General features: G+C 72.0%; 49 protein-coding genes (1 of these 49 only partly in view). 23 read left to right on the top strand and 26 right to left on the bottom strand.

The window, feature by feature from the left end:
- The 6 genes from WMF39_RS32600 to WMF39_RS32575 all read left to right on the top strand — a co-directional run.
- A protein-coding gene (locus WMF39_RS32600; RefSeq protein WP_437740377.1) for an amidase crosses the window boundary here: on the top strand, window positions 1–864 show its 3' portion. Its footprint begins 633 nt before the window's first position; 864 of the gene's 1,497 nt are visible here — the last part of the coding sequence; its start codon lies off the left edge, out of view; it ends in the stop codon at window positions 862–864.
- Between the two features lie 387 nt (window positions 865–1,251).
- Complete coding sequence (locus WMF39_RS32595; protein WP_437740376.1) at window positions 1,252–1,947, top strand: hypothetical protein; 696 nt, start codon at window positions 1,252–1,254, stop codon at window positions 1,945–1,947.
- A 260-nt stretch (window positions 1,948–2,207) separates the two neighbouring features.
- Entirely contained in the window at window positions 2,208–3,869 is a 1,662-nt protein-coding gene (locus WMF39_RS32590; RefSeq protein WP_437740375.1) for an MYXO-CTERM sorting domain-containing protein, read from the top strand.
- Between the two features lie 195 nt (window positions 3,870–4,064).
- Window positions 4,065–5,186, top strand: a complete 1,122-nt coding sequence (locus tag WMF39_RS32585; protein ID WP_437740374.1) for an ADP-ribosylglycohydrolase family protein — start codon at window positions 4,065–4,067, stop codon at window positions 5,184–5,186.
- A 156-nt stretch (window positions 5,187–5,342) separates the two neighbouring features.
- Complete coding sequence (locus WMF39_RS32580; protein WP_437740373.1) at window positions 5,343–6,194, top strand: helix-turn-helix domain-containing protein; 852 nt, start codon at window positions 5,343–5,345, stop codon at window positions 6,192–6,194.
- A gap of 96 nt (window positions 6,195–6,290) precedes the next feature.
- On the top strand, window positions 6,291–6,785 hold the full coding sequence (locus tag WMF39_RS32575) for a VOC family protein (RefSeq protein ID WP_437740372.1): 495 nt from the start codon (window positions 6,291–6,293) through the stop codon (window positions 6,783–6,785).
- 70 nt (window positions 6,786–6,855) lie between these two features.
- On the opposite strand, the gene WMF39_RS32570 is transcribed toward WMF39_RS32575, so the two are convergent.
- Window positions 6,856–7,398, bottom strand: a complete 543-nt coding sequence (locus tag WMF39_RS32570) for a response regulator (protein WP_437748054.1) — start codon at window positions 7,396–7,398, stop codon at window positions 6,856–6,858.
- 1,197 nt (window positions 7,399–8,595) lie between these two features.
- On the opposite strand from WMF39_RS32570, the gene WMF39_RS32565 reads away from it, so the two are divergent.
- The gene (locus WMF39_RS32565) at window positions 8,596–9,519 is read left to right on the top strand and encodes an undecaprenyl-diphosphate phosphatase (RefSeq protein WP_437740371.1); all 924 of its coding nucleotides are present in this window, start codon (window positions 8,596–8,598) and stop codon (window positions 9,517–9,519) included.
- On the opposite strand, the gene WMF39_RS32560 is transcribed toward WMF39_RS32565, so the two are convergent.
- Complete coding sequence (locus WMF39_RS32560) at window positions 9,501–9,785, bottom strand: cupin domain-containing protein (RefSeq protein ID WP_437740370.1); 285 nt, start codon at window positions 9,783–9,785, stop codon at window positions 9,501–9,503. The genes WMF39_RS32565 and WMF39_RS32560 overlap by 19 nt on opposite strands.
- Window positions 9,786–10,300: 515 nt before the next feature.
- Between WMF39_RS32560 and WMF39_RS32555 the strand changes: the two genes are divergently transcribed.
- A complete protein-coding gene (locus WMF39_RS32555; protein ID WP_437740369.1) occupies window positions 10,301–10,708 on the top strand; it encodes an RNA recognition motif domain-containing protein in 408 nt (135 codons plus the stop codon).
- Between the two features lie 110 nt (window positions 10,709–10,818).
- Complete coding sequence (locus WMF39_RS32550; RefSeq protein ID WP_437740368.1) at window positions 10,819–11,004, top strand: hypothetical protein; 186 nt, start codon at window positions 10,819–10,821, stop codon at window positions 11,002–11,004.
- Window positions 11,005–11,111: 107 nt separating this feature from the next.
- Here WMF39_RS32550 and WMF39_RS32545 read toward each other — a convergent pair whose 3' ends face one another.
- A complete protein-coding gene (locus WMF39_RS32545) occupies window positions 11,112–11,468 on the bottom strand; it encodes a hypothetical protein (RefSeq protein WP_437740367.1) in 357 nt (118 codons plus the stop codon).
- Window positions 11,469–11,864: 396 nt separating this feature from the next.
- Here WMF39_RS32545 and WMF39_RS32540 point away from each other — a divergent pair, with 396 nt between their 5' ends.
- The 4 genes from WMF39_RS32540 to WMF39_RS32525 all read left to right on the top strand — a co-directional run bounded on the left by WMF39_RS32540 (window position 11,865) and on the right by WMF39_RS32525 (window position 18,087).
- Window positions 11,865–12,938 carry a DUF72 domain-containing protein gene (locus tag WMF39_RS32540; RefSeq protein ID WP_437740366.1) on the top strand — a complete coding sequence of 358 codons (1,074 nt, stop codon included), beginning with the start codon at window positions 11,865–11,867 and terminating at the stop codon, window positions 12,936–12,938.
- 171 nt (window positions 12,939–13,109) lie between these two features.
- The gene (locus tag WMF39_RS32535; protein ID WP_437740365.1) at window positions 13,110–16,292 is read left to right on the top strand and encodes a hypothetical protein; all 3,183 of its coding nucleotides are present in this window, start codon (window positions 13,110–13,112) and stop codon (window positions 16,290–16,292) included.
- Window positions 16,293–16,361: 69 nt separating this feature from the next.
- The gene (locus WMF39_RS32530; RefSeq protein ID WP_437740364.1) at window positions 16,362–17,465 is read left to right on the top strand and encodes a deoxyhypusine synthase family protein; all 1,104 of its coding nucleotides are present in this window, start codon (window positions 16,362–16,364) and stop codon (window positions 17,463–17,465) included.
- Window positions 17,466–17,490: 25 nt separating this feature from the next.
- Complete coding sequence (locus WMF39_RS32525) at window positions 17,491–18,087, top strand: hypothetical protein (RefSeq protein ID WP_437740363.1); 597 nt, start codon at window positions 17,491–17,493, stop codon at window positions 18,085–18,087.
- On the opposite strand, the gene WMF39_RS32520 is transcribed toward WMF39_RS32525, so the two are convergent.
- The 4 genes from WMF39_RS32520 to WMF39_RS32505 are packed head-to-tail and all read right to left on the bottom strand — an operon-like array spanning window position 18,071 to window position 22,059.
- Window positions 18,071–19,231 carry a homogentisate 1,2-dioxygenase gene (locus WMF39_RS32520; protein ID WP_437740362.1) on the bottom strand — a complete coding sequence of 387 codons (1,161 nt, stop codon included), beginning with the start codon at window positions 19,229–19,231 and terminating at the stop codon, window positions 18,071–18,073. The genes WMF39_RS32525 and WMF39_RS32520 overlap by 17 nt on opposite strands.
- Complete coding sequence (locus WMF39_RS32515; RefSeq protein ID WP_437740361.1) at window positions 19,231–20,382, bottom strand: 4-hydroxyphenylpyruvate dioxygenase family protein; 1,152 nt, start codon at window positions 20,380–20,382, stop codon at window positions 19,231–19,233. Before WMF39_RS32515 ends, WMF39_RS32520 begins: the two co-directional genes overlap by 1 nt.
- Window positions 20,383–20,419: 37 nt before the next feature.
- A complete protein-coding gene (maiA, locus tag WMF39_RS32510) occupies window positions 20,420–21,085 on the bottom strand; it encodes a maleylacetoacetate isomerase (RefSeq protein ID WP_437740360.1) in 666 nt (221 codons plus the stop codon).
- Window positions 21,082–22,059 carry a fumarylacetoacetate hydrolase family protein gene (locus WMF39_RS32505; protein WP_437740359.1) on the bottom strand — a complete coding sequence of 326 codons (978 nt, stop codon included), beginning with the start codon at window positions 22,057–22,059 and terminating at the stop codon, window positions 21,082–21,084. The genes maiA and WMF39_RS32505 overlap by 4 nt, the downstream gene beginning before the upstream one ends.
- Window positions 22,060–22,249: 190 nt before the next feature.
- Between WMF39_RS32505 and WMF39_RS32500 the strand changes: the two genes are divergently transcribed.
- The gene (locus tag WMF39_RS32500) at window positions 22,250–24,661 is read left to right on the top strand and encodes a substrate-binding domain-containing protein (RefSeq protein ID WP_437740358.1); all 2,412 of its coding nucleotides are present in this window, start codon (window positions 22,250–22,252) and stop codon (window positions 24,659–24,661) included.
- A 42-nt stretch (window positions 24,662–24,703) separates the two neighbouring features.
- Here WMF39_RS32500 and WMF39_RS32495 read toward each other — a convergent pair whose 3' ends face one another.
- From WMF39_RS32495 to WMF39_RS32485, 3 genes are all read right to left on the bottom strand, one after another.
- Window positions 24,704–25,057, bottom strand: coding sequence for a DUF1801 domain-containing protein (locus WMF39_RS32495; protein WP_437740357.1), 354 nt, complete (start codon window positions 25,055–25,057; stop codon window positions 24,704–24,706).
- Between the two features lie 122 nt (window positions 25,058–25,179).
- Complete coding sequence (locus tag WMF39_RS32490; protein WP_437740356.1) at window positions 25,180–25,962, bottom strand: dienelactone hydrolase family protein; 783 nt, start codon at window positions 25,960–25,962, stop codon at window positions 25,180–25,182.
- Between the two features lie 123 nt (window positions 25,963–26,085).
- On the bottom strand, window positions 26,086–27,492 hold the full coding sequence (locus WMF39_RS32485) for an NAD-dependent succinate-semialdehyde dehydrogenase (protein WP_437740355.1): 1,407 nt from the start codon (window positions 27,490–27,492) through the stop codon (window positions 26,086–26,088).
- Window positions 27,493–27,748: 256 nt separating this feature from the next.
- On the opposite strand from WMF39_RS32485, the gene WMF39_RS32480 reads away from it, so the two are divergent.
- Window positions 27,749–28,753 (top strand): hypothetical protein, encoded by a 1,005-nt coding sequence (locus WMF39_RS32480; RefSeq protein WP_437740354.1) that lies wholly within the window; start codon window positions 27,749–27,751, stop codon window positions 28,751–28,753.
- Entirely contained in the window at window positions 28,750–29,499 is a 750-nt protein-coding gene (locus WMF39_RS32475; RefSeq protein ID WP_437740353.1) for a metallophosphoesterase family protein, read from the top strand. Before WMF39_RS32480 ends, WMF39_RS32475 begins: the two co-directional genes overlap by 4 nt.
- A gap of 27 nt (window positions 29,500–29,526) precedes the next feature.
- Here the strand turns inward: WMF39_RS32475 and WMF39_RS32470 are convergent, their stop codons facing one another.
- Both WMF39_RS32470 and WMF39_RS32465 read right to left on the bottom strand, forming a co-directional pair.
- On the bottom strand, window positions 29,527–30,348 hold the full coding sequence (locus tag WMF39_RS32470; RefSeq protein ID WP_437740352.1) for an alpha/beta hydrolase: 822 nt from the start codon (window positions 30,346–30,348) through the stop codon (window positions 29,527–29,529).
- A gap of 129 nt (window positions 30,349–30,477) precedes the next feature.
- Window positions 30,478–31,293 (bottom strand): metallophosphoesterase family protein, encoded by an 816-nt coding sequence (locus WMF39_RS32465; protein ID WP_437740351.1) that lies wholly within the window; start codon window positions 31,291–31,293, stop codon window positions 30,478–30,480.
- A gap of 324 nt (window positions 31,294–31,617) precedes the next feature.
- On the opposite strand from WMF39_RS32465, the gene WMF39_RS32460 reads away from it, so the two are divergent.
- Window positions 31,618–32,523: a hypothetical protein gene (locus WMF39_RS32460; protein WP_437740350.1), complete on the top strand. Its 906-nt coding sequence runs from the start codon at window positions 31,618–31,620 to the stop codon at window positions 32,521–32,523.
- 143 nt (window positions 32,524–32,666) lie between these two features.
- Here WMF39_RS32460 and WMF39_RS32455 read toward each other — a convergent pair whose 3' ends face one another.
- From WMF39_RS32455 to WMF39_RS32435, 5 genes are all read right to left on the bottom strand, one after another.
- Entirely contained in the window at window positions 32,667–33,038 is a 372-nt protein-coding gene (locus WMF39_RS32455) for a hypothetical protein (RefSeq protein ID WP_437740349.1), read from the bottom strand.
- Between the two features lie 76 nt (window positions 33,039–33,114).
- The gene (locus WMF39_RS32450) at window positions 33,115–33,495 is read right to left on the bottom strand and encodes a hypothetical protein (protein WP_437740348.1); all 381 of its coding nucleotides are present in this window, start codon (window positions 33,493–33,495) and stop codon (window positions 33,115–33,117) included.
- 274 nt (window positions 33,496–33,769) lie between these two features.
- On the bottom strand, window positions 33,770–34,237 hold the full coding sequence (locus WMF39_RS32445) for a peroxiredoxin (RefSeq protein ID WP_437740347.1): 468 nt from the start codon (window positions 34,235–34,237) through the stop codon (window positions 33,770–33,772).
- A 120-nt stretch (window positions 34,238–34,357) separates the two neighbouring features.
- Entirely contained in the window at window positions 34,358–35,566 is a 1,209-nt protein-coding gene (locus tag WMF39_RS32440) for a serine/threonine protein kinase (protein WP_437740346.1), read from the bottom strand.
- Between the two features lie 101 nt (window positions 35,567–35,667).
- Window positions 35,668–37,098: a hypothetical protein gene (locus WMF39_RS32435; RefSeq protein WP_437740345.1), complete on the bottom strand. Its 1,431-nt coding sequence runs from the start codon at window positions 37,096–37,098 to the stop codon at window positions 35,668–35,670.
- Window positions 37,099–37,237: 139 nt separating this feature from the next.
- On the opposite strand from WMF39_RS32435, the gene WMF39_RS32430 reads away from it, so the two are divergent.
- Window positions 37,238–37,972: a hypothetical protein gene (locus WMF39_RS32430; protein ID WP_437740344.1), complete on the top strand. Its 735-nt coding sequence runs from the start codon at window positions 37,238–37,240 to the stop codon at window positions 37,970–37,972.
- A 63-nt stretch (window positions 37,973–38,035) separates the two neighbouring features.
- On the opposite strand, the gene WMF39_RS32425 is transcribed toward WMF39_RS32430, so the two are convergent.
- The 4 genes from WMF39_RS32425 to recA all read right to left on the bottom strand — a co-directional run bounded on the left by WMF39_RS32425 (window position 38,036) and on the right by recA (window position 42,055).
- The gene (locus tag WMF39_RS32425) at window positions 38,036–39,007 is read right to left on the bottom strand and encodes an HDIG domain-containing metalloprotein (protein WP_437740343.1); all 972 of its coding nucleotides are present in this window, start codon (window positions 39,005–39,007) and stop codon (window positions 38,036–38,038) included.
- Window positions 39,008–39,192: 185 nt separating this feature from the next.
- Entirely contained in the window at window positions 39,193–39,933 is a 741-nt protein-coding gene (locus tag WMF39_RS32420) for a hypothetical protein (RefSeq protein ID WP_437740342.1), read from the bottom strand.
- Between the two features lie 416 nt (window positions 39,934–40,349).
- Window positions 40,350–40,859, bottom strand: coding sequence for a SixA phosphatase family protein (locus WMF39_RS32415; RefSeq protein ID WP_437740341.1), 510 nt, complete (start codon window positions 40,857–40,859; stop codon window positions 40,350–40,352).
- 20 nt (window positions 40,860–40,879) lie between these two features.
- Window positions 40,880–42,055 carry a recombinase RecA gene (gene recA / locus WMF39_RS32410; protein ID WP_437740340.1) on the bottom strand — a complete coding sequence of 392 codons (1,176 nt, stop codon included), beginning with the start codon at window positions 42,053–42,055 and terminating at the stop codon, window positions 40,880–40,882.
- A gap of 373 nt (window positions 42,056–42,428) precedes the next feature.
- Between recA and WMF39_RS32405 the strand changes: the two genes are divergently transcribed.
- The gene (locus tag WMF39_RS32405; RefSeq protein ID WP_437740339.1) at window positions 42,429–43,661 is read left to right on the top strand and encodes a serine/threonine-protein kinase; all 1,233 of its coding nucleotides are present in this window, start codon (window positions 42,429–42,431) and stop codon (window positions 43,659–43,661) included.
- Window positions 43,662–43,677: 16 nt separating this feature from the next.
- On the opposite strand, the gene WMF39_RS32400 is transcribed toward WMF39_RS32405, so the two are convergent.
- From WMF39_RS32400 to WMF39_RS32390, 3 genes are all read right to left on the bottom strand, one after another.
- Complete coding sequence (locus WMF39_RS32400) at window positions 43,678–45,798, bottom strand: ATP-binding domain-containing protein (RefSeq protein ID WP_437740338.1); 2,121 nt, start codon at window positions 45,796–45,798, stop codon at window positions 43,678–43,680.
- A 90-nt stretch (window positions 45,799–45,888) separates the two neighbouring features.
- The gene (locus WMF39_RS32395; RefSeq protein WP_437740337.1) at window positions 45,889–46,503 is read right to left on the bottom strand and encodes a TetR/AcrR family transcriptional regulator; all 615 of its coding nucleotides are present in this window, start codon (window positions 46,501–46,503) and stop codon (window positions 45,889–45,891) included.
- 73 nt (window positions 46,504–46,576) lie between these two features.
- The gene (locus WMF39_RS32390) at window positions 46,577–47,311 is read right to left on the bottom strand and encodes a tyrosine-protein phosphatase (RefSeq protein ID WP_437740336.1); all 735 of its coding nucleotides are present in this window, start codon (window positions 47,309–47,311) and stop codon (window positions 46,577–46,579) included.
- Between the two features lie 71 nt (window positions 47,312–47,382).
- On the opposite strand from WMF39_RS32390, the gene WMF39_RS32385 reads away from it, so the two are divergent.
- Both WMF39_RS32385 and WMF39_RS32380 read left to right on the top strand, forming a co-directional pair.
- Entirely contained in the window at window positions 47,383–47,922 is a 540-nt protein-coding gene (locus tag WMF39_RS32385) for a hypothetical protein (RefSeq protein WP_437740335.1), read from the top strand.
- Between the two features lie 230 nt (window positions 47,923–48,152).
- Complete coding sequence (locus WMF39_RS32380; RefSeq protein ID WP_437740334.1) at window positions 48,153–49,295, top strand: ArsA family ATPase; 1,143 nt, start codon at window positions 48,153–48,155, stop codon at window positions 49,293–49,295.
- 84 nt (window positions 49,296–49,379) lie between these two features.
- On the opposite strand, the gene der is transcribed toward WMF39_RS32380, so the two are convergent.
- Window positions 49,380–51,155 carry a ribosome biogenesis GTPase Der gene (gene der / locus WMF39_RS32375; protein WP_437740333.1) on the bottom strand — a complete coding sequence of 592 codons (1,776 nt, stop codon included), beginning with the start codon at window positions 51,153–51,155 and terminating at the stop codon, window positions 49,380–49,382.
- On the bottom strand, window positions 51,152–52,084 hold the full coding sequence (gene era, locus WMF39_RS32370; RefSeq protein WP_437543025.1) for a GTPase Era: 933 nt from the start codon (window positions 52,082–52,084) through the stop codon (window positions 51,152–51,154). The genes der and era overlap by 4 nt, the downstream gene beginning before the upstream one ends.
- A gap of 819 nt (window positions 52,085–52,903) precedes the next feature.
- Here era and WMF39_RS32365 point away from each other — a divergent pair.
- Window positions 52,904–55,483: a glycosyltransferase family 39 protein gene (locus WMF39_RS32365; protein WP_437740332.1), complete on the top strand. Its 2,580-nt coding sequence runs from the start codon at window positions 52,904–52,906 to the stop codon at window positions 55,481–55,483.
- A gap of 129 nt (window positions 55,484–55,612) precedes the next feature.
- Window positions 55,613–56,113, top strand: coding sequence for a PilZ domain-containing protein (locus tag WMF39_RS32360; protein WP_437740331.1), 501 nt, complete (start codon window positions 55,613–55,615; stop codon window positions 56,111–56,113).
- Window positions 56,114–56,169: the final 56 nt, after the last annotated feature.

Below are 56,169 nucleotides of genomic sequence, written 5' to 3'. Positions count from 1 at the left end.
GGCCCCATCGCGCGGACTGTCCGCGACGCCGCCATGATGATGGATATCCTCGCGGGCTACTCCCCGGAGGACCCCAAGACGAGCCTGTCCAATGGACACCTGCCCGTGGGGGGCTACACGAGCCAGCTGAGCAAGACCGCCCTCTGCGGAAAGCGAATCGGCCTGTACGGCTCAGGGTGGCGCAACGGCGGCCTGTCTCCCGAGACGCAAGCGCTGTACGAACAAACGATCGAGGAGCTGGTGGAGCAAGGCGCGATCGTCGTCGAAGATCCCTTCGCCGGGAGCGGCTTCGCCGATCTGGCCTTGCTCGATGAGCCCTATGACATGCGAGGGACGGAGTCTGTGGCCTACGACTTCCAGCGCTACCTCAAGGGGGTCAAGGTCGGCGGGACTATCGTCGGCTCGATCGACGGACTGGCGGCCTACACGGGGATATCTCCGTTCGATCCCGTCGGCGGGCCGCTGTCCTGGTACGTCGACAAGCTCCCCGTGCTGGCCGCCTCGCTGCTCTTCCCCGAGGACGCGCCCGATCTGTCTGGCTTCTGGGCCCTGCGGGACCAGTACGTGAACGTCTTCGATTCCGTGATGGCGGCGCACGATCTGGACGGCCTCGCGTTTCCGCAGACCTATGACACGCTGCCGGAGCTCTCTGGCTCGGACACCTATCCCGCGACGACGGAGTCCGCGATCAACATCGCGGGCTTGCCCGGGGTGGTCGTGCCCGCTGGTCAATACAGCGACGGGGCTCCCTTCAGCCTGATCTTCGTCGGCCCTCGCTGGAGCGAGGCTGAGCTGCTGGGGTTCGCCTACGATTACGAGCAGGCGACTCAACACAGGATCGAAGCTCAGCTGACCTCGTGGTGAGCTCGCGCCTCGCACCTCCGGCGCTGTCGGGGGTGCGAGGGACGAGCGTGGGCGGCGCGGCCCTCACGGGCCGCAGCCGGCGCGCTCGTACCCGAGAGCGAGAGCGTCGTACCCGCAGGCCGTGGGGTGAACGGGGCCCGGCGGGCGGCTGGAGGTCGGCCGGGCTTCGACGCCGCCAGGCTCGAGGCGCGCGCGGTCGCTCAGCCCTCATCGTGGTGACGATGCCCCCCAGGGACGCCAGGAATCTGGCGGTACAACCGGAGGACGGCGCAAGGGCGCCAATGCGCACGCTGGCACACCCGCGGCACAGGTTGCGTGTTGCACCGTCGTTTGGCCGTGGTTTTGGTCTGCCGTCAGGTTGGCGCTGGTCGTGCAATGGTGGACGCCATGACGACGAAGAACGCTTCCATGCTGTTGATCCTGGCGCCCCTCCTGCTGGCCGCCTGTGACGTGAGCTTCATCGAGGGCGCGATGAACGACGGCGGGGCGAACGACCCCGCCGATCCGCCGGGCGAGAGCGGCTCAAACGACCCCGCCGATCCGCCGCGCGAGAGCGGCTCGATCGACACTGCGGGCAGCGGCAGCTCCGGGGGCGACGCTGAGCCAGGTGATGCGTTGCCGGCTGTCGCCTTGACGCGCGCTCAGATGGAGGTGCTCTGGGACCGGTACTGGGAGAGCCAGGGTGACGTCGGCGGCAGCAGCGGGTCGGGCGGCGGCCCCGCGCTCGATCCCAATGACCTCTTCCTTCGTGCATCGGATCTCGGTGTCTCGTGCGGCTCCCCGACCACGCATCTCACCTGCGGCGGGCACTGGGCGCTGAGCATCGTGCTGCCCAGCGCCTACCAGCAGGTCGGCGTCTACGATCTCGAGGATCCCGCGCTCGTCAGCTATAGCCACATGAGCGAGACGGGCGAGCCCTACTCTCCGCAGCCGGACGACTGCCCGTGGGGCGGTGGGTCGTTTGGACCGGGCACGCTCGAGATCCTCTCCATCGACGAGGCCGAAGTGCGCTTCCGTCTCAGCGTGGGCTCGCTCTGGGAAACCGATCCCAGCGGCGAGTACACAGCTCCGCGCTGCCCCTGAGGCGCAGGCGTCCTGGGGGGCGGGCTCGGCGATGGCCCCTTCGCTGAGCTCGCCGTCGGTGCTCGGAGCACATTGGAGCTGGCAGGCTCGAGCGCTCGAGTGACCGGGGTGATCCGATGACAGCGTGCGAGCGGGGGGGCGAAGCCGCTTCCGTTCGCGCTCGCGTTGCTCCAAGGAGCCGCGCGCGCTGCCCCTGGCGAGGGATGCCGTGAACACGGCGCCACGGGGCAGCATCCAAGTGTTCATCAACTGGAGGTCCCATGCGCGATTCTCGTACGCTGATCAGCATCGTCGCCGCATCGCTCCTGTCGCTCACGGCCGCGGCTGCGCTGGCCCAGGAGACGCCGCTTCTTTACCTCTCGAGCCCGCGCCCCCACAGCGTCATCTCGGGGAACGTGCCGCTCGACGTGAGGTGTTTCGCGACATCGACCCAGGCGTGCCAGCGCCTTTGCGTGGAGGTTCGAGGCCGGACGCAGACGGCGAGCGCTTGCATCGACCGCACCTCGAGCTCGTCTCCGGGGACGCTGATGCTCCTCACTCGCCCCTTCCCGGCGTTCGAATCGGGGGAAGAGCTCACCGTCACGCTCTCGGGCAATGCGGGCGCCGGCTCCGAGGCCACGGCGACCTTCGGGCCCCTCCTTATCGAGCGGAGCCCGAAGCTCGTCGCGGTGCATCGCGTCCAGGGCTCAATCCTCGACTTCGACGCTGCCCGTGTCCTGTTCCTGAATCAGTTCCAGTCGCTCGGCGTCCTCGACCGCGCCTCGCAGCAGGTGAGCTGGCTCGCGACGCTGCCGCAGGATCCGCCCGGGAGCACCCCCACCTACGGCGCGCTCACGCCGTCGGGCGCCGCCATCCAGTCAGGATACGGCCGCATCTTCACGTCGGTCGACGGCGTGTGGACCAGGATCACGACGGGCCGGCTGGACGCGGTGAACGGCGACTCGCTGGTGTGGGTCACGGAGGACGGGGGCAGGGCCTACGCGCACACGCTGTCGACGGGGCACAGCCGGGGCATCTGGAGCCGGACGGGCAGCGACTCGCCGTTCCAGTCCGACATCGCGGCCACCGGTGACATCTATTACGCAACGCACGAAGAGCCGTTCATCCGCCACCTGCTCGTGGGCACCCTCGGAGACCACCCGGGCAACCTGGAGCGGCCCATCACCGATGGGACGAACGTCGCTGGCCGGTGGTCGGACGGGAGCACGAGCTCGAGCTTCCTGTACACGGCGGATGGCGCAGAGGTCGCTCTCGGCGACTCGATCGCGGGCGATCCCGCGGGGTTGCTCCTGCACGCGGGGCACGCCGGGTTCCTGAGGAGCGACGGGGACGTGAACCAGGTGTGGCTGCGGACCCCGGACGGCGAGCTGCACCAGCTCAGCTCCTTCGCGACCTCGAGCCAGCTCGATCAGCAGAAGCTCCGTGTCGGCCACGACGGCATCAGCGATTCTGGCGAGGTGGTGTTCCTCAACGAGGGCAAGCGTTACATCGGCCGCCCGGGCGCCGCGCCCGAGGAGATCAGCAGCGCGCTCGGCCACGCGCGCTGGTTCGACGGGGGCTGGTATGTGACGCTCGGCAACACGCTGTTCCGGGTCGAGGCGGCCGGCGCCACAGCGCCGCCGGTCGCGGCGCTGCGAGCCGGCTCGAAGGGCCTGGAGGGCTACTACGAGGAGGTCGTCGTCCGGCCGATCGCCGACAACGCGCTGGAGGACGAGCCGGCGCTGCTGAGGCGCGACGAGTCCGACGCTTTGCCGGATCTGTCCGACCTCGAAGAGGCGAGCGATCTCGCCGGCGACGCGCCCGACGGTGCGCAGGCGGCGGCCGGGTGCAGCGCTGGCGGTTCGGCGGGCCCGGGCGGAGGCGCCGCTGCGTTCGCCGCGCTCGCGGGCCTCGCGCTCGCGCGGCGGCGCCGGCGGGCGTAGCCAGCCACGCGCGCGGAGCGCCGAAGACGCCGAGAAGGGCCTGTTCCGGAGCGGGTTACCGCGGCTCTCGCGACACGGTGTCGATCAGCCTGTCGAGGGACTGCCATCCTGGCATGCCGCCGCCCTGGCCAGGGCGGGTGAAAGCGCGGATCTCCTCCGCGCGTTCCGGGCACGGAACGTGAAACGCGCGCTCGCATGGCCATCGAGACGATACCCATCGATCGCGAGGACCGCCTCGCCGGCGTCCTCCTTGGGACGGCGGTCGGCGACGCGCTCGGCCTGCCCAGAGAGGGCCTGTCGCGCCGCCGCGCCGCTCGCCTCTTCGGCGCGTCGCCGATCGAGCACCGCTTCGTGCTCGGCCGCGGGATGATCAGCGACGACGCCGAGCACGCGTGCATGACGGCCCAGGCGCTCCTGGCCGCGCCGGGGGACGCGGCGCGGTTCGCGCGCGCGCTCGCGTGGCAGCTCCGCGGCTGGCTCGCCTCGCTGCCGGCGGGCGTCGGTTACGCCACCTTGCGGGCGATCCTCAAGCTGTGGCTCGGGTTCTCTCCGGAGCGGAGCGGCGTCTTCTCCGCGGGCAACGGCGCCGCGATGCGCGCGCCGATCCTGGGCGCGGCCCTCGCGCTCACGCCGTCGCGCATCGAGGCCATGGTGCGCGCGTCCACGCGCCTCACGCACACCGATCCACGCGCCGAGGAGGGCGCGCGGATCGTCGCGCTCGCGGCCGCGTATGCCGCGGTGCGCACGCCCGAGCAGGTGAGTCCGGCCGAGCTGCTCGCGCTGCTCCGCGAGCGCGTCGCGGACGAGGAGCTCCGCCGCAGGCTCGACCGCGCGGCGGAGCTGCTCGGCCGGCGCGCCTCGGCGGAGGACTTCGCCGCGGCGATAGGCCTCCATCAGGGCGTGAGCGGCTTCATCGTGGACACCGTTCCAGCGGCCCTGTTCTGCTGGCTCGCGCACCCGCGCGATTTCCGCCGCGCGGTGGAGGACGTGATCCTGCTCGGCGGCGACGCCGACAGCACGGGCGCGATCGTCGGCGGCCTCGCGGGCGCGACGCTGGGGGCGCGCGGGATCCCTGGAGCGTGGCTCGACGGGATCGCCGATTTTCCGCGGTCGGTCGCGTGGATGCGGCGGCTCGGCGCGCGCCTCGCGCGGGTGTTCCGGGGCGAACAAGGGGAGGGCGCCGCGGCGGGGGAGGAGCGAAGCGCCCTAGCGGAAGGGCCTCTCGGCCTCTTCTGGCCGGTATTGCCGTTGCGCAACCTGGTCTTCCTGGTGCTGGCGCTGGGCCACGGATTCCGGAGGATGCTGCCGCCTTACTGAGCTCCGAGCGCCCCTCCACGGGACCGCTCCCGAAGCCGTTCGCGCGCTGGCTCGATGGAGCGGGGCGTCAGCTCGACCGCGGTACGGCTCGATCGGAGCGGCCTTTGCGCGCCGCGCGTCCTCGGCCATGGCATGCTGCCTCTCCCGGGCCTCCCCATGCGCTTCGTTACGTACACCCCGCCTCCCCCACTCGGCCGCTTCGTCCGCCTGCTCTGGTACTACGCCGCCCCCGAGCTCCCCGACCTGCTCGAGCGCGTGCTCCCCAGCGGCGCCATGAGCCTCCTCATCAACCTCGCCGAGGACGAGCTGCGCTGGTACGACGGCGCTGCCGAGCACGGCGCTGCCGATGGCGGCGCCGCCCGCTGCCACCGCCTCTCCGGCATCGCCGTCTGCGGCGCCCACGCCGAGCACTTCGCGATCGACACGGCGGAGCAGCGCGCGATCGTGGGCGCGGAGCTCTCCCCGGGCGGCGCGGCCCCGTTCTTCGGCTCGGACGCCGCGGCGCTCGGCGGCGCCCACGTCTCGCTCGACGCGCTGTGGGGGCGCGAGGCCGCCCTCGTCCGCGAGCGCGTGCTCGAGGCGAAGACCCCCGAGGAAAGGCTCCGCGCGCTCGAGTCCGCCCTCGCGTCGCGGCTCCTCCGCCCGCGTGCGCCGCTCGAGCGCGATCCCTCGGTCGATTTCGCGCTCGCCGCGTTCGCGGACCCGTCCCGCGCGTGGACCGTGGCTGACGTGACAGGGCAGCTCGGGATGAGCTCGAAGCGGTTCATCCGGAGCTTCACCGAGCGGGTCGGCCTCACCCCGAAGCGTTATTGCCGTGTGCAGCGCTTCCAGCAGGCGGTCTCCGCGATCGAGCGCGGCGAGCGCGTCTCCTGGGCGGGCGTCGCAGCCGCGTGTGGCTATTACGACCAGGCGCACTTCATCCACGACTTCCGCGCGTTCGCCGGCCTCACGCCCACCGAGTACGTGACCAGGCGTCGCGAGCGGAACCATGTCCCGCTCGACGGCTGACCACCGGCGATGGCTGAGCCGGCGCTGGACGAGCCGACTCGGCAGGCCGGCACGTTTTTACAATACCCGCTCCGGCCGCGTGGGCATCCTTCGCTCATGACCCAGAGACCGCACCCTATCGCCCCGCCCCCGTACCACGCCGTCGTGCCGCACGTCGTCGTTGTCGGCGCGCCCGACGCCATCGCGTTCTACAAGAAGGCGTTCGGCGCGACCGAGAAGCTGCGCCTCGCCGACCCGAAGCTCGGCGGCGCCATCGTCTGCGCCGAGCTCGTGATCGGCGACTCCGTCATCAGCATCGCCGACGAGGCCCCCCAGTGGAACGCGCGCGGCCCGAAGGCGCTCGGCGGCTCGCCGATCGTCCTCACGCTGAACGTCGAGGACCCCGACGCGGTCGCCGCGCGCGCCGTCGAGGCGGGGGCCAAGATCATCTACCCGATCGCGGACCAGTTCTACGGCCGGCGAGAGGGCAGGATCGAGGACCCGTTCGGGCACCAGTGGATCCTGTCGGCCGTCATCGAGGACGTCTCGGTCGATGAGATGCAGGTGCGCATGGCGAGGTGGTGGGAAGAGCAGGGCCCGAGCGGCGCCTGACCCGCGCCGCGACGGCCGCGCGCCGCCGGGCCGCCCCGCGGCCGGCGCGGGCGGCGGCGCGACAGCAGGCTCACCGGGCCCATCGCTTCCGGGCCCGGAGCGTGGACGCGGCGGCCCTCGCCGGCTCCGGCTCGTGCGGCAGATCGTGCGGCGTGGCGCCGCACGTCACGCAGGCCTCCAGCCTCGTGGATCTCGGCGCGTGCGACGACTCCGGCGCCATGCCGGCGTCGGGCCAGCCGCACGACACGAGCTCGCTCCCGGCGTCCGTCGGCGTGAGCGAGTCCGCCATCGAGTGGACCGAGCGCTTCATCTCGGTGAGGCGCGCCAGCTGAAGGACGAGCGCCGTGAGCCGGGCCGGATTGAACGGCTTGAGCAGGACGTGGTGATACACGGCCTCCTTCGAGCGCGTGTACTCCTCGGCGCCGGTGATGAGGAGACAGCTCGTGTACACGGGCATGTTCGCCACCCTCCGGAGCAGCTCGTCCCCTTTCATCCCAGGCATCACCACGTCGGAGCAGACCAGGTGAAACTCCCTGGTCTCGAGCAATACGAGCGCCTGCTCCGCCGACGTACATTCCACGACGTCGACGTCCCCGGAGAGGACCGCGGAAATGGACCTCAGCGCCCTTTCGTCGTCGTCGACGACGAGGACGCAATACTTTCGTCGGGAAGACGAGATCGTGGCGTCCCTGTGCTGACCCTGCGAAGAGGTGCGATGGGCTCTTACGATCGATGACACAGTGCTGCCTCCCTGCGACGATCGCGGGCCCGCATCTCCTGCCGCTGTGCTGCGGAAGTGCGCGAGCGCGCTTGCGTGGTGTCGATGGCCTGCACGGCGGCACCCCCCGGCGCCGACGGCCTCTTCTATCGAGGTGTACACGACGATGTTTGTTCGAGTCAACCGCGCAACATGCTCTCTCGACAGACCAGCACGAAGATCTCGAGTTCCGTTCGACCTGCTTGGACGGTGTCGTGGAGGCACTCGGGACGTGGAAGATGCAACGCGAACGGCCCAGTTCAGCGCGGCTGCGGGCGCCCGCTTCGGGTCACGGTCGCGATGCACGCCGGAAACAAATGCAACTTGTTCGAATCTTCACATGGCTATTGTGTGAGCTGCGGTACTCGCGGTGCCCTTCTTCTCTTCTTCGCACGGTTTCGCGCGGCTGGCACTTACGGGCTGATCGGGACTTCCCTGTTTCTGTCGGGACTTCCCCCTGTCCCAGGTGCCCTGTTCGTGGGGAGCTGGCGTTTTCGTGCTCTGCAGCTTGCGTCAGCCCGTGCGATCGCCCGCGTCGAGCCGTGGGGCGAACTGCGGTAGCGACGGGCAGGTGCCTCGATCACTCCTGTTGAGTCCGCCAAGCGACGGCTCGTGAAACGGCTCGTGATCGAGGCGGACGGGGGCTGCGGCGATTACCGCTGTGCTGCTGGCGCCCTCTCCGCTCGTTGGCCCAGGTGAGCGCCGACTACGACGCTTTCTTCCGCGTCGTCCATGCGCGGCCACGAACACCGAGGCGCGCGGCTCCGGGACGCGCGGCTCTTCGCGCCTTGCGGCCATCGCCGGCGAGATCGTCCCCGCGAGGACGACGCGCGTCGCGGTCGAGCGTTCCCCCGCTGGCGCGCCCTGCCGCCGGCGCCGATCGCCCGCGTGACTGGAGGCGCGGCGCTCGGAGGCCCAGCCTCCACGGGATCTGGCGCCGACGGCCGGCGCTCTCCGTCGCGCCGCCGCGGCCGCGCCGCGATCCCGCCACGCAGCCCGATCCCGTGCGCGCTCTCGAGCACCTCTCGCCCGCGTGAGGGTAGACTCGGCGCAATGTTCTGGTTCGATGCCGTCCTGCTCGGGGTCCTCGAGGGCCTGACCGAGTTCCTTCCCGTCTCGTCCACCGGTCATCTCATCCTGCTCGGCGCGTGGCTCGGTCACCAGAGCGAGGCGGCGAAGACGCTCGATATCGTGATCCAGCTCGGCGCGGTGCTCGCCGTCGTCGTCTATTTCCGCGAGCGCCTCTCGACCACCGTGCGCGGCATGGTCCGGCGGGATCCGGACAGCCTCCGCCTCGCGCTCGCCCTCGCGTTCGCGTTTCTCCCCGCCGCCGTGGTCGGCCTGCTCTTCCACAAGGCCATCAAGGCGCACCTGTTCGGCCCGGGGCCCGTCGCGGCGGCGCTCATCGTCGGCGGCTTCCTGATGATCGGCGTCGAGTCGGTCCGCCGCCGCCGGCCGGATCAGGGCGCCCCGCGCGTCGAGGACGTCACGCTCCAGCGCGCGCTCGCGATCGGCTTCGCGCAGTGCTTCTCGCTCTGGCCCGGCGCGTCGCGCTCGATGACCACCATCGTCGGCGGGCAGCTCTCCGGCCTCAGCACCGCCGCGGCCGCCGAGTTCTCGTTCCTCCTCGCCATCCCCACGCTCGGCGCCGCGACGGTCTTCGATCTCGTCAAGAACGGCCGCGCCTTGCTCGACGCCCCCGGCGGGATCGTGGCGCTCGTGGTCGGGCTCGCCGTCTCGTTCGCCGTCGCCCTGCTCGTGATCGCGGTCTTCCTGCGTTACCTGAAGCGTTATGGCCTCGCGCCGTTCGGCTGGTACCGCGTCGCGCTCGGCGCCCTCGTCCTCTGGCTCTGGGTCGCCAGCCGCTCCGCCCCCGCCGAGGCCGGCGCCGCCGCGGCCTCACCCGCGCCGCGGGGGGACGTCGCGGCCGCAGCGGACGGCCTCGCCCGTACCGGCGATCACCCGAGCCGCCCGTAAGCGTACAGCCAGCGGGCCGTCGTCTCGCCCCGGTTGTAGACGGTGTGCACCACGCCGGCGCGGATCTCGATCTCCTCGCCGATGCGGGGCACGATCGTCTTGCCCGCGAGCGTGAGCTCGAGCTCGCCTTCGAGGACCATCAGGAGCTCGTCCTCGTCGTGAACGTCATCCCTCCACATGCGGCCGGGCGGATCGGTCCACAGCCCGCCGTGGAAGCCGCGCGCGCGCCAGCGCTTCAGCACCTCGTCGCGAGTCGCCGTATCCACCGCGCCATCTTGCCCAAGGAGGCGCAGGACATCTTCCACGTCAGCGCCGGAGCGGCAGGGCGCAAGCCAAGGCTCGCCCGCCCTGCCGACGCCGGCGCCACGACGGTCGGGCCCGCGCCGAAGGGAGAGCCCGCGGCGAGCGGCGGACGGCGATGATGGCGCGGCGAGGCGAGCAGGAGGCCGCGTGGAGCTGGCGCGCCCGCGCGAGGCGCGCGGTGGGCGGTGGGCGGTGGCAACGCGTGGTGGCCTCGACCACGGACGGCCCGCTTGCGAACGACGGCGCATCGGGCTAGGATGCTTCTCCTCACGAACGTCCCTGGCCCTCGATACGACGCTTTCCTGTTTCCCTCTCGTGAGGGAGCCTGCAGCTCGCTCGGACGACTGGACGACGCACCGTGTGACCGCGCGGGGGTTCCGCGCGGCACGTCTCCGTTCGATCCGTTACGGCTTCGTCGGATGGCAGGCCGAGAGCGCCTCAGCGGCGCACCAGAAAGCCGTAAAAAAAGCAGGATGGCATGGGAAATCGTCTCTACGTTGGAAACCTTTCGTTCAGCACCACCCGCGAGACCCTCGAGTCCGCGTTCGCCGCAGCCGGCGAGGTCCGTGAGGTCGCGATGCCGACCGACCGCGAGACGGGGCAGCCTCGCGGCTTCGCGTTCGTGACCATGGGCTCGGCCCAGGCCGCGAACAGCGCGATCTCGCAGCTGAACGGCGCGGTCCTCGATGGCCGCGCGCTCAAGGTCAACGAAGCGCAGGAGCGCCCGGCGCGCGGCTTCGGCGGTGGTGGCGGCGGTGGCGGCTTCGGCGGCGGCGGCGGCGGTGGTGGCTTCGGCGGCGGCGGTGGCGGCTTCGGCGGCGGCGGTGGTGGCCGCGGCGGTCGCGGTGGCTCCGGCGGCCGCGGCGGCCGCGGCGACCGGTACTGATCGCGGGCGAGGCGCGGCGCCGATCGTGCGCCGCGCCTGCGCCTTCTCAGGACGCACCGCGAGGTGCTGAAGAACGCGCCGTCCGGAGGCGCTGAAAGGCCTGGCTCCCTATGCAGCAGAAACAGGCAGCAATGAAGCGGCAAAAAGAACGCGCCCGGCAGGAAAGGCAGCGCGAGAAAGACGCGAACCGTCTCGCGCGCCGCAAGGAAAAGGGCCTCGGTGATGGCGGGTCACCGGGGGAGGATCCGGACATCGCAGGGATCGTCCCGGGGCCACAGCCTCCCATCACCGAGTGAAGCGCGGAGCGCGCGCCGAGGCGCGGACAGCGCCCCGGCCGCCCCTCGCGGACAGCGCCCCGGCCGCCCCTCGCGGCGTACGCCGTCCCGGGCGATAAGCGCCCGCCCTACGCCTCGGGGCCACGGTACGTGGCCGTGGCGACGTAGCGGAGGACCCGGGAGCAGCACTCGCCACCACAGCTCCCTCGACAGGCGCATTCCCCCTCGAACCGCGCCGTGCGCGAAGCGAGGCCGCTCAGGATTTCCTGCGTCACGTCGTAGCCGCCGTTGTCACACGAAGAGTACGAGCACGGCATTTCGAACAGCGCATGCGCATGCTCGACAACGACGCGGCGGATGTACTGCGTCTCATTCATGGCCGAATTGGGCCGGGTCTCGCGAATTTCCAGGTTCAAGCTCGTGAGCTGCGGCACCTTCTGAAGGAGCTTGCCGGCCGCCTGCTCCCGCTTCTCGCGGAGCAGCATGCGCTCTTCCCGCTCGATATTCCGGCGACGATTCGCTGAATACATCGATCACCTCTGTCCTGCCGGGCAGGAATATATCAATCCCCCTGGCCCCTGTTCAGTATAGCGCAGGCGACCGGTCGGCGCATGCACAATCTGGGCTCTCCACGCTGTCGGCGCGCTGCATTCGCGGCCTCATCCACGGCGAAAGAGCGTGACGGAAGACCGCCCGGATCAGGATCTGGCAATCCGGGAGCTCGTCGAGCGAGCGGGAGGGTACGCGCACGACCAGCGCATGCGCACGAGCGCATGCGCACGACTGGAGAGAGGACCTTCGTGAGAGGCAATGAGCACCTGCCGTCGTATCTCCGGGCGAGCGGTTCCATCGCCGCAAAGAGGCCTTAGGTTGCTCCCGATATGCACGAAGAAGCCCTGCGCGACCCGCCGCGGTCGCCTTCAGAGGAGGCTTCGCACCAGCAGGAGCAGCGGCTCGCGCGCGCCGCGGCGCTCGCGGCGTGCGCGCCTGTGCCCGCCCGCATCGGCAACGCCCTCGCCGGGACCGCCGGGTGGACGGACCCGACCCTGGTGAAGAGCCATCGATTCTACCCGAAGGGCGTGTCGAGCCCGGCACAACGGCTGAAGTTCTACGCGTCCCAGTTCCCCGTGGTCGAGGTCAACTCGAGCTATTACGCCCTCCCGGGTCCGGGGATGGTGGCGCAGTGGGTCGAGCGGACTCCGCCTGATTTCGTGTTCAACATGAAGGCGTTCGCGCCGCTCACCCAGCACCCCGTGGAGCCCGTCCGCCTCCCCCCGGACGTCCAGGGCGCGCTGCCAGCCTCGCTCTTCGATAGGCGGCGCCTCTACCCGACAGACCTGCCGGCCGAGGTCAGAGACGCGCTCTGGGAGCGCTTCCGGCTGGCGCTCGATCCGCTGCGCCAGGCGGGCAAGCTGGGGTATGTGCTCTTCCAGTTCCCTCCGTGGTTCACGGCGACGCGCGGCAACGTGCGTGTCATCGAGGATTGCCGGAGGCGCATGGACGGGCTCCCGTTCGCCGTCGAGCTCCGGCACGGGTCATGGGGCATGCCTGGACGCATCGAGCGCGTCGCGGACCTCCTCCGAGATCTCGGCGCATTCTACGTCATCGTCGATGAGCCGCAGGGCAAGGACAACAGCATGCCTCCCACCGCCCTCGTCGCCGATCCTCGCCTCGCCGTGGTGCGCTTCCACGGCCGGCGCGAGGAGACCTGGGACGCGCCCGTCGGCGTGAACGAGAAGTTCAGGTACATCTACGACCCCGTGGAGCTCGCTCCCTGGGCGGAGACCGTCGCTCGGCTCTCCCAGGAGGCAGAGCAGGTGCACGCGATCTTCAACAACTGCGTGTCCGACCATGCCGTGGTTGGCGCCAGGGGGCTCATGGCCCTCCTCGCCCGCAGGGCCGCCGCGCTGGCCGACGAGACCGCCCCGGTCCCGGCAGGCTCGGCCGTCCACTGAGCCTCGCGGTCGCTGCGTCCCTGTCGCGGGCGCTGCCTCCGTGTGCCGCTGCGGCCTCCGTGTACCGCCATGGACACCGCATCTCTGGCGGGCGCACGCCGGCCGCAAGGCGCTGCCTGCGGCCCGTCACGGCGCCGCGGCGGCCAGCGAAACACGGTAGTCTCAGCCCTGATGATGCAGTCCAGAGCGGCGGGCGCTCCCCGCCTCGCAGCGCCACCGCGCAGGTCGCGGCGCGCGGCCGCGCTCCTCGCTGCGCTCGCGCTCGCCCGCTGCGGCGGCGCGCCGCCCCGATCTGCGCCGCAAGAGCGCGGCGCGCCCGCGGCGGCGCGCCCCCCGCCGCCCGCGCCCGTGCCTGCCCGCTGGGTCGACGCGAGCGGCGCGACCGCGATCGGGCCCCGGGTCGCCGGTGGCACGCTCGCGCTCGTCGGCGGCCAGCGCGTCCTCGTCGGCGCCGACGGCGCGGCACGGCCGGAGACCGCGGCGTGCCCCGAGCCCCTGATCGAGCTCGTGCTGGTTCCGTCCGCAACCGGCCCGCGGCTCGTCGGGCGCGGAGTCCACGGTGTCTACCGGTTCGATGACCCGCTCGGCGCGCCCGCGGTCCTCGCCCGGTCCGAGACGGACCTCCAGCGCATCGGTGGCGGGCCCGCCGTCGTCGCGGTCTGGGACGCCATCGCCGACTCCCCGATCTTCCTCGACATCGAGACGGGACAGCCGCGCACGCTGCCGGGCTTGCCCGCCCTGCCGCTGCGCGCCCTCGCGTTTCGCGACGCGCGGCAGGGCGCCGGGCTCTTCGAGGCGGCAGGGCTCGCGGTCACGGCCGACGGCGGCGCGTCGTGGCGCCCTGTCGCGCCGTCGCCGGGTGGGGACGGAGAGGACGGCGACCCCGCCGCGCTGCTCCGCGTCGCCGACGTCCGTCTGCGCGACGGCGCGCTGATCGCCGTGACGCAGGGCAGGGCCTCGTCGTCCGGGCAGCGCGAGGCGCGGATCCTGGTCGCCGAGGCGCGGCTCGGGCCCGCGCCCGCCGACGATGCGCCCGAGCCCGGCCCAGGCGCGCCCCTGCTCCGCTGGATCCGCGCGACGGGGCGCCACCCGCTCGAGGCGGCGATCTCTAGCGGCGCGGTGTGGACGTCCGCCGCGATCACGGCGAGCCACGGCATCCTCACCCGCGTGGATCTCGCCACCGGCGCGCTCCACGAGGTCGCCCCCTTCGGCCGCGGCGACTGGCTGAACGTCTGCGGCGTCGGCCGCGCGGGGCGAGCGGCGTGGGTAGCCTGCGCGCTCGGCGAGGGCGGGCCGGACGGCCGCCACGATCCGTTCGGCGTGCTCCAGGTCAAGCCCGACCGCCCTCTCGGCAGCGAGCCCCCCGTCCTCGTGCGGAGCGGCGAGGCCGAGCTCCGCGTGTCCCCGAGCGGCGGCGCCCTGCTGCTCGCGCCGTGCGACGCGGATGACGAGGGCAGCGTGTGCGTGCGACAGCCGAGCGGCCGGTGGAGCACGGTCCGCCCGGGCACGGACGTCCGCTGGCGCGGCGCCGGCGCGCTCGCCGACGGCCGGATCGCGATCCTGCGCGGGCTCTGGGACAGCGACGTCGCGCCCCGCGACGAGCCCGCGCCGCGCGGCGACGGCCGCGAGGGCGCCTCGCCCGGCGCCCATGTCGCGGTGATCGACGCCGGCGGCAGGGAGGCTCCGCTGCTCCCGCTCGGCTGGCTGCGCGGCGGGGGCGACGACGTCAACGTGGTCAGCCCGATCGAGGAGGGGCAGGACGGCGCGCTGTCGTTCGTGGTGGCCGACGAGGCCGGAGAGCTCACCGCCGTCGTCCTTTCCCCCGGCGGCGAGGCCTCGCGGGCTCGCCTCGCCGGGGCCGCGCACGCCGTGGTCCACGCCGGCCGCGGGATCGCCGTCGGGGAAGGGAAGGTGCTCGCGTCGGATGACGCCGGCCGCACGTGGTCGCCCATCGAGATCCCACCCCAGGCCGCGGCGGAGATCGCCCGGAGTGGCGACCTGCTCGCCGAGCCCGGGATGCTGTCCGTGAACGAGGCCGGCCTGAGGATCTCGACCCACCTCCGCGTCGGCTGGGGGCCGCCGCTGCCCGCGCAGGGAGCGCCGCTCCGCGGTCCTGCGCTCGGGGCCGCGCCGCTCCTGCCGCTCCGCTCGCCGCCGTCCCCGGCGCTGCCGGAGCGCGCGCTCGCCTGCACGACGCAGCCGGGGCCGCCGCTCTCGCCGGCGGGCCTGCCGCCGCCGCGCAGCACCCAGGAGGCGCTCGCGCTGCTCGCCCGCGACGTGAAGCCCGGACCGGACGGCCAGCGGCGCGTCTCGTCGGTGAGCGACAGGCGCTGGGGCCAGCTCTCCACCGTCGCCGCGCTCGAGGTGCGCTCGCCCGACGGCGCTGCTGCCAGAGGCGCCGGCGCCGATCTCCAGGCGCGCGGCGCCTCCGCTGCGCCGCGGGCGACGTGGACGCTGCGCTGGCTCGACCCGACCGAGCTCCAGGCCAGGGTCCGCTCGTGGACGGGCCCGGCGCCCGAGGGCGTCGGCCGGGACGCGATCCTCGCCCGGTTCGCGGCGTCCGGGGGCCGGATCCTGTTCGGGGTGCGCGCCTCGGGCCGCGACGTGCTGATCCAGGTGAGGCCGGGCCGCGGCGCCGAGGTCGCCGAGGTGCCGCTGGAGCTGATGCCCGAGGCGGAGGTCGCCTTCAGCGAGGCGCCGGATGGCCCCGTCGCGTGGCTCCGCGGGGCGTCGCTCGTCGCGTGGTCCTCCGGCGAGGCCCCGCGGCCGATCGCCTCGCTCGCGAACCTCGGCGAGCCCGCGCTTGGGCAGCCGACGAGCGCCGGCGTGCCGCTCTTGCTCAGCTTCCACGGCCTGACGCTCGGCCGGACGGTGCCGATCCCGCCTGCCGCGACGACGGCGCAAGGTGCGACCGCGAAGGCCCCGCCGCTCCTGCCGCTCGACGGCTGGGAGATCGTCCCGAATGTCCGCACCGAGCTCACCCGCATGCCGGCGTGCGCCGCGCGCCCGCCCGGCGCGCGCTTCCTGCTCGATCGGGCGAGCGCGTTCGCGACGGTCGATGGCCGCCGCGCGCCCGCGAGCACGGCTGTCTATGACGTCCGTGTGTCAGGTCGTGACGTTTGCGTGGCGAAGATCGCCGCGCTGATGGATCTGGAGCGGCGGACCGACGGCCAGCTCAGCGCGGGCCCGCTCGCGTTCGTTCGCGCCGATCTCGCGGCCCGGCGCGCCGAAGGCGGCGATCGCGGGATCGGTCAAGGCGCCGGGAAATTCGGCGGAACGGAAGGCACGGCAGCGGCCAGAGCAGCGGCGAGATCCGCGCGCCGCCTCGCGTGCTCGCTGCCCGTCCGGCCTTGAGTTTGCCCTTCTCGCGGGGAGCTTCGCGCTCGACGGCCTACCCCCCGCGCGGGTATATGTTCGCGCCCTATGTCCTCTCCGGAGAATCCTCGTTCCTCGCACCGCCAGCTCGGCGACGGCGTCGAAGACCAGCTCGTCCCGCTCGCCGCGCTCGACCCGCTGAAGATTGACTCGTTCGACGATCTGCTCCGCGCGATGAGCAGGACCGCGTTCAGCGGCCGCGCGCTCGGCGAGGCGTGCGACGTGCTCGAGGCGATGGTGCGCGACGAGGACTGCCTCGTCGTGGCGACGTTCTCCGGCGCGATGACGGTCGCCAAGATGGGCGTCGTCATCGTCCGGATGATCGAGGCCGGCATGATCGACTGCATCATCAGCACGGGGGCGCTCATGGCGCACGGGCTGAGCGAGGCGGTCGGCCTGACCCATTACAAGGCGAACCCGGGCATCTCCGACGAGACGTACTTCGAGAAGGGGTACAACCGCGTCTACGACACGCTCGAGATGGAGAAGAACCTCAACGCGATCGAGGTCTTCGTCCGGAAGGAGCTCGACAAGCTGGACCCCGGCTCTCCCTGGTCGAGCGAGATCATCTGCCGCCAGCTCGGCAAGGCGCTGGCGGAGATGGGCGACTCGCCGGGCGTGCTCCGGAGCGCGTACCTCCGCGACGTGCCCGTCTATGTGCCGGCCTTCACCGACAGCGAGATGGGCCTCGACGTCGCGACGTGGATGCTGCGCAAGGTGAAGGCGCAGCACGGCGACAAGCCGGGCTTCGACGTGTGGCGCGAGGCCGTGCCGCCGCCGTACAATCCGTTCCTCGATCTGCTGAGCTACGCCCGCCTGGTCCGCAAGAAGAAGCGCCTCGGCATCTTCACCATCGGCGGCGGCGTGCCGCGCAACTGGGCCCAGCAGGTCGCGCCGTTCTACGACATCGTCGGCGATCGCCTGGACATCGAGGTCGATCACCCGCGGTTCCAGTACGGCGTCCGCATCTGCCCCGAGCCTGTCCACTGGGGCGGCCTGTCCGGCTGCACGTACTCCGAGGGCGTGAGCTGGGGCAAGTTCACCCCGCCGCAGGAGGGCGGGCGCTTCGCCGAGGTGTACGCGGACGCCACGGTCGCGTGGCCGCTCCTTGTGCGCGCGCTGCTCGAGCGGCTCGGCAAGATGCCGAAATGAAATAGAGTAGGGGGAGGAGGTCACCGTGCTCGCCCCCAAGCGCCGCCCGCCGCGCACCCACTGGGTGCTCCTCTCCCTGGCCGCCGTCGGCGGCGCGCTCGTTTCCGCTGGCTGCCCCTCGCCCGAGGAGCGCGCCTGCGACCGCATCTGCGACTGCTCCGGCTGCAGCGAGGCGAGGTACCTCGAGTGCGTCGACAAGGCGGAGACCGCGCGGGCGGCCGCGGTGAAGGCGAGCTGCACCGGCTCCTTCGACGACTACGTGACCTGCGTCGAGGAGGAGCTCGAATGCAAGGACGAGAAGTACCTGTTCGACGGCTGCGACAGCCAGCGAGATAGCCTCCGTGGCTGCGGCATCTCCATCTTCCGCACCGTCTGCGAGGACGCCAACGACGTCTTCATGGCGTGCGGGCTGGGATTCCCGTTCTCGACCAACCCCGACGACTGCGTCGGGTCGATCGTGTGCAACGCCCGCTGCATCATCGGCATGTCCTGCAATGGGCTGAACGGGATCGATTTCGAGGAGTCGCAGCGCTTCAACGAGTGCACGAGCGCCTGCTTCAACAAGCCCCAGGGCCCTGAGGGAAGTCTCCCGTCGCCCGATCCCGCTAGGGGCCCGCGATGAAGCTGTCCTGGTAGCCCGGGTCCTCGACCGCGAGCGCGGCCGCGGTGGCCGAGAGCGGGCGGATCGTGTCGAGCATGACCGCGAGCTCGCTCGTCTCGCGGGCCCCGAGGCTCGCCTCGTACGCGCCTGGGTGCGGCCCGTGCGGGACGCCGGCCGGATGGTGCGAGATGCTGCCGGGGCCGACGCCGCGGCGCGAGGTGAAGTTGCCGCGGCAATAGAACAGAAACTCGTCGCAATCGACCGACGCGTGGGGGTACGGGCAGGGGATCGCCTCCGGGTGGAAGTCGGTCGGGCGCGGCACGAAGCTGCAGACGAGGGCGCCGCGCGCGGCGAACGTCCCGTGCCAGTCCGGAGGCAGGTGCACGAGCCCGACGCGCGCCTGGAAGCGCTGGATCGGGAACGCGAACGGGTACACCGCCCCGTCCCAGCCGACGACGTCGAGCGGCGAGCGCTCGAGGGCGAAGCCGTGGAAGGCGCCGCCGCGCTTCACGACGAGCGCGCGGATGCCCTCGTCGAGGGGGCCGACGAACGTGGGCCGCCGGAAATCGCGGTGCGAGTACGGCGCGTCCATCCGCAGCTGGCCGACCTCGTTGCGCCACTTGCGCGGGAGGTGGATGTCCGCGGCCTCGATCGAGAGCCACCGCTGGGGCGCGGCGTCCGGGAGGAAGCGGTAGAAGAGCCCCTTCGGGATGACGACGTAGTCGTCCTGCTCGAAGCGGAGATCGCCGAGCATCGTGCGCAGGACGCCGCCCCCGTGGAAGATGAAGAACAGCTCGTCGGCGTCCGCGTTCGCGAAGTACACCGGATCGGCCGCGTCCGGCTGGACGAGCCCGATCACCACGTCGTCGTTGAAGAGCAGCGGCACGCGGCAGTCGACGGCGGGCCCGCCCCGCCGCGGCAGATCCTGCGACCGGTAGTGCCGCTTCGCCAGCGGGCGCGCCGGCGCGGCGACCGGCAGCGTGAAGCCGTGCGCGGCCTCCGCGACCCGGTGCTCGTGCGGCCGGCGCTCGTGGTAGGCGATCGTGTAGGGGCCGTCGAAGCCCGCCCGCGTCAGGCACTCCTCGTAGCGGAGATCCCCCGCCTCGCTGCGCAGGGCGATGTGGTGCTTGGGCGGGACGATCCCGGCGACGACGCGATCGAGCATCAGCCGTGCCCCCCTGCCTTCTGCTGCCGCTCGATGCTCTCGAACAGCGCCCGGAAATTGCCGGCGCCGAAGCCGCGATCCCCCTTGCGCTGGATGAGCTCGAAGAAGAACGGCCCGGCGTCGGGATCGCGGTGCGTGCCCGACGACTCCTTGAGGAAGATCTGGAGGAGGTACGACCTCGCGCCGTCGCCGTCGACGAGCACCTCGAGCTCGCGCAGCGCCGCCGCGTCCTCGTCGATCTGCCCGATGCCGAGCCGCTGCAGGCGCTCGGGCAGCATGTCGTAATAGGCGGCCGGGGTCGGCATGAACTCCACGCCCCGGCCGCGCATCGCGCGCACCGCGGCGAGGATGTCCTCCACGGCGAGCGCCACGTGCTGCACGCCGTCGCCGCGGTGCTCCTCGTTGAAGACGTTGATCTGCGAGCTCTTGAAGTGCGGCCGGTAGGGCTCGTTGTTCGCGAACTTCACGCCCGAGGCCGGGTCCCACATCACGGCCGAGCGCAGGCCCGAGCCGTGAGTGGCGTCCTTCGCGACGTCGTTCGTGTGGAACGCGATCTGCCAGAACGGCTCGAGCCCGAGCACGTGCTCCATCCAGAGCAGGGCGGGCGCCATCGTCTGGAAGTTCGAGGTGATGTGATCGAACCGGGCGATCCCGAAGCGGTTCTCACCGCCGCGCGGCGCGTCGTAGGCCACGCAGCCGGGGAACAGCGCCCGGTAGCCGCGCCGCTCCACGAAGCGAAAGGTGGTGTCGCCGAACGGCGTCGTGATCGAGAACGAGGCGAAGGTGCCGCCTGCCTCCGTCACCCGATGGACCTCGTCGATCGGCGTGCCCCCGCGGCCGTCGAGCAGCCGGAAGGCGCGGTCGATGTCCTCCACCTCGAAGATGACCGTGCCCACCCCGTCGGGGTGCTTGCGCAGGTAGCGCCACGCCCGCCCCCCCTCGCCGATCGGCTGCGAGCAGACGACGACGCACTCGCCGGCCTGGAAGACGACCGAGCGCTGCGCCGCCGCCGCGGTGAGCTCCGGCGAGCTCGCGGCGATCTCCTGGAAATCGAGCTTCTCCGTGTAGAACCTGCGGCTCCGCTCCAGGTCGCGCACGTAGTAGTGCAGCGCCTCCACGCGCTTGATGCCGATCGACTCCACCTTGGCCATCCGGGTCCTCCGTCGCGAGGGGTAACGCAGGGGCGAGCTAGGCGACCGCGTCGACCTGGCGGTCGGCGTGGGCGGCCTGGAACGCGGGCAGATCCATGCACGCGGCCTCGATGCGCGTGAGGGTCGAGAGCGGCGCGAGGTCGACCTCGTAGCGCCGCGCGTTGTAGAGCTGGGGCACGAGGAACACGTCCGCCACGGTGACCTGGTCGCCGACGCAGAACCGCCCGGAGAGCTCGCTCGCCGCCGCCTGGAACGCGGCGAGGCCCGAGGCGATGAAGCGCCGGCCGAAGGCCTTCTCGTCGCCGCCGAGCTCGTCCCTCACGTACTTCAGCGTGGCGGTGTTCTGCATCGGCTGCGTGCCGGAGTTGATCATCTCCACGAGCTGCCGCGCCCTGGCGCGCAGGTACGGATCCGCGGGCAGGAGCGGCGGCGCGGGGAAGAGGTCCTCGAGCAGCTCGATGATGGCCACCGACTGGGACACACGCCGGACGGCGCCGCCCTGCTCGAACTCGAGCAGGGGCACCTGCGCCATCGGGTTCTTGGCCCGGTACTCGTCGCGGAGCTGCTCGCCGCCGTCCCGGACGAGGCTCACCGGCCGGTACGCGTGCTCGATGCCCTTGTGGGCCAGGGCGATGCGCACGCGCCAGCTGCACGAGCTGCGCCAGTAGCCGTAGAGCACGAGCCCCTTCACGGCGGCGCTCATCTGGCCACCACCCGCTGCGCGATGCGCCCGAACAGGCTCTCTCCCGCGCGATTCAGCATCTCGATCATGATCGTGTCTCCTGGCTTCATGAACGGCGTCCCGGCCGCTCCGTCCGAGAGGATCTCGAGCATGCGCCGCTCGGCGAGGCAAGACACGCCGCGCGCCGGGTCCTCGTTGGAGACGGTGCCGCTGCCGAGGAGCGTCCCCGCCGTGAAGCTGCGCGTCCTGGCGATGTGCGCGATGAGATCGAAGAACGAGAAGTGCATCTCCGGGCCGGCCTCGGGATCGCCGATGAGCGCGCCGTTGTAGGTCGAGCGGAGCCGCAGGTGGACGCGCCCGTCGCGGAGCGAATCGCCGAGCTCGTCGGGCGTGATCGCGAACGGCGAGAACGCGGTGGCGGGCTTGGAGCAGAAGAACCCGAAGCCCTTCGCGAGCTCGGCGGGCACGAGGTTGCGCAGCGTCACGTCGTTGGCCAGCAGGAAGAGGCGGATGTGCCGGTGGGCCTCTTCGCGGCGCGTGCCCTGCGGGGTGTCGCCGAGGACGACGCAGACCTCGGCCTCGAAATCGAGGCCCCAGGCCTCGTCGTGCAGGACGATGTCGTCGGTCGGGCCGAGGAGGACGCCGGAGCCGCCCTGGTACACAAGCGGATCGGTCGTCAGCGTCTCGGGGGGCTCGGCGCCGCGCGCCTTGCGCACCAGCACGATGTGGTGGATGTACGCCGAGCCGTCGATCCACTCGTAGGCGCGCGGAAGCGGCGCAGCGAGCTCTTCCGCGACCAGCGGCGTCACGGCCGCCTCGCCGAGCTCGATGTCGGCCGCGATGCGGCGGAGCGCGGGCTCGGCGCGCTCCCAGTCGTCCAGCGCGGCCTGGAGCGTGGGGAAGGCCTCGCCTGCAGGCGTGTAGGCGAGGCCGTCGCGGCGGACGACGACGAGCGTGCCATCGCGGCCGGGGCCGCGGAGAGAGGCGAGCTTCATGCGGGGGCGAGCTCCTCGTGGTCGTACGGTGGTCCCATCGTCTCCGCTTGACAAGCACGAGCCCGCTCACGCCTGCTACGGGATGCGCCCGCACGCGCGCTGCGCAGCGAGCGAGCGAGCGGCTGAACGGATCTGCATGACTACCGGACTGGACGTTTTCTCGACTCTCCACGACCTTGTGCGACGAGCCATGGAGGGCCTCCCCGGCGCGCGGCGCGGGAGCCTGCTGATTCGCACCGGCCGGCGCCTCTCCTGCAAAGCGATTGTCGGGCTCGATGGCCTCCTGCCGGGCCGGGTGAACATGCCGTCCGACGGCGGGGTGCTCAGCGCGTCGCCTCCGTTCGGCCCCGCCGCGGCGCCCGAGGCGGCGCACGGCCCGTGCCTCGTCCCCGCGGCCGCGTGGTACCAGGCGCACCTGCCCGAGCTCGCGGAAGCGCCTGGCTGGCCGCTCGACGGCGTCCACGTCCACGTCGTACCGGTGCCCATGTTCGGCGCGCCGGGCGCCTACCTCGCCCTGGAGCAGCCGGACGCGGCGCCGCTCTCGGGCTCGTGGCGCGCGCTCGTGGAGTCGATCGCGGTGAGCGTCGGCGTCGTGCTCGAGCGGCGCGGCCTCTTCGAGGAGAAGGCGCAGAGCGCCCAGGAGCTGCGCCTGCTCGAGGAGGTGCTGAGCTCCGTCGCCGAGTCGGTCGATCTCCTCGAGCTCATCGAGACGCTCGCGGACGGGATCCGGAGCGTGCAGACCGGCCCGCGCTGGAGTGCGATCGACCTGGCCATCCTGGAGGATGCTGGGGGCGAGGGGCGCGTCGCCGATGGATGGCGGGGATCCCACGACGCGAGCGGCGCGCGAGGCAGGCCGATGATCCGCGTCTACAAGGCTCCCCGCCGGCCGTTGACGGCGTACTGGAACAACCTGCGGGACGGCGCGCTGGCGGCGGGGCGCGATCTCCGGGTCGGGGTCGAGTTCAGGAGCGTCATGTCCGCCGACGCCGCGGCTCAGGAGGCGCTCCTCGAGGAAGGGATCCGCCGGCGGGTGGACGGGATCGCGATCGCGCCCATCGACCCCGTGGCGCTCGAGCCGGCCATCGACCGCGCGATGGCGGCGGGTATCCCGGTCATCACGATCGACACGCCGGCCGCCCCAGGCAGCCGGTCGTTGCTCTACGTCGGGACCGACAACCGGGCTGCCGGGAGGATCGCGGGCGAGGCGATGCTGCGGCTCATGCCGCAGGGAGGCGAGATCACCGTCCAGGCGGAGTCCTTCGCCGTGCCGAACGCCCAGGGGCGCATCGAGGGGTTCCGCGAGGCGATCGCCGGCTCGTCGGTCCGCGTGGCCTCGCTCTCGGAGAACCTGTTCGATGTGGAGAGCGCGATCGCGCTCGCCGTCGACGCGGTGCGGTCGAACGCCGGCCTCGCCGGCGCCCTGGGTGTGTGCAGCGAGAACGGCCCCAGCTTGGGGCTTGCCTCGATGAGGCTCGGGCGATCCGGCGATCTCAAGGTGGTCGCCTTCGATCTCGTCACCTCGACGATCGCGATGCTCCAGGACGGCGTGATCCACGCGGCGATCGTGCAGCGCGAGTACGACATGGGGTACCGCGGCGTGCAGGCGCTCTACGAGATGGCCACGCGCGGCGTCGCGGAGGCCCTCGCGGATCTGCCGGCGTCGCGCTGCATCGACACGGGGGTCGACCTCGTGACCCTCGAGCGCACGCCGTTCTCGAGCGCCCTCTCGGATCACCTCGCCTCGAGCTCCGCCCGCAGGATCGCGAGCCGCAGGCTGGGCGCGGGGGGGCACGAGCGCGCGCTCGATTTCCTGGTGATCGGCATGGCCCAGCGCGAGAGCCTCGTCGACGACGAGCGCGCGCCCGTCACGGACGACTCGCTGGTGAGCCGGGTGATGCGCTCGTGCAGCTCGCTCGTCATCGACACCGCGTCGAGCGAGCACGAGCACCTCCGCGACGTCGCCGAGGCGCGCCGGAGCGGCGCGCGCACGCTGGTCGGCGTGCCGCTGCTCTCCCGGGAGGCGGTCCTCGGGGTCCTCGTCCTGGCCAGCCCGCAGCCCGACGCGTGCTCGGCGACCGACCTGGCGCTCGTCGAGCGCGTGGCCGCGGTGGCCGCCGTCGTGATCGAGAACGCGCGGCTCCTGTCGCGGATCAAGGAGCGGACGAGGGCGCTCGAGTCGCTGAGCAGCCGCCAGGAGGCGCTCCTCGAGACGATCGCCGCGATGTCGAGCCCGGTGGTGCCGATCGCGCGCGGCGTCCTCGTCATGCCGATCGTGGGCGCGCTGGACACGCACCGCTCCGGCCGCTTCATCGAGGCGATGCTGAAGGAGATCTCCGAGCACCAGGCGCGCGTCGTGATCATCGACGTCACCGGCATGGCGGTGGTCGACGCGAGCGCGGCGAACCACCTCGCGCAGGCGGCGCGCGCCGCCGGGCTGCTCGGGGCCGAGGTGGTGCTCGTCGGGATCGCGCCCGAGGCCGCGCGGCTCATGGTGGAGCAGGGGCTCGATCTCGGGGCGATCGTCACCCGCTCCACGCTGGAGCTCGGGTTCTCGTACGCGCTCGGCAAGACGGGCGGGCGGGTCGTCCACGGGCGCCGCTGAGCCGCGGGCGCCGCCGTCGCGCAGCGGCGCTCCGCGCGATCCTCACCGGTCCCGGTGGAGCGCGACGGCGGCCGCGACCAGCGCGGCGATCGCGGCGACGTCCACGTCCTTGGCAGAGCGGATATGGAGGTTCCTGGCCTGCTTGGCTTCGCCGGTGAGCATGCCGTTCGGATCCGGCAGCTCGGCGCCGCGCTCGAAGCCGAGGGTCACGCCGAAGCGCTGCGGGGCGAGCCAGCAGATCTTGTGCTGGTCGCCGCTGCCCATCCGGAAGCTGACGAGCCGCCAGCCTGGATAGACGTGCTCGTGGACGTCGGGAATGATGCGGAGGAGCAGCTTGCGCACGCGCAAGGTCAGCTGTTGCGCTGCAGGGGGGTACTCGCTCAGCAGAGCGGCCACGGCCGGATCGTCCGACACAATCAATGACGGTAAGTCGACGTTCACGGAGACGCAACCGGCTGTGCCTCGTCGCGTGACGTCGCATGACGTTCTGGCTCGGGCGCGGCTTCCGTTGCGGGCGGTCAGGGGTGGAGTCGCTCGCGGAAGAAGGCGAGGACGCGCGAGAGCGCCTCGCGCGTCGGGTGGCCCGCGCGGTCGACCAGATCGCGCGTCAGGACCGAATGGGCGGTGCGCGGGATCCCATGGGGGTTGCCTGGGGACGAGTCGATCTCGATCCTCTCGAAGCCGTCGCCGAGCTCGGCCCGGAGGCGGTCGAACCGCTCCTTCGGGCACATCGGATCGTGGGTGAAGCGGAGCCCGAGCACCGGGGTACCGGCGGCGACGCGCTCCTTGACGGCACGGAGGCCGTCGTCGGAGAGGTGGAGCCCGGCGCGGCGCTCGCGCGAGAGCGGGAAGGGCAGCGACGGCTGGCTCAGCACGGGCGCCGCGATGGCGGGGTCGACCATCAGCGCCAGCGCGAAGTTGCCCGTCAGGCACATGCCGATCGCGCCGACGCCCTTGCCCCCGAGCTCCGCGTGGACGTCGCGGCAGAGCGCGCGCAGCCAGTCGGTGATCGGGCTCGCCTGCCTGGACGCGAGCACGTGGAACTCGCGGCTGATGCAGGCGCGGCCCAGCTGCTCGACGATGTAGAGGGGCGTGTCCAGCTTGCCGGGCGTCCCGAAGAGGTGGGGCACGAAGACGGTGAAGCCGGCGTCCGCCACGCGCTCGGCGAACGCCGCGACCGACGGGGTGATGCCCGGGATCTCGTGCATGACGACGACGCCCGGGCCCGCGCCGCGGCGGTAGAGCACCCGCGCCACGCCGTCGTGTGAGAACTGCGTCTCGGTGAAGCCGGGGAGCGACATGGCCGCCATCATCGCCCGTCGCACGACGCCGGGGAAGCGGCGGCCGGACGGCTGGCGAGCGGCTCCCCCGGCGATCGCTCGGCCGCTCGATCTCGCCGTCCTTCGATCGCTCCGCTCCTCGGATCACTCGGATGCAGGCAGGCCCCTCGGCCGTTCGTCCTTGGCGATCCAGACGGTCTTGACGTTCACGAACTCGCGCAGGCCGTACGAGGAGAGCTCGCGGCCGTAGCCGGACATCTTGATGCCGCCGAACGGCAGCCGGGGATCGGACACGACCATGCCGTTGATGAACACCTGGCCGGCATCGAGCTCGTTGATGAGGCGCTCGCGCTCGTCGGCGTCGCGGGTCCAGGCGCTCGCCCCGAGGCCGAACCGGGTGGAGTTCGCCATGTGGATGGCCTCGTCGAGGTCGGTGACGCGGAAGACCGCCGCGACCGGGCCGAAGAGCTCGTCGTCGGCGGCGGGGGAGGGGCGCTGGACGTCGGTGAGCACGGTCGGCGGGAAGTAGTTGCCCGGCCCCCTCAGCCGCTTGCCTCCGGTGAGGAGGAGCGCGCCCGCGGCCACCGACGCCCGCACCTGCTCCTCGAGCTCCGCGGCGATCTGCGGCGTGGCGAGCGGCCCGACGTCGACCGACGGATCCATCGGATCACCGACCCGCAGGCGCCGCATGGTCGCGACGAAGCGCTGCTCGAACTCGGGCGCGATCGACTCGTGCACGATGAAGCGCTTCGCCGCGATGCAGGACTGGCCGTTGTTGATGATGCGCGCGCGGATCGCGGTCCCCACGGCGGCGTTGAGGTCGGCGCTCGGCAGGACGATGAACGGATCGCTGCCGCCGAGCTCGAGCACCACCTTCTTGAGGTGCTTCCCGGCGTGGGCGCCGACGCTGCGCCCCGCGTTCTCGCTGCCGGTGAGCGTCGCGGCCGCGATGCGCGGGTCGGCGAGGAGGCGCGGCACGACGTCGGTCCCGGTGAGCAGCGCCTGGAAGACCCCTTCCGGGAAGCCGGCCCGGCGGAGGATGTCCTCGATCGCGAGCGCGCAGCGGGGGACGTTCGAGGCGTGCTTGAGCAGGCCGACGTTGCCGGCGATGAGCGCCGGCGCGGCGAAGCGGAAGACCTGCCAGAACGGGAAGTTCCACGGCATGATGGCGAGCACCACGCCGAGCGGGTGGAAGGCCACGTAGCTCCTGCCCGCGTCGGTGGCGACCTCTTCGGGGGCGAGCAGGCGCTCGGCGTTGTCGGCGTAGTAGCGGCACGCGGTCGCGCACTTCTGGGCCTCGGCGATGGCGGAGCCGATGGTCTTCCCCATCTCGAACGTCATGAGCTGCCCGAGCTGCTCCTTCTCGCCGTCCAGGATGTCGGCTGCCCGGCGCAGCTTCTGGGCCCGCTCGGCGATCGGGGTCTGCCGGAAGCTGCGGAACGCGGCGTGCGCGCGCGCCACCTTCTGCTCCAGCGCCGCAGACGAGAGGGGTTCGAACGTCTCGATCGTCTCTCCGGTCGCTGGATTGATCGTCGCGATGGCGGTGTTCACGGATGTGCCTCCTCTTCGAGCGTCGCGGGCCGCGGCTCGTCGCCAGCCAGCTCGGGGCGCGCCGAGCGGTCCCGGCAGGCGAGCTTGAGCCAGACCCGCCACGTCGTGCAATGGTCAGCGACGACGAGCCCGCTTCTCTTCCTTCGTTCGCGTCGTTCCGGCGTGGTCCACGCGGTCCACGGGGCCACGCATGTTCCGGGCGCGTGAGGGGGGAGGGGGGTCGCCATCGCACGTCCTGTTCATTACGCAGAGGGGGATGGTCCGCAGCGGATCCCCTGTCGCAGGCGACGCGCAGCACGCGCTTTCAGCCCGGGCGACGCGCGCCGGCGAGCGCGCGGCGCTCGCTCCTCCGGCCTTCGACGACCCCGCCGGCCAGCTCTCCCGCGCGGGCGAGCTGGAGGTGAGGGTGAGGGCGATGGACGCCCTCCTCTGCGCCGGCGTGCCGTTCATGGTGGCGGGGGCGTATGCCTTCTTCGCGTACACGGGCATTTTCCGGGACACGAAGGATCTCGACGTGATGCTGGACGAGCGGGAGGTGCCGGCGGCGTTCAGGGCGCTGCAGCGGGCCGGCTTCGAGACGGAGCTCATCGATCCGCGGTGGATCGGGAAGGCCTACGCGGGCGACCGTTTCATCGATCTCATCTTCTCGTCGAGCAACGGCCTGGCCGTGGTGGATGGCGGCTGGTTCGAGCACGCGCGTCCGGCCACGATCCTGGGGCACTCCTGCCTGATCGCGCCGGTCGAGGAGATCATCTTCACGAAGGCGTTCGTGGACGAGCGGGAGCGGTACGACGGCGCCGACGTGAACCACCTGATCTACGCGTGTGGGGACGAGATGGACTGGGAGAGGCTCCTCGCCCGGTTCGGTCCCTACTGGGAGGTCCTGTTCGCGCACCTGACGCTGTACCGCTTCGTCTATCCGGGCGCGCGGAGCCGGGTGCCCGGGTGGATCATCGACGAGCTCTGCCGGCGTACGCTGGAGCAGACGCGGGCCGGCGACGCGCCGCTCCGGGTATGCCGGGGCAACCTGATCAGCAGGCAGCAGTACGTGCACGACTACGAGAAGCTCGGGCTCGTCGTGGGGTCCGCTGCGTCCGCGCCCGAGGCGGCGCGGGGGGCGCTGTGCAGGAAGCGCCAGCGGTCTGCGGCGGGGCGGCCTCGCCTCGGCAAGGGGAAGCCGGGCCGTGACGGGGCTCCGGGCGGCGCGGAGGGGCCGGGGGTGGAGGTCGAGGCGGCGCGGGTCCGCAAGCCGGGATCATGAGCGCCGCCGTCGCCGGAGGGAACGGGGAGCCGGGCAAGCGCCGCATCGCGGCGTCCTCGGATCTGCACTGCCGGCCGGAGCACGGCGCCAGGATGCGCGAGCTCGTGAAGGCGGTGAACGCGGAGGCGGAGCTGCTCGTGCTGTGCGGCGATCTCACCGATCGCGGCCATCCCGAGGAGGCGAAGGTGCTGGCCGACGCGCTCGCCGGGCTCTCGATGCCGTGCGCCGCCGTGCTCGGCAACCACGATCTCGACCGGGGGGCGGGCGCCGAGGTCGCGAAGCTCCTGGGCGACGCGGGCGTCGAGGTGCTCGACGGAGATCACCTGATCTTGCGCGACGACATCGGGGTTGCCGGCGTGAAGGGCTTCATGGGCGGGTTCGGGAGCGCGACGCTCCAGGCGTTCGGCGAGGGCCCGCTCAAGGCGTTCGTCCAGGAGGCCGTGACCGAGGCGCTGAAGCTGGAGGCGGCGCTGTCCCAGCTCGACAGCGAGAAGAAGATCGTGATCATGCATTACACGCCGATCCTCGAGACGACCGTCGGCGAGAACGTGGAGATAAGGCCGTTCCTTGGGACGAGCCGCCTTGCCGCGCCGATCGATCTGTACGGCGCCGACGTGGTCTTCCACGGCCACGCGCACCACGGGGCGCTCGAGGGGCACATGTCGAACGGGACCCCGGTCTACAACGTGGCGATGCCGCTGCTCAGGAAGCTCACCGGCAAGCCGTTTCTGCTGTTCGAGGTGTAGCGGGCGAGCGCCGCTCGGTGCTTTCGCTCAGTGCTTCTGCAGGAAGGCCCGTATCGCTCCGAAATAGGCGGACGCGAAGAGGAGGATATCGTTGTGCCCGGCGCCGTCGATGAGGTGCAGGGCTTTCCTCTCGTGGGGGACGGCCGCGTGGTTCTCGCGGGCGTGGTCCGGCGGGAGCAGCGTGTCGCGCGCGCCGTGCAGGACGAGGACCGGGATCTCGACGTTCCTCAGGAGCTCCGGGTTCGAGAAGCTGCGGTGCGCCTCGTCGCGCAGATCGCCGAGGTCGATCTCGAAGAGGGCGAGCAGGTGCCGCACGTCGCTGAACCCGCTCTCGAGGAGGAGCGCGCGGTACGCGTCGCCGCGGTGCGCGGCGATGCGCGACGCCGGTGAGCTGCCGAGCGAGCGGCCGAAGAGCAGCGGCTTCGGCGGCCGGTCGAGGCCTGCGGCGCGGCTCGTCTCGGCGAGCTCGCGCTCGAAGAAATCGGAGACCTTCACGGGATCTTCTCGGAGCGAGCGCAGCGTCGGCTGCCCACCGCTCCAGCCATAGCCGCGGTAATCGACCATGAAGAGGTTGAGCCCGATGTCACGCCAGCCCTCGGCGATGTCGTCGTAGTCGGGGACGGTCTCGCCATTGCCGTGGAACGCGAGCACGGTCGGATTGCCCGGGTCGGACAGGTGCCAGCGCGCGCCGAGCGTCACCCCGGGGGCGACGGGGATGTCGTAGTCCGTCGCGCCGGCGGGTGGGCTCGTGTTCACCTGCCTGGGATAGAAGACGTCGGTGGCGCGAGGGTTCGCGTCGAGCGCGCGAAGGAGCTCGTCGAGCTGGCTGTCGGGGTCGTTCGTCGGCATGGCTGACCGTTCTGCCGAGGTCGGCGGGGGGAGTGGGCGCGCAGGATATGTCGTGCCCGGGTAGCATGGTACCTGGGACGGACGCCCGCGAGGGCGGTGGGGAGGCGGGGCGCGCGGCCCGAGGGTGGCCTACGCGGTCGCGATGACGCCTTGCACCGCGGGCTCGCCGTACTCGGCGCCGCCGGTGCGCACGACGAGGTTCGGGAGGATCTCCGCTACGCCGGCGCCGTGCGTATGGCCGCAGAGCACCTCGATCCGCCGCTCCGGGTGCCGCAGGGCGGCCTCGCGGAGCACCTCGCCTGTGGCCTTGCAGGTGAAATGGGGGAGCCAGTCGTCGTTGGAGATCTGACCTTCGTGCCAGCAGGCCTCCTTGAACGGGGGGACGTGCGTGGCGACGATGACGCGCCGGTACCGCTCGAGGGCCAAGGGCAGGACGCTGCGCAGGTACGCCGCGGCGTCGTCGCCGAGGCGGTGCAGGGCCTCTCTCCGGCGGCGCCGGTCGAGGGAGGTGAGCTCCTGGATGAGCACGTAATCGTTGAGCATGACGGGCGATCTCTCGTAATCGCCGAGGCGGGCGTCGGCCCAGCCGTCGTGGCCGACGAGGCCGGTGTCCGGGCTGAGCTCGACGTGGGGGATCGACGGGAGCCACCTGAGCCAGGGGGAGGTGGCCGAGAGCTCGGCGGCCATCGTGCGCACGGCGGCGATGCTCCCGCGGTAGAAATCGTGGTTGCCGAGGACGAAGTAGAGCGGGCGCTCGATGGCCCGGGCGACGGTCTCGAGGAGAGGGCGGAGGCTCGTGGCTTCCGCGATGTCGCCGGTGAAGAGGACGGCATCGGAGGCGGTGGCCGCGAGGGTGGAGCAGAAGGCGGTGAGTTCCTCGCGGGAGAGGAAGTTGAGGTGGACGTCGGTCGCCCAGGCGAGGCGGAGCGGGGTCGGCGCGGCCATGAGGGCAGGATAGGCGGGGAGGGGAGGGGGAGCCAGCGAGGTGGCGCGAGAGCGGGAGGCGCTCGCCGCGCGGCGAAGTGAGGGCGCTTCTTGTCGGCGGCGGCGAGGGGGTGGGGGCGGTGGGGCCGCCGCGGTTCAGGGGCGGTGAGCCCTGGGAGGAGCGTCAACAGGGCGCGCACTCCCGAGCTTCAATGGGGCGCCGCCTTTCCGTGGCGGAGACCTTCTTCGCAGGTTCGCCATGGCGCCGCCACCCCGCAATCGGCTCTCTCCTCGCGTGTTCCCGTCGTTTCATGTCGGCACGGTGCGTGCTTGAGGCTCCTCGTCATGCCGACGCTCGAGCACAACGCCCTCGTCGAGATCTTTCGTGAGCACCCGGAACTCGCGCCCCGCTTGCTCGCGACGCTCTTCCACGTCGAGGTACCGCCGCACGCCTCGGTTGCGGTGGTCGAGTCGTCGCTCGACCAGCTGATCCCAGTCGAGTTTCGCTCCGACCTGGTGCTCGAGCTTCGAGACGCGAGCGGCGCGCTCGCGCTGGCGATTGTCCTTGAGGTCCAGCGCGACGAGGATCCCGACAAGAAGTTCTCGTGGCCGACGTATGTCACGGTCGTGCGCGCCAGGAAGCGCTGCGGCACGGTCGTCCTTGTCGTGGCGCCGGACGCGGGCGTGGCCACCTGGGCGGCGGAGAACATCGACCTCGGCCTGGGGCTGGGCCACGTCGAGCCGCTGGTGCTCGGTCCAGCCGTAGTCCCCGAGATCACCGACCCTACCGAAGCCGAGCAAGAGATCGAGCTCGCTGTGCTCTCCGCCGTGGTGCATGGCAACGGGCCGAACGGGCTCACCGTGGTCCAGGCCGCGCTCGCCGCCCTCGGTAGGCTCGACCAGGAGCACGCGGCGGTCTATTTTCAGGTCATCTGGAACGGGTTGCGTGAGCCCATGCGGCGGGCTCTGGAGGCGTTGGTCATGGAACGGCAGATCGAAGGCGAGGCAACTTTTCCCCCGTTCGTGCAGAAGCTCATCGATCGCGGCAAGCTCGAGGGCCTGCGTGAGGGCTTGCGTGAGGGCGAGCTCAAGGCCAAGCGGGGCACGCTGCTCCGGCTGCTCGCGCGCGCAGGGATCGTGCTCGCCGAGTGCGAGAGCGCGCGCATCCAGGCATGCACGGACATCACGACCCTCGACCGCTGGATCGATAACGTTCTCGGGGCGAAGGATGCCTCGGAAGTGCTCTCCTGACGGTGGACGAAAGCGGCCCGACGAGGCGATGAATCACGGTCTCCAGATGTCTTCGTGAGAGCGTGAGCAGCCAGCGGCGGAGAGCTGGAGCAGCGCATCAAAGCCTTGATCACGTCCGGAGGTGCTTCAATGGGACCGCCGCCTCATGGCGATAGCCCGCCGGTCCCGTCCGCCTCCAGCGAGTCCGCCAGCGCGCAGCGCGCGAGTCCTGTCTTTTTGGCCTCCTCGCGCAGCATCGCGCCCTGCTCAGCGGCCCCTTTCACGCTGAGCATCGTGCGGAGCTCGATTCCATCGGGGCTCTCCACGTGCTCTGCGATCCACGCCGACCGCATCTGCCCGACGCTGATCGGATCGGCCTCCGGGTCGAGCCCGGCTCTCCTGTCGACATCGCACATCATCGCGACCGCCTCGGGGAAGGTCTGCCCGCCCGGGGCCGGGGCCTTCGCCTCGGGAGCTGAGCTGCAGGCGGAGAGGAAGGCGGAAAGGAGCAGCGGTGAGAGAGGATTGGGGCGCATGCTGCCTTCGACAGGAGAGCGCGCCTCGGCTTGGCAGCGATCACATCGCCCCGGTGCGCCGCCCTCCGGCTACCGGCTACTCGCCCGTGCCCCCGTCCACCGCCGGGACGAGCTCGATATCGACGTTCTGAGGCAGGAAGCTCTCGCACTCGTCGTTCATGACGGGCGCGAGCGTCTGCTCGAAGTCGTCGTAGCCTGTCCCCGAGATCTTCACCCAGGTCACGCCGGCCGTCCACAGCTCGCAGACGAGCGTCTCCAGCGCTTCGGGAGGAGGCTGCGCGCGATCGACGGCGCACACCAGGTTGGCCTCGTCGAGCGTCTTCCAGGTGGTCGGATCACTCAGGACGAAGATCGGCTCGTCCGCGGCGCTCCACGCGATGTGAACGGTGGTGTCCGGCGGGACGGTGGCGCCTCTCGCGCGCACGGTGATCGTGAACAGCGCCTGTCTCGGCCCCATCGGACAGCCGCTGGCGTCGCCCGTGCTCGAGCCGACGGACCCGCCGCCCCCCGCGCCTCTACAGGCGCCCACCACGGAAGCGCTCGCGATCGCCGCCACGGCGATCGCCGCGAAGACCGTGAGCGATACGATTCGACCAGGGGCGAAAGGAGGGCGTGGTGCCACAAGGGCGACAGGGTAGGGGCGACATGCCAGCAAATCCAGCGTGAGCAAGTTTTTGCGCAGGTGGAGCGCCCTTCTCCGTGCGCCCTGCTCTCGCAGGCGGTCGCGGCGTTCAGGCCTGGGCCTTGAGCTCCGCGATGTCCTTGAGGAGGGCCTGCTCGTGCCCGTCGGGCTTCACCTTCAGGTAGGTCCTTCGCAGCACACCCGACGGATCGATGACGAATGTCGTCCGGTCCCAGTACAGGGTGCCTTTCCACTCGCTCTGCCCGACGCCCGCGGCCTTGAGCAGCTCGTGGCGCGTGTCGGCGAGCAGGTCGATGGTGAACGAGAACTTGTCGCAGAAGCTCTTGTGCGACGTGACGTCGTCCTCGCTGACGCCGACCACGGTGATGTTGGCGTCGTCGAAATCGGCCTTGGAGGCCGTGAACGATTTGCCCTGGATCGTGCATCCCGGCGTGTCGTCCTTCGGATAGACGTAGAGGACGAGCCATTTGCCCGCGAAATCCTCGAGCTTCACGGTCTTGCCGTCCTGGTTTGGCAGGGCGAAGCGCGGAAACGGTTTTCCAATCTCGACGCTCATCTTCTCTTTGCCTTTGCTGTGGGCCGGAGGAGGGCTCCTCCTGGCCGGTGACGGGTCATGGGATGGGACGGATGAGACAGCGCGGCGGCGCGGACGTCACGTCGCTGCCCGCGCAGGGATCTAGCGCGGAATGAGCCCCCGGAACCAGGCCGTCACCGAGGACGAGGACTCGTCCTGGTGGAGCGAGTCCGGGCCTTCCAGCTCGTCGGCGAGCCCCCCGAGCGGCCCCTCGCTGCGCGGGGGTGGCGAGCTCGGGTGCTCCTCCCCGTGCGTCAGGATCGTGGCGCCCTCCAGGGTGGGCAGCAGGCTCAGGCCGCTGCCGCCGGCGGTCGGCTCCTTCGTGAGCGACTTGAACTCGAGGAGCATCATGTCGATGAGCTCGGCGATCTTCTGCGTCCCGTCGACCGCCCGCGCCGGCCCGCCCTTGGCGCGCTCCACGAGCGAGGCGACGTCGTCCTCGCTCACCGGGCGGCCGTAGCGGTAGAGGAAGCGGGTCAGGTCGCGCCCGAGCTCGCGCGCCGACAGGTAGCGAGCCCCCGGGTCGCGGGCGAGCGCGCGGCGGATGATCTGCTCCAGCTCGCGCGGCACATCGCTGTTGATCTGCTGGAGCGAGGGGATCACCGCGTCGCGCACCAGCCGCACCGTGATGTAGTCGGAGTCGCCGAGGAACAACCGGCGCCCGGCGAGCATCTCCCAGAGGATGATCCCGAGCGCGAAGATGTCGACGCGCTGGTCGACGCCCTGCTCGAGCACCGTCTCGGGCGCCAGGTAGCCGAACTTCCCCTTGATGATGCCCGCGTCGCTCTCGGCGAGCTGGCTCGACGCCTTCGCGAGCCCGAAGTCCACGATCTTCACCTCGCCGTAGCGCGTGATGAGCACGTTGGCCGGGGTGATGTCCCGGTGCACGATCTGGAGCGGCTTTCCGTCCCCGGTCGCGAGCTCGTGCGCGTAGGCGAGGCCCTGGCACATCTTCGCGGCCATGAAGGCGGCGACCTCGACGGTCATCGGCCGGCCGACCTTCTTCTGGTGATCGAGGAGGGCCCTCAGATCGGCGCCGTCCACGTACTCCATGACGATGAAGTAGGTGCCGTCGCCGACGCCGATGTCGAACACCGACACGACGTTCGAGTGCGAGAGGTGCGCCGAGAGGCGCGCCTCGTCGAGGAACATCGCGATGAACTGCTCCTTCTTGCTGAGCTGCGGCAGGACGCGCTTGATCGCGACCTGCTTCTTGAACCCTTCGATCCCCGCGCTCTCGGCGACGAAGACCTCCGCCATGCCTCCGGAGGCGAGGCGCTTGATGACCCGGTACCGCTGCTGCTCGGACATGCCCTGTCTGTCGTCCTCCCGCCCCGTGCCGCCTGGCCCTCCAGTCTAGCGGCTCGGGGCCCGCCGCGGATCAAATCCCAAAGGCGGCACGCCCCCTCGGGTCATCGGAAGGTGGCGAGCGCCGCCACCGCCGCGAAGGAGAGCCCGACGAGCGCGGCGAGGGCGAGCGCCGACAGCAGCGGCTCCGCCCGCACGGCGGCGAGCAGCCGGTCGCGATCCTCCCTGGACAGCGGCGCGCCATGGGTCCCGTCCTTGCTCTCGCCGCCCGAGGCGGCGGCGACGTGCGCCTCCAGGCGGCGCCGCGCGGTCCTGGATCGCAGCGCGAGCAGCAGCACCTGCGCCACCGCGGAGGCGGCGAGGACCACGAGGCCAGCGCGCCGCGCATGCGAGGCGCGGGCCCGCTCGCGCGCCTCGGCCGCCGGCATCCCGTCCGCGAGCAGCTCCACGCGCCGCGGCGAGGCGGACGCCGCCGCGGACGTGATCGGCCAGGCCACCGTGCCTGCGCCCTGCTCGTAGGGGTCGCTCGCGACCACGGCCCAGTCCGCCTCCCCGGGCGCGGCGCTGTCCGGGAGCGTCACCCTCCCCGAGAAGAAGCCCGCCCCGTCCGCCGCGAGCGGGACGATCGTCCCGAGCGCACGGCCGCGCGCACCTCCGATCGAGACGTAGGCGCGTGGCCTCGGCGTCGGGGAGATCAACCGGAGCTCGGGCCGTTCGCCATCGAGACCGCCCGGATCGAGCCAGATGGCTCCTGGGATCACGGGCAGCTTCCCTTCCCACGTGCCGCTCGCGATCCGTGTCCCTGGCGGTGCGCTCCCCGGGTGGGTCGCGCGGAGCGTGAGCTCGACCGTGTGCGCCAGCGGCTTGAGCGTGAGCTCCGCGGCGCCGCGCGCATCGACCGTGATCTGCGCCGGACCGCTGCCGCGCCCCTCGAGCTCCGCCCCGACGGCGCTCGCCTCGAGGCGAGCCCCTGCCGCGGGCGTTCCGTCCTGCGTCTCGATCGCGACCCGCACCCGCTCCGGGAACGGAGCTGCAAGGGCTCCCCGCGCCGCCGTGGTCTGCAGGCGCAGCTCCCCGTGCGCCGCGCCTGGCAGCGCGGTCGCGTGCGCCGCGCCTGGCAGCGCGCTCGTGTCCGCCGATGCGAGCGGCGGCAGCAGCGGGAGCTGCCGCTCCAGGAGCGTGCCGCTGCCCAGCGCGATCCGCACGGTCACCGGCTCCCGCAGCCCCGCTGGCGCGCGCAGCAGCGCCTCGCCGATGCCGTCCTTGTCGAGCGAGCCGGTCCATCGTTCGAGCGGCGCCCCTGCCGACACGGCGCTCACCTCGATCTGCGGGATCGCCGCCGCATCGTCGGCGCCGTGGAGGCGGCGCACCCCTTCGACGCGGAGCGCCAGCGCCTCGCTTCCGGCGACGGGCGCCCCCCACACCCGCACGCCGGTGGCCATGCGTGGCGAGCCTGGCCCCAGGATCGCGAGGGCTGCGAGCCCGATACCCAGCGCGGGCATGACGTACGTCGCTGCGTTGGGCATCGAGAGCATCGCTGCCCCCAGCATACCTCTCCGTCCTTGCCGCGCGGGGCGCGGGTGGGGCGCGGCTCCCGTCTGGCTGCTCGCGCGGAGCGCTGGCCTGGGCTGAGCCCCTTTGCGTCCGGGCGCCTCCTCCGATAGGAAGCCGCCGATGGCAGCCGACAGACCGGTGAAGCGCAAGCGCAAGGGTTCGGGGACCACGGGGCAGGGCGGTGAGGTCGTGTTGCGGCAGCGGACCGATCCGCGGAGCGAGCGACGCTTCGAGCCAAAGGCGTCGCTCGAGCTCGGCCTCACGATGCTCGGCATGTCCGTCGCGGCGCTGCTGGCCGGGGCGGGTGTTTACGGCCAGTGGTTCCGGGGCGAAGACGCTGGGGCGCACCCGGCAGCCACGTACCTGCTCCTCGGCGCCTTGCTCCTCGGGGCGGCGGTGGGGCTCTTCGGTCAGTGGTCGATGAAGGCGCTCCGTGTCGGTGATGCCGGGGTGGGGCTGGAGAGCGGACCTGGCGAGATCGAGCGCATCGGCTGGCACGATGTCACGGGCCTGTTGCTCACGGAGACCGCGCTCACGGTCCAGGGCAGCGGCACGGCGATCGCCATCCCGCTGCGAGCACACCTCGCGGCGGCCGCGCGCGTGCTGGCCGAGGCGAGGGCGCGTATCCCCACGCGTGCGGCTGACATCAAGGAAGGCGCGCTGCCTCCGCCCGACGATGCCGCCGGCGAGGTGCGCCCGCTGGAGCAGCCGCAGGTCGCCGGCCTCCGCTGCAAGGCGACCGACAAGCTGATCGCCTTCGAGGCCGACGCTCGTCTCTGCGGCCGTTGCGGCGAGCACTACCACAAGGAAGGCGTCCCCCCTCGCTGCATCACCTGCGAAGCGCCTCTGCGCTGAGCGCCCTGATTTCATGGGGGCCGGGCAGCCGGCACCCCCTTCCGGGCCCTCCGCGTTACGCCCTCAGATCCCGAATCGCCCCGCGTGCTCCCGGAGGAACGCGATGTAGACGTCCGCCTCTTGATGCGACGCCACCTCGCCCGACTCGACCGCCTCCTCCAGCGCGCGCTTGATCTCGCCGATCCGCCGCGACGGCGGCAGCCCGAACGCATGCATGAGGGCGTCGCCGATGCCGCTCGGCAGCGGCGGCACCACCGCGTCCTCCGCCTGGACCTGGAGCACCCGCTCGGCGAGCTCGCTGATCTGCTTCAGCCCCTTCCGCTTCTTCTCGGGCCGCTTCGTGGTGATGTCCGCCCGCGACAGGTCGAGCACGTCCTTCAGGCAGCCGCCCATCTCCTTGGCGAACCGGCGCACCGCGCTGTCGGTCCACGACGCGTCGTACTGGCTCGCCCGGAGGTGGTGCAGGATCAGGAAGCGGATGCTGTTCTTCAGCGCATCCTCCTTCGTGAAGAGCGGCAGCCGCCGGTCGATCTTGTCGAACATCCGCGCGCCGACCTCGGCGTGACCGAAGAAGTGGACCTCGCCCGTCGGCGAGATGGAGCGCGTCCTCGTCTTGCCGATGTCGTGGAGCAGGGCCGCCCAGCGGACCTCGAGCCGCGGGACGGCCTGACGTACCACCTGCTTCGTGTGCTTCCAGACGTCCTTGTGGCGCCACTCCCCGTCGCCGAAGCCCACCATCGCCTCGACCTCGGGCAGCATCGCGGCGAGGGCGCCCGACTCGAGCAGGGCGTCGAGCCCGGCCTCGGCGTCGTCGCTCATCATGACCCGGTCGAGCAGCTTGCGGACATCGGGCAGGTAGGCGGCGGCCGCGGCCTTGAAGTCGGCGGGCCGCCCGGAGATCACCCTGGACGAGGCGCGTGGCTCGGCGCCCGCTTCGGGCTGCTCGACCTCCGCCTTCTCTGCTCGCTGGACGGCCCACTCGAGGGCCTCCATCGCCCGCTTCGGGCTCGCTTCCTGGGTGAGAATCTCCTGCACGCTGGCCTTCCACACTTTCGAGGTTACGGGGTCGCCCACGGGGCGCCGGCTGGCGCGGCCCGAACGGGGGTTCGCCGGTTTAGAGCCAGCCGCACCTTCGCGCAATGGTTCGTCGCGTTCGTCGCGTTCGTCGCGTTCGTCGCTCGACGCCGCCGGATGACGTGCGTCCGCAGGCGATGGATGCGTCAGGTGCGGAGGAGCCGCCCCACGTGGTCCGTCTCCCAGGCGAGGGCCCGCTCGTAGTCGCGGAAGAGCCGCTCGCGGGCGAGGAACTGGGGCGGATGGAGCATCCGGCGCCCGTTGCCGTGGCTCGCCGGCATCACGTGGTGGATCATCTCGTGGTAGATGACGTAACAGATGAAGTAGCGGGGGACCCAGGGCCGGTCGAGCACCGGGTGGATGCGGATCAGCCGCTCGACCGCCGAGTAGCTCCCGAGCTTGATGGTGCGCCGCGGCTTCCGCGCCTTGGTCCGCTTGCCCCAGGTGATCAGCGCGTCGACCCCGCCGCCGAAGTACGCGTGGTTCAGCTTCTGGAACAGGATCAGCAGGTCGTGCGTCCGCCCCTGCGTCGAGAGCGGCGAGCTCACCGGCCGGCTCGCCCGGATGCGATGGCCGTTCTCGTCGATGTACTGGCCGACAACGAGCGAGGCGGCCCGGTCCTGGGTCACCACGTACCGGACGAGCGCCTCCTGGACGAGCGCCGGCGCGTCCAGGAACATGTGGTGGACGCGCGCCTGCAGGATGCCCTCCCGGAGCGAGGAGGAGATCATCTGCCGGTAGTTGTCGGTCACCGAGAGGAGGACCGGGCGCTTCTGGGCCAGCTCCAGCCGCCGGATGAGCGCCTGGCGCGCCCCCTCGTGCACGTAGATGTGCGGCTGGCCCGGCGGCAGATCGATGTCGATCGGATGATGACGGGGGTCCGGCACCCGGACGACCGCCCGGGAGACACGCGGCAGCAGGGAAGTACGCGCCGCGCCCTTCCCACCGCTGCGCGACAGACGGCCTGGAGGGGGTTGAGCGAAGGGGAAGGCCATCTGTCCCGCCATCTCAATCCTCCTTATTTGGGCGTATTCTCGGGTGGGATCCTTGTCAAGCGAGCGGCCGAGAACATCGAAATCATTCGGATTTGTGACTATGTAAGCGGGTGGCCGGACCCTCCGGAGGGAGAGGGAGGGCGCCCGGGCCGCCGCTCGCCGGTGATCTGGATTTCCTCTGCAAATTCATGTGCTTGTAGTGAAGGCCACGAGCGCCTGCGCCGGTCGGGCCGCCTTCCGCCTCGGACGCGCGTCTTCTGCTCCTGCTCTCTCTCCCGCCATGACACGGCGCGCACGCAGCGCCTCGCTCATCGCGAGGCGAGCGCCCGGGGATCGAGGATCTGCGTCATGCGCCAGCGGCCCTGCGCGCGCTGGGAAGGCTCCGGCTCGAGGGCGACGACAAGGGCAGTACAGAAGCCGGCGGGGAGCAGCGCTGTCGCGCCCCGGCCGGGCGTGTCGACGAGCGTACGGACGAGGTGCTCCACGTTCGGCTGGTGCCCGACGAGCAGCGCGTCGGCGCCGCCTCGGGCGAGCGCGGCGACCAGCGAGCTCGGGAGCCCGGCGTCGAGCGCGAGCTCGTCCCGGAGCTCGACCTCCGGCGCGCCGCAGATCGGCGCCGCGATCTCGGCGGTCTCTCTCGCGCGCGCGAGGGGGCTCGCGAGCACCAGCGGCAGCGGGGCGCCGCCCCGGAGGCGGTGGAGCTCGAGCGAGACCCGCGCCACGCGCTCGCGGCCCTCGGGGGTGAGCCTCCGGTCCGCGTCGCGCCCGCTGGTCGCCCGCTCCTCCGCCGGGCCGTGCCGCATCACGTAGAGGTGCATGGCGTCGATGGCAGCCGGCGTCAGTTCGTCTTGCCCGGGGGACGGCGGGCGTCCTGGCCGGATGAGGCTGCCTCGCCGCGACCCTTCGCCTGCGCGGGGGCCTCGGCCGCGGCTCCGCCCTTCGGGCCGGGGCTCGCGGCGCCGTTCGTCGGGGCGGCCCCGCCGATGCGCGAGATGCCGTGCTTCGCGAGGACCATCGACTCGATCTTGTCGAGCACCGCCGGGTGCTGCTCGAGGTAGGTGCGGGCGTTCTCCCGGCCCTGACCGATGCGCTCGCCCTGGAACGAGAACCACGAGCCGCTCTTCTCGATGATGCTCGCCTCGGTCGCGAGGTCGATGACGTCGCCGCTGTGGCTGATGCCCTGGCCGTACAGGATGTCGAACTCCACCTCGCGGAACGGAGGAGCCATCTTGTTCTTCACGACCTTGACGCGGGTCCGGTTGCCGACGACCGCCGGCTCCTTGCCGCCCGCGGCGGCCTCCTTGATGGCGCCGATGCGGCGGATGTCGAGCCGGACCGAGGCGTAGAACTTGAGGGCGTTGCCGCCGCTCGTCGTCTCGGGGCTGCCGAACATGACGCCGATCTTCATCCGGATCTGGTTGATGAACATCAGCAGGCACTGCGAGCGCGAGGTCGTGCCGGTCAGCTTGCGGAGCGCCTGGCTCATCAGCCGGGCCTGGAGGCCGACGTGGCTGTCGCCCATGTCGCCCTCGATCTCGGCCTTGGGGACGAGCGCGGCGACCGAGTCGACGACGATGATGTCAACGGCGTTCGAGCGGACCAGCATGTCGGCGATCTCGAGCGCCTGCTCGCCGTAGTCGGGCTGGGAGATGAGCAGCTCGTCGGTCTTCACGCCGAGCTTCTTGGCGTAGTTCACGTCGAGGGCGTGCTCGGCGTCGATGAACGCCGCCGTCCCGCCCGCCCGCTGGACGGCCGCGATGGCGTGGAGGGTGAGGGTCGTCTTGCCGCTCGACTCCGGTCCGTAGACCTCGACGATGCGTCCGCGCGGGTAGCCGCCGATGCCGAGGGCGATGTCCAGGCCGAGCGAGCCGGTCGCCACGGCCGCGACCTCGTCGTGCAGCGTCTGCCCGTCCTTGAGGCGCATGATCGCCCCCTTGCCGTACTCCTTCTCGACGCTGGCGATCGCGAGCTCGAGGGCGGCAGACTTCTGCTTGGTGTTCTTCTCGTCACTCATGAGTACCTCGGGGAGGGAGCGATAGGAGGGGGCGACGGCGGGGGACCGCGGAGGTGGACCCACGGCGCGCAGGGCAACAGTTTCCGGCAGCTTTACTGTCCGGTTGTTCAGGAAGCAAGACCCCCGCATCCCGGATAGGACCGAAAACGTCCGAGCAGCGGGCTGGCCCGGCAGGCGCTCCGGAGGGCGGTGATGTCGCGGTCGGAAGCGGTTCCTGGTTGAGGTCGAGTCTCACAACCAGGGCAACAATCGTGATCGTCGTACACCGGGAGCACTGGCGGGCTCTTCAACTGTGGGCCACATCTTCCGCGTGGGGGGCGGGGGGCGCTTTTTCCCGGGGTTTTCCCTGGGCCGGTACGAACTCGTCCTGCGGGTGGCCGCAGGCGATGTGGGCGAGGTCTGGGCGGCGCGGCTGAGGCGGGAGCACGGGTTTCAGCGGCTCTTCGCGATCAAGGTGCTTCGCCCGGAGCTCTCGCCCGATCCCGACGCCGTGCGGACATTCCTCGACGAAGCCGCGCTGGCCGCGCGCATCAGGCACCCGAACGTGGTGCCCGTCGTGGATCTGGGCGAGACGGACGGCACGTTCTTCTACGTCATGGAGTGGGTGAGCGGGGAGCCGCTCTCGTCGGTGCTGCGCGCCGCGCGCAGGCGCCCGGCGCCGGTGCTCGTCGCGGCGAGGCTCGCCTACCAGATCTGCGCGGCCCTCGACGCCGCGCACGAGCTGCGAGACGAGGGCGGCAACCCACGGGAGCTCCTCCACTACGACGTCTCGCCGGACAACGTCCTCATCACGTCCGAGGGGCTCGTCCGCATGGTCGATTTCGGCATCGCGAAGCTCGAGGAAGGGCGGATGTCCGAGCGACGACCGCAGGCGCTGCGCGGCGACGGCGGGCGCGCTTTATCGGTGGGCGCGGCGGGTGCGGCGGGCGGCGAGGGGGGCGCGTTCCTGTTCCGGAGCAGCGCGCCGTACATGGCGCCGGAGCACATCCGGGGGCAGCCGTGCGATCGGCGGTCCGATCTCTTCGGGGTCGGGGTGCTCCTCTACGAGCTCCTGTCGGGCGCTCATCCCTTCCAGGCCGACGACAGCGAGAGCACGATGACCCACATCGCGAGCGAGCGGCCTGCCGCGCCGCTGTCGTCGCGGGCGGTCCCGTCCCGGCGCGGGTTCGCGGAGCGCCTGAGCGCGCCGCCTCCGCCCGAGCCGATCCCGCCTGCGCTCGATCGCCTCGTCTCCGAGGCGCTCGCCAAGTCGCCCACCGCGCGCACGGCGACGGCCGCGAAGCTCATGCGCGCGCTCGAGGAGGCGATCCCGGGCGCCGCGAACCCGGGCAACGACGCGCTCGTCGCCGGCTGGCTCGGACAGATCCTGGGCGACGCGTCCCACCTCCGCACGCAGCAGCTGCGCGCCGCGCTCGAGTCGCTCGATCCCGGGGACCGCTCGGCCGACGACGAGGTGGAGCCTCCGCCCGCCCCGCGGCGCTGGTTGCAGGCGCTGCTGGTGTTCGGGGCCGCCGTCCTCGGGGTCGCGCTCGCCGGGACCGCGGCGGTGAGGGACAGCCCGCTCCCTCCCGCCGCCGTCTCCGCGCCGGCCGGGCCGCGCCCATAGGGCGCCGCGGCGAGCGTCAGCTCGCCCCCACGTCGCCGAGCAGCGGCGACCACGCCGCTCCGGAGATGAGCCAGAGCTGGTGCGACGTCCGCGTCACCGCGACGTGGAGCCGCCGGCGGGCCTCGTGGTTCATCGGGTACGCCGCCGCGGTCGCGTCGGGCACGACGACGTAGTCGAACTCGAGCCCCTTCGCGCTGTCCACGTCGGTGACGTCGATGCCCGGCTCGAACGAGAACGCTCCCTCCAGCACGAGCCTCGCCTCCGGCAGCTCCTCGATCAGCGCGTGGAGCTCCCGCGCGGCGCCTGCGTCCCGCGCGATGACGGCCACCGAGGCGCGGGGCTCCCGCCCGACGAGATCGCGGAGCGCGCCGGCGAGGAACAGGTGCGCCTGCGCCTCGCTCGGGAAGCGGAAGAGCCCGACCGGCGCGCCGTCCCGGGCCGCGCGCGCGGGCGTCTCGGGCGCGAGCTCGCCGAGGAGCCGCCGCGCGAGCTCCGCCACCGGCTGCGGGCACCGGTACGACACCGCGAGGCGGCAGGTCGCCGCGTCGCCCACGCCGAGCGCCGCTCGCGCCGCGTCCCACCCGGCGAAGCTCGAGGAGGTCTGCTGCGCCTCGTCGCCGGCGAGCGTGACGCTGCGCGTCTCGCCAAGGAGCTTCCCCAGGACGAACAGCTCGAACAGCGAGAAGTCCTCGGCCTCGTCGAGCACGAGGTGCGACCACCCCGCCCCGTCCAGGCCGCGGCGAGCGGCGCGAAGGAAGAGCAGGATCGGCAGATCGTCGACGTCGAGCGTCCCCGCGAGCTCGTCCGGCGTCCCTTCCGCGATGGCGCGGCCGTCGAGCGCCCGCTTCATCGAGGCCACGGTGATCGAGGCGAGCTGCCGGTCGAGGGGCTCGGCGATCTGCAGCAGGGTGTGCCGGACGGTCTCCTCGACGGCGCTCCTGGGGAGGTCCCCGCCCGAGGCGGCGACGACGCCCTCGAGGAACCCTCGATCCGTGAAGACGTCGGCGAGGCGGCGGCGCAGCCGCGGGAGCGTCGTGTTCGCCGGGGCGAGCCTGGCGAATCGCTCGCGCAGCGCACGGTAGAGCGCCGGGTGGCGCTTGAGGCTGGAGACGAGCGCCGGGGGATCGTCGCACAGGGCGATCGGCTTGCCGAAGACCTCGCGCGCGGTCGCCGACGACCAGGCGTCGAGCGTCTTCACCTGGGCTTCCCCCGCGCCGAGCGGCGAGAGCAGGCGGCGCGACAGCCGCGCGAGGCCCTCCTCGGGGACGACGACGTTCATGGCCGAGAGCGGGCAACGCGCCGGATCGAGCGCGGCGATCCGGGCGAGGCGGTGCAGCGCCACGGTCGTCTTTCCGCTCCCGGCGCTGCCGAGCACGAGGAGCGGCTGCTCGGGAGGCGCGCACACGGCGGCGTACTGGTCGGCGTCGAGCAGGGCGGTGACGTCCGCGGCCTTCGCGTGGTCCGGGGCGCCGGCGCCGACGCCGAGGCTCCCGGGGCGGGCGGCCGTGCCCGCGCCGCCCGGCTGCATGGCGAGCGCCGCGCGCTCCGCGAGGGTCCATCGCCCGTCGCCTCGCCGCGTCAGGACGAGGCCGTCGCCCACGATCCGGGTGAGGGCGCCGCGCTCCACGACGACGATGCGGCGCGCCTTCACCACGCCCTCGGCCACGCGCCCCGGGAAGGCCTCCTCGTACTCGTCGCCCTCGCGGTACCGGTAGAAGATCTGCGCCACCGGCGCGACGCGCCAGTCGAGGATGCGCACGTCGGCCGACGGATCCAGGAACGTCGCGTGGCCGAGCAGGTAGTCCTTCGCCCCTTTGCCCTCGTCGACCCGGAGGTGGGCGAGGTACGGGCAGAGCGGGTCGGGCAGCGCCTCCCTGGGCTCCTGTTCGATGAGGCGCTGCCGCACGCTCATCTCGAGGAGCACCGCCGGCAGATCGTCGGCCGAGGCCGCGGCGGCCTCGTCGCGGAGCTCCCGGAGCGCCGCGACGGACCTGAGCTCGCGCGGCGCGCGCCCGCCGACGCGCGCGGCGCGCTCCAGCGCCCTGTCCAGCGCGGCGCGCACGCGCTCGAGGAGCGTGGCCTCTTCCTCGAGGACGGCGCGCGCCTCGACGGGCAGATCAAGCGTGCTCTCCAGCATGATGGGCCTCCTTGCGCCCCTCGCCTCCGCGAGGGGTCGAGCTCGATGGGTGAATGGTTCGTTCACTTTTGAGGCGAGGCGAAGCGAAGATTACACGAAGAAGCTCCTGAGTCCGGCAAGGTGGTATTTCGAGTAACCGTGGACCGCTTCTCGGATGGCGTCCTCGTCCTCGAAGCGGGCGAGGGCGTTCACCATCGCCCTGACGAGGCCCTGGTAAATCTGGTCCAGGTTGAACCGCATCACCTCGGTCACCGAGAGGCATGGGTCGACGGCGCGGAAGTGCTCGATCGCCAGCGCGATGAGGCGTTCGACGGTCTCCTCGGAGAACCGCTCGTACCTGGAGCCGCCGGCGCGCCCCAGGAGGATCACGACGCGCAGCCTGTTCTCGATGCAGAAGCGGAGGAGCTCCTCGGAGATCAGGTGGTAGGCGGCCGTCGGCGGGAGCGCCCGGACGTCCTCCACGCCGTCGAGCGCCTTCACGCGGCGGCGCAGCAGGATCGTGAAGGCGCGGGCGAAGCCGTCGTCGACGAGCCTGTAGAAGAGCGCGTCCTTGTTCGCGAAGTACCGGTAGATGTTGCCCGTCGAGACGCCGGCCGCCCGGGCGATCTCGGCCATGGTCGCGCTCTCGTACCCCTTCCGCGCGAAGATCGTCAGCGCGGCGGAGGTGATGCTCTCCTGGACGTCGTCTTTGAGGTACTGCGCCATGGCGAATAATGAACGCGCCGTTCGCTTATAGCGATGGACGGCGGCCCGTCAAGCGAGCGGGCGGATCACGGCCTCAGGGGTCGACGGTGCCTTCGAGGATCGCGCGCGGGCCGTTGATGAGCATGAAGCTCGCCTCCTCCTCGCCGACCCTGGCGAAGAGGGCCTTGATGCCGTCGCGCACGTCGGGGACGTCCTTTGCGGCGTGGGCGTCGCTGCACGCGGCGTAGTAGTAGCCGGCCTCGAGCAGCTGCTCGGCGGCCCGGCGGGGGGTGCGCCCGTACTTGCCGGTGAGCGCCGCGACGTCGAGGAGGAGCACCGCGCCCGCGTCGAGCAGCGGATCGAGCGAGGAGATGTCGTCGAAGACGGGCTCGTAGCGCTCCGGGTGGGCGATGACGGGGCGGAGCTTGCGGCGGCTGAGATCGAAGATCCGCTCCGCGGCCCGGGCGGGGAAGCTCCGGGTCGGGAACTCGACGAGCGCGGCGCGGCCGCCCGGGAAGGGGAGGGCGCTGCCGTCGAGGAGGCGCTGGAAGACGATATCGTCGAAGAAGTGCTCCGACGAGAGATCGAGCGCGGGCAGGTCGCGCGCGCCGGCCGCGGCCCGCAGCGCGGCGCAGGTCGCGTCGTAGGCGGCCTGGAGGCCCTGCCGGGTGTTGTCGAACATCCCGGGGCGCATGTGCGGCGTCGCCACGACGGTGTCGAACCCGGCGCCGCGGAGCGCGGTGAGGAGGGCGAGGCTCTCCTCGACGGTGCGGGCGCCGTCGTCGACGCCCGCGACCCAGTGGGAGTGCAGATCGATGAAGCCGCGCATCGTCGCTCCGAACTTAGCAAAGTTGGCCGCCCGCGTGCGCTGCGACCATCCTTCGCGTCGAGGAGGTGTTCGTGTCGCTCTCGTTATCGAACCAGCAGCTTGTGCCTCAGCTCGCGTCGGACGGCTGCGCTGGCGGCCAGCGCGGCGGCAGGCCGGGAGGCCGCGCAGAGCGCCCGGTCGATCCCGGCGCGCCCTCGGTCGATCAGGGCACACCGGCCCTGGATGAGGGGATCCCCACCTCCGAGCGGCGGCGCCGCCGCAGCGACGATCCCGTCACCGCGCTGCACTACCAGCTCTCGACGACCCGCGCCGAGGCGAACCTGGACGTCGTGGTCCTCGTGGACGACAGCGGCTGCCTCGTCGCCGGGGCGGGCGCGTGGCCGGCGTGTGAGGAGCTCGCCGCCTACGCCCCGCTCCTCGCCAACCCGGACGCCGTGCAGAGCGCGGCGGTCGGCTCGCGCATCGCCACGCTCACCGCCGACGTCGAGGTCCAGAGCCTCTCGGTGTCAGGCGGCGAGGTGCTGCTCTGCGGCCGTGGCGGCACGGCGGAGCGTGGCGCCTCCATTGCCCGGGCCGCTGCGGGGTGCTTGCGCATCCTCCGCGCCGCCTGAGCGGCCGCGCCGCCGCAGGCTGAGCGGTCGCTGCGCCACAGGCTGGGCGGCGTCGTGATGCAGCTGGGCGCTCGCGACGCCGCAGGCCGGGCGCTCGCGCCCCCCCGGTTCGTGCTACAAGGGGCCGCGGCCTCAGGTCGCGCGCAATGCCCGGCTCGCTCGCACCCCCTCGGAACAGCCCGCCCGCCGCCGACGCGTCCCTTCAGGCAGACCACGCCGGTCTGGCCCCGTTGCTCGCCTCCCGCAGGGTGATCCTCTGCGTCGGCTGCGGCGGCGTCGGCAAGACGACCACGACTGCAGCGCTCGGCCTGGCCGCTGCCCGCCGCGGCAAGCGCGTCCTTTGCCTGACGATCGATCCGGCGCGCCGGCTATCCCAGAGCCTCGGGCTCGAGGAGATGACGACGGAGGCGCAGACGATCGAGCCCGCCCGCTTCGCCAGGGCGGGGGTCGACGTGCCCGGCTCGATGACGGTCATGATGCTCGACACGAAGTCGACCTTCGACGGCCTCGTCGCGTCGCTCGCCCCCACGCCCGAGCAGCGCGACCGGATCCTCGGCAACGTCCTCTACAAGTACATCTCCACGTCGCTCGCGGGCACGCAGGAGTACATGGCGATGGAGAAGCTCTACGCCGTCAGGAGCGACCCGAGCTACGACCTCGTCCTGCTCGACACGCCGCCCACGGCGAACGCGCTGGATTTCCTCGACGCGCCGGAGCGCCTCGTCGGCGCCATCGACGGCGCGGCGACGCGGTGGTTCGTGCAGGCCTTCCAGAGCTCCGGCAAGCTCTCGCTCAACCTGCTGGCGCGCTCGACCGCCGCGGTGCTGCGGGGCATCGGCAAGCTGACCGGCAGCGGCTTCCTCGAGCAGATCGCGGCGTTCATCAGCGAGATGAACGCGGTCTTCGGCGGCTGGAAGCAGCGGGCGGACGCGGTTGCATCGGCGCTCCGCGGCCCCGACGTGGCCTACGTGCTCGTCACGACGCCCGATCCGCTCTGCGTGCGCGAGGTGCTGTACTTCGCCGATCGCCTGCGCGAGCAGCAGATGCATCGCGACGCGTTCGTCGTGAACCGCGTCCACCCGGTGTACGGCGCGCTCCCCGGCGTCGGCGAGATCGCCGCCGCGCTCGACGGGAGCGGCCTTGGGCTCGCCTCCGGCGCCGCGGCGCGCCTGCTTCAGGCCGCCAAGGACGAGAGCCGCATGGGCAAGCTCGATCAGCTGAACCTGATCGCCCTCGAGGCGGCGCTCGAAGACGAGCAGAGCGCCGGCAGCGTCCGCGTCGACGTCCCGGCGTTCCCGTACGACATCCACGACGTGGCCGGCCTTGCGAGGATCGCCGACGTGCTGGCGCCGCTGCCCGGGGCGGCTGGGTAGCCACAGGGGCAGCTCGTCGGTCCTTCTGGCTGCCCTGGGGTAACTCGGAACGGTCTGTGAGGAGGCAGCTGGGCTGCCCCCGGCCTACCCCCGCCGCCTGCGCTCCTTGTACTTCACACGGACCGGCACGCCCTCCAGCCCGAACGCCTGCCGGAGCTGGTTCGCCACGTAGCGTCGGTAGCTGAAGTGGAGTTTGTCGGGATCGCTCGCGACGACGACGAACAGCGGCGGCGACGTCTCGGCTTGCGTGACGAAGAACAGGCGGGGCGCGCGCCCGCCGTGCGTCGGCGGCGGGTGCGTGAGCAGGATCTGCTCGAAGAAGCGGTTGAGCTCCCCGGTGGGCACGCGCTTCCTGTAGGCGTCGGCCACCTGGGCCACGCTCTCGATGAGCTTCGCCACGCCGCGCCCGCTGCGCGCGCTCACGTGCGCGATCGGCGCCCACGGCACGAACGAGAGCTTGTCGCGGGCGTCCTGCTCCGCCTTCGCGAGCGCCTTGCGATCGAGGAGATCGATCTTGTTGAGGCCGATCACGACGCCGCACCCGCGATCGACCGCGAGGCCGAGGATCTTCGCGTCCTGCTCGGCCACGCCCTCGGCCGCGTCGCAGAGCAGGAGCACGACCTCCGCCCGCTCCATGGCGCGGATCGCGTGGATCACGCTGACCGCCTCGACGGCGCTGTCCTCCTTCGTCACCTTCGCCTTGCGCCGGATGCCGGCCGTGTCGATGAGCAAGAACCGCTTCCCGTCGCGCTCGGCCAGCGTGTCGATCGGATCGCGCGTCGTGCCCGGCTGCGCGTCGACCAGCATGCGCTCCTCGCCCGCGATGCGGTTGACGAGCGACGACTTCCCCGCGTTGGGCCGCCCGATGATCGCGATGCGGAGCGCCCCCTCGGCCGACTCCTCGGGCGCCGGGGGCTCCTCGGGGAGCGCCGCCTCGATGGCCATCTCCAGATCCGAGATGCCGCGGCCATGGAGGGCGCTGATCGGGATGAGCCGATCCATCCCGAGGCGGTACAGCTCCGCCGCCTCCGCCTCGGCCCGCGGCGAGTCCGCCTTGTTGGCGACGTAGATCACGGGCTTGCCCGCGCGGCGCAGCAGGCCGAGCTCGGCGTGCTCGGACGGCGTGACCGGCGTCACGGCGTCGAGCACGCACACGATGACGTCGGCCTCGGCGATGGCGAGGTCGATCTGCCGCTTGATCCCCTGCCGCATGGGATCATCGCTCTCGGGGTCGAACCCGCCCGTGTCGACGAGCGTGAAGCGCCGTCCCCGCGAGGTGACGTCGCCGTAGTGGCGATCGCGGGTCACCCCGGGCTCGTCGTGCACGATCGCGACGCGCTTGCCGATCAGCCGGTTGAACAGCGTGCTCTTGCCGGTGTTGGGCCGCCCGACCAGCGCCACGATCCCGGCCGACGGGGGCGGCGCAGGCGCATCGGCCGCGGCGTCCTCGGCGGCCGCGATGGCCTCCTCGGCCAGGTCCGCCGTGAGCTCCTCCCTGTCCTGCGCCGCCTCGTGGCCGATCGGCTCGGCGAGAGCACGGGCCTTGCTCGGGCCTGATCTGCTGCCCCTCTTCGATCCGACGGCGCTCTTGGCGGGCGCCGCCGCGCTCTTTCCGCGAGCAGCAGCGCCCTTGCCGGGGGCCGCCGCGCTCTTTCCGCGAGCGGCAGCGCCCTTGCCGGGGGCCGCCGCGCTCTTTCCGTGAGCGGCAGCGCCCTTCCCGGAGGCGGCAGCGCCCTTCCTGGGAGCGACGCTGCCCCTCTTCTTCTCGGGGGCGTCGCCCTTCTTCGCCGTCCGCCCGCCTCCGGCGGCTCCCTGGCTGCGTTTGTTCGATCTGGAAAGGGCTGGCTTTGCCGCACTCACGAGGTCTCTCCCTTGTTGTAACCGAGCTCGTCCAGCCGCTCCCGCGACTCACGCCACTCCGGCGTCACCCGGACCCAGAGCTTGAGGTTCACCTGCCGGCCGACGAGCTCCTCTATCCGGAGCCGAGCCTCCGTGCCGATGCGCTTCAGCTGCTCCGCGCCGGCGCCGATCAGGATCTTCTTCTGCCCGGGCCGCTCCACGTGGATGGTCGCGTCGATGTGCAGCGCGCCCTCGCCTGTCGGCTCGACGTAGCGCTCGATCTGCACGGCGCTCGCGTGGGGCACCTCGGCCTTCGTCGCGCGCAGGATCTGCTCGCGCACGTACTCGGCGGCGAAGAAGCGCGTCGGCCTGTCGGTGAGCTCATCGGGCGCGAAGCCCCAGTCCCCCTCGGGACAGAGCTTCGCCACCTCGTCGAGCACGCGCTGGACGCCGTCCTCGCGCAGCGCCGAGATGGGGACGATCGCCGCGAACTCCCGGAGCTTGGCGAACGCGTCGAGGAGCGGCAAGAGCAGCGCCTTGTCCCGCATCCGGTCGACCTTGTTGAGCACGAACACCACCGGCGCCTCGCTCCCCAGGTCCGCGAGCAACGTCAGATCGCTCGGGTGCGGCGCGAGCGGCGGGCCGTCCTCCCCCTCCTTCACGCGCCGCGGCAGGCGCGCGGGATCCGGCGCTTCGGTCACGAACACGATCACGTCGGCGCCCCGCGCCGCCTCGCGCGCCGCCTGGTTCATCACGCGCCCGAGCTCCGTGCGCGGCCGGTGCAGGCCGGGCGTGTCGAGCAGCGCGATCTCCGCCGGGCCGTGGTGCACGACCCCGAGGATCGCGTCGCGCGTCGTCTGCGGCGTCGGCGAGACGATCGCGAGCGGATGGCCGAGCGCCGCGTTCAGCAGCGTCGATTTGCCCACGTTGGGGCGCCCGACCAGCGCCACCCGCCCGGATCGTTTCGGCAGCGAGGCGTCGGTCTCCTCCGTCCGCCTCGGCTCGGCCGCCTTCCTGCGCTGCTGGGCGGCGCCTCGGCTGGCGGGCCTCCCGTCCGGGAGTGGTCGACCCTCCGCGCCGCTTCCCGCGCGGGGCCCGCGCCCTGCCCGGCTGCGGGCCGCGCCGGAGGAGCGCGCCGCGGAGCCCTTCTGCTTGGCCGTCTTCTCCCCCTCGCCCCGCCCGGCAGCGCGCGTCGCGCCGGCCCGCCGCTCCTTCTCCTTGCCCGGCTCGGCAGCGCGCGTCGCGCCGGCCCGCCGCTCCTTCTCGTTGCCCGGCTCAGCAGCGCGCGTCGCGCCGCCCTGCTCGCTCGCGCGTCGCGATCTGTCGTCGGCGTGCGCCTGATTTTCGCGCCGGGGAGGGCGACCTCGCGGGATCGCCGCGTCGCTGGCCCGGGGGGCTTCGCTGGATTGCGCTCCCCGGCGGCTGCCTCGGCTGTCTTTCTTGGCAGGACGGGGGCCGCGGGAGGCCGAGGCGGGCTTCGGCGCCTGCGGGCGCGCTTTCGCGCCCTGGGGCGCGCTCTGGGGACGGGCTTTCACCACGCCGCGCGCGATAGCAGACGCCCAGGGGGGCTACAAACGCTTCCCCACGATCCGTGGTCACGCGCGCGCGAAGGCGGTAAGGGGATGCCCTGCATGTCGAGCGTCCACCGAGGGGACCCACAGCGCGGAGCCCCGCCCGCCGCCCCCGACCCGCACGCGAGCGGAGCCCCGCCCCGGGCCGAGGTGCCCCCTCTCGAGGTGCGCTCGGCTGAGATCGGCGACGCGCCGGCCATGGACCGCGACCGCGCGGCCGCCGGGAGCGGGCGCGCCGGCCTCGCGAGGCTCGCGGCCCTCGCGCTCGCGGCCCTCGCGCTGCTGCCCCTCGTCGGCAAGAGCGGCATCTGGGACCCCTACGAGCTCGACCGTGCCGACCTGGCTCGCCGGATCGCCATCCACGTCTTCGGCGCGCGCGGCGTGGATCTCCCCGACGCTCCCGGGCAGCTGCCGACCCTGACCGATCTCGGCATGGGCGAGCTCGGGTTCACCTCCATGGCGCTCGGCTTCCGCGTGTTCGGTCTGCACGACTGGGCCGGGCGCCTCCCGCTCGCGCTGTGGGGGCTCGCCGGCGCGCTCGTGCTCTACGAGTTCCTCGCGCGCCTCGTCGATCGAAGGGCCGGCCTGTACGGCGTCGCGGTGCTCGTGACGATGCCGCTCTACGTGATGCAGGCGCGCACCCTGCTCGGCGACATCGTCACGATGGCCGCGCTCACGATGGCGTTCTGCGGGCTGACCGGCGCGCTGCTCGAGGGCGGGCGAGGGGCGCAGCGCGGCGCCCTGCTCGCGTCGGCCGCGTGGCTCGCCGTGGGGATCCTCGGCGTCGTCGCCGGATACCTCAGCCGCGGCCTGCTGATCGGGGTCGCCGTCCCCGCGCTCGGCGCCGGCCTGACCTGGCTCCTGCTCCGGACGTCCGGCGCCTGGCCCGCGCCGGAAGGCCGGGGGCCCACGCTGGGCGACCTCGTGGGCGCCGCCGCGCTGGTGCTCGGCGTCGCGGCGGCGGCGCAGGGCGCCCTCGTGCTCGCGAGCTCGAGCGCCGGCGAGCCGCTCCCCCGCGCCCTCGGCGTGGCGCTCCTCAAGAAGCCGCCTGTCGAGTCCACGTTCGATCTCACGCTGCGCCAGCTCGGCCACGCCCTCTTTCCGTGGAGCGCCTTCCTGCCGTTCGCCGTCGGCCGGCTCTTCCGAGCCCCCGCCGCGGACCGAGCGGGCGAGGTCGTCGCCCCTCTCCTCGATCGCGAGGCCGGCGTCCGGATCGCCCTGATCGTCACGTCTGCGCTCGCCTACGGCGCCTTCGCGGTCCTCGCGCCGCACGCCGGGGCGCTCCCGTTCAGCGGCCCCGCGCTCCTCGCCGCCATCGCCGCGCTCGCCATCCGCGATCTCGAGCGCGGCGCCCCCTCCTCGCGAGCGCTCGCCGTCGGCTGCGCCGTGCTCGCCTTCGTCCTCTACCGCGATCTCGTCACCTCACCGGACAGGGCGCTCAGCGTCTTCTCGGTCGACAAGCCCGTCTTCCCGAAGAGCTTCGAGGGCGAAGCGGCCTCGGCGATGCGCTTCGTCCTGCTCGCGTTCGCCGGCCTCGTCGCGCTCACCTGGTTCGAAGAGCAGCCCCGCGAGCTCGATCGCAGCTTCAGCGCGTGGGCGCGGCGCGTCCTCGACGAGGTGCACGCCGGCGCCGCGGAGCTCGCTCGCATCTGGAACGGCAACCTGCTCTTCCTGCTGATCGTCATCGAGGCGGCGCTCGTCGGCGTCGGCGCGATGCTCTTCGTCGGCAAGCGCATCGGGTGGGGCACCGTGGCGAGGATGCCGAACCACCTCGCCGCGTACGGGATGAACGCCTGGTGGGCGCTGCCCATGCTGATGGCGGCGAGCCCCGTGCTGCTCCTCGTGGCGCGCGACGCGTTCCGCCACGCCGTCGCGCGCGCCTCCCTCCCGCGCGCCGTCGGCACGCCGCTCGCCGGCCTCGTCGCCGGCTTCGCGCTGAGCTTCTGGTACTATCCGGCGCTCGCGGCCCAGCTCTCGCCGAAGGAGGTCTTCGCGTCCTACGAGTCCCTTCGCAAGCCCGGCGAGCCGCTCGCGACGCTCGGCGTCCGGAGCCGCACGGCGGCCTATTACCAGGGCGGCGAGGTCACCTCGTTCACCGATGTCCTGGAGGCGTTCGACTGGCTCACCGCGGGGAGCTCGGTGGACGGCGCCGCCGCTCCGGTCGATCCCGCCGCTCGCCGCTGGCTCGTCGTGAAGTCCGACGATCTGCCCCGGTTGAACAGCCTTTTTCGCAAGCGCTACCGGCGCAACCTGCCCGTCCTCGACGGCCGCTCCAGCCAGATCCTCCTTGCGTCGAACGAGCTCGGGGGCAGGCCGAACGAGAGCTGGCTCGGCCGTATCGTCCTTGACGAGCCCGCCGCTCCCGAGAACCCGCTCGACGCGATGCTCGAGGATCAGCTGGAGGTGCTCGGCTGGGAGCTCACCGACGGCGACGGCCAGAAGGTCTCGAGCGTCGTCCCTCAGAAGAGCTACCACCTGCGAACTTACTTCCGGGTCCACCGGCCGATCACCGGCAACTGGAAGATGTTCGTTCACATCGACGGGTTCCAGCGTCGATACAACGGCGACCATCCCGTGCTCGAGGGGCGCTACCCGCTGAGCCTGTGGCAGCCGGGCGACGTCGTCGTGGACGACCACGAGCTCCAGCTCGAGCCCAACTTCACCCCGGGCGACTATACGCTCTACTTCGGCCTCTTCGCCGGTGAGACGCGCTTTCAGGTGACGCGCGGGCCGGAACACGAGGACCGCATCCGCGGCGGCGTCATCCGCGTGCGGTGAGCTGCCCTCGTGGGCTTCCCGACGCATGCCGCGCTGCGCGGCTCGTCTTGCGCGGCCCGGCGACGCACGCGTGCTCCTCCGCGTCGAGCGCCCTCGACGCGCGTGCGGAAAGCGGCTAGTCGCAGACTCATGACCGGGGGTCGTGGGGACTCGAACCATCCGCCCGACACGCCGGGCGATACGCCGCCGTCCTGCGCGCAAGCCGGCGCCTACGGCGACGCGCATCGCCCCGGCGAGGACGCCGAGCACGAGGTCCCCGCCCCGGATTCGCTCGACCGACGCTCGTCCGAGCGCCTCGACGTCACCTGGCTCGTGGACTGCGAGGCCGACGACACGTTCCTCTACGCGTCCATCACCAACATCTCGGAGATGGGCATCTTCGTCCGCACGACGCAGCCTCTCTCGATCGGCACGCGGCTCACGCTCCGCTTCTCGCCGCCGGGGGCCGACGGCTCGTACGTGCTCGAGGGGACGGTGCAGTGGATCAACGAGGTGCGCCCCCTCCACGACAACCCGAACCCGGGCATGGGGATCCGCTTCGCCGATCTCACGCCGGACGATCGCGAGCGCATCGTCGGCACGATCAGGACGATCGCCTACATCCGCGATGCGCCGGTGAGATCGAATTGACGCTGGCGCCACCGCGGCGCGCGCGGTGAGGTCGAGGCGCGGCGCCGGGGACGGCC

The sequence above is a fragment of the Sorangium sp. So ce1504 genome (assembly GCF_051521635.1).
GTDB lineage: Bacteria > Myxococcota_A > Polyangia > Polyangiales > Polyangiaceae > Sorangium > Sorangium cellulosum_B.
The sequence above is the reverse complement of the archived record's forward strand: the minus strand, read 5'-3'. Positions and strand labels throughout refer to the sequence as shown.

Excerpts from the sequence above, each read along its gene's own strand:
- WMF39_RS32595 (WP_437740376.1), top strand. The coding sequence starts at position 1,252 with ATGACGACGAAGAACGCTTCCATGCTGTTGATCCTGGCGCCCCTCCTG.
- WMF39_RS32590 (WP_437740375.1), top strand. The coding sequence starts at position 2,208 with ATGCGCGATTCTCGTACGCTGATCAGCATCGTCGCCGCATCGCTCCTG.
- WMF39_RS32585 (WP_437740374.1), top strand. The coding sequence starts at position 4,065 with ATGGCCATCGAGACGATACCCATCGATCGCGAGGACCGCCTCGCCGGC.
- WMF39_RS32580 (WP_437740373.1), top strand. The coding sequence starts at position 5,343 with ATGCGCTTCGTTACGTACACCCCGCCTCCCCCACTCGGCCGCTTCGTC.
- WMF39_RS32575 (WP_437740372.1), top strand. The coding sequence starts at position 6,291 with ATGACCCAGAGACCGCACCCTATCGCCCCGCCCCCGTACCACGCCGTC.
- WMF39_RS32565 (WP_437740371.1), top strand. The coding sequence starts at position 8,596 with ATGTTCTGGTTCGATGCCGTCCTGCTCGGGGTCCTCGAGGGCCTGACC.
- WMF39_RS32555 (WP_437740369.1), top strand. The coding sequence starts at position 10,301 with ATGGGAAATCGTCTCTACGTTGGAAACCTTTCGTTCAGCACCACCCGC.
- WMF39_RS32550 (WP_437740368.1), top strand. The coding sequence starts at position 10,819 with ATGCAGCAGAAACAGGCAGCAATGAAGCGGCAAAAAGAACGCGCCCGG.
- WMF39_RS32545 (WP_437740367.1), bottom strand. The coding sequence starts at position 11,468 with ATGCTGCTCCGCGAGAAGCGGGAGCAGGCGGCCGGCAAGCTCCTTCAG.
- WMF39_RS32540 (WP_437740366.1), top strand. The coding sequence starts at position 11,865 with ATGCACGAAGAAGCCCTGCGCGACCCGCCGCGGTCGCCTTCAGAGGAG.
- WMF39_RS32535 (WP_437740365.1), top strand. The coding sequence starts at position 13,110 with ATGATGCAGTCCAGAGCGGCGGGCGCTCCCCGCCTCGCAGCGCCACCG.
- WMF39_RS32530 (WP_437740364.1), top strand. The coding sequence starts at position 16,362 with ATGTCCTCTCCGGAGAATCCTCGTTCCTCGCACCGCCAGCTCGGCGAC.
- WMF39_RS32520 (WP_437740362.1), bottom strand. The coding sequence starts at position 19,231 with ATGCTCGATCGCGTCGTCGCCGGGATCGTCCCGCCCAAGCACCACATC.
- WMF39_RS32515 (WP_437740361.1), bottom strand. The coding sequence starts at position 20,382 with ATGGCCAAGGTGGAGTCGATCGGCATCAAGCGCGTGGAGGCGCTGCAC.
- maiA (WP_437740360.1), bottom strand. The coding sequence starts at position 21,085 with ATGAGCGCCGCCGTGAAGGGGCTCGTGCTCTACGGCTACTGGCGCAGC.
- WMF39_RS32505 (WP_437740359.1), bottom strand. The coding sequence starts at position 22,059 with ATGAAGCTCGCCTCTCTCCGCGGCCCCGGCCGCGATGGCACGCTCGTC.
- WMF39_RS32500 (WP_437740358.1), top strand. The coding sequence starts at position 22,250 with ATGGAGGGCCTCCCCGGCGCGCGGCGCGGGAGCCTGCTGATTCGCACC.
- WMF39_RS32490 (WP_437740356.1), bottom strand. The coding sequence starts at position 25,962 with ATGTCGCTCCCCGGCTTCACCGAGACGCAGTTCTCACACGACGGCGTG.
- WMF39_RS32480 (WP_437740354.1), top strand. The coding sequence starts at position 27,749 with ATGGTCCGCAGCGGATCCCCTGTCGCAGGCGACGCGCAGCACGCGCTT.
- WMF39_RS32475 (WP_437740353.1), top strand. The coding sequence starts at position 28,750 with ATGAGCGCCGCCGTCGCCGGAGGGAACGGGGAGCCGGGCAAGCGCCGC.
- WMF39_RS32470 (WP_437740352.1), bottom strand. The coding sequence starts at position 30,348 with ATGCCGACGAACGACCCCGACAGCCAGCTCGACGAGCTCCTTCGCGCG.
- WMF39_RS32465 (WP_437740351.1), bottom strand. The coding sequence starts at position 31,293 with ATGGCCGCGCCGACCCCGCTCCGCCTCGCCTGGGCGACCGACGTCCAC.
- WMF39_RS32460 (WP_437740350.1), top strand. The coding sequence starts at position 31,618 with ATGCCGACGCTCGAGCACAACGCCCTCGTCGAGATCTTTCGTGAGCAC.
- WMF39_RS32455 (WP_437740349.1), bottom strand. The coding sequence starts at position 33,038 with ATGCGCCCCAATCCTCTCTCACCGCTGCTCCTTTCCGCCTTCCTCTCC.
- WMF39_RS32450 (WP_437740348.1), bottom strand. The coding sequence starts at position 33,495 with ATGGGGCCGAGACAGGCGCTGTTCACGATCACCGTGCGCGCGAGAGGC.
- WMF39_RS32445 (WP_437740347.1), bottom strand. The coding sequence starts at position 34,237 with ATGAGCGTCGAGATTGGAAAACCGTTTCCGCGCTTCGCCCTGCCAAAC.
- WMF39_RS32440 (WP_437740346.1), bottom strand. The coding sequence starts at position 35,566 with ATGTCCGAGCAGCAGCGGTACCGGGTCATCAAGCGCCTCGCCTCCGGA.
- WMF39_RS32435 (WP_437740345.1), bottom strand. The coding sequence starts at position 37,098 with ATGCTCTCGATGCCCAACGCAGCGACGTACGTCATGCCCGCGCTGGGT.
- WMF39_RS32430 (WP_437740344.1), top strand. The coding sequence starts at position 37,238 with ATGGCAGCCGACAGACCGGTGAAGCGCAAGCGCAAGGGTTCGGGGACC.
- WMF39_RS32415 (WP_437740341.1), bottom strand. The coding sequence starts at position 40,859 with ATGCACCTCTACGTGATGCGGCACGGCCCGGCGGAGGAGCGGGCGACC.
- recA (WP_437740340.1), bottom strand. The coding sequence starts at position 42,055 with ATGAGTGACGAGAAGAACACCAAGCAGAAGTCTGCCGCCCTCGAGCTC.
- WMF39_RS32400 (WP_437740338.1), bottom strand. The coding sequence starts at position 45,798 with ATGCTGGAGAGCACGCTTGATCTGCCCGTCGAGGCGCGCGCCGTCCTC.
- WMF39_RS32395 (WP_437740337.1), bottom strand. The coding sequence starts at position 46,503 with ATGGCGCAGTACCTCAAAGACGACGTCCAGGAGAGCATCACCTCCGCC.
- WMF39_RS32390 (WP_437740336.1), bottom strand. The coding sequence starts at position 47,311 with ATGCGCGGCTTCATCGATCTGCACTCCCACTGGGTCGCGGGCGTCGAC.
- WMF39_RS32365 (WP_437740332.1), top strand. The coding sequence starts at position 52,904 with ATGGACCGCGACCGCGCGGCCGCCGGGAGCGGGCGCGCCGGCCTCGCG.
- WMF39_RS32360 (WP_437740331.1), top strand. The coding sequence starts at position 55,613 with ATGACCGGGGGTCGTGGGGACTCGAACCATCCGCCCGACACGCCGGGC.